55 protein-coding genes (1 of these 55 running past the window's edge) are annotated in these 57671 nt (G+C 48.4%); 22 read left to right on the top strand and 33 right to left on the bottom strand.

Annotated elements, in window-relative coordinates:
- The 7 genes from OSH01_RS10290 to OSH01_RS10260 form a co-directional block, all read right to left on the bottom strand.
- Window positions 1-246, bottom strand: the 5' end (the start) of a protein-coding gene (locus OSH01_RS10290) for a choice-of-anchor I family protein (protein ID WP_266124013.1). It extends 1716 nt beyond the left edge of the window; the window shows 246 of its 1962 coding nt (coding positions 1-246); it begins with the start codon at window positions 244-246; its stop codon lies off the left edge, out of view.
- An 84-nt stretch (window positions 247-330) separates the two neighbouring features.
- Window positions 331-1689 (bottom strand): sensor histidine kinase, encoded by a 1359-nt coding sequence (locus OSH01_RS10285; protein WP_266124012.1) that lies wholly within the window; start codon window positions 1687-1689, stop codon window positions 331-333.
- The gene (locus OSH01_RS10280) at window positions 1682-2401 is read right to left on the bottom strand and encodes a response regulator transcription factor (RefSeq protein WP_266124199.1); all 720 of its coding nucleotides are present in this window, start codon (window positions 2399-2401) and stop codon (window positions 1682-1684) included. Before OSH01_RS10280 ends, OSH01_RS10285 begins: the two co-directional genes overlap by 8 nt.
- Window positions 2402-2590: 189 nt before the next feature.
- Window positions 2591-3142, bottom strand: a complete 552-nt coding sequence (locus OSH01_RS10275; RefSeq protein WP_266124011.1) for a lipocalin family protein — start codon at window positions 3140-3142, stop codon at window positions 2591-2593.
- A gap of 56 nt (window positions 3143-3198) precedes the next feature.
- Window positions 3199-3387: a hypothetical protein gene (locus OSH01_RS10270; protein ID WP_266124010.1), complete on the bottom strand. Its 189-nt coding sequence runs from the start codon at window positions 3385-3387 to the stop codon at window positions 3199-3201.
- Between the two features lie 188 nt (window positions 3388-3575).
- Window positions 3576-5309: a SulP family inorganic anion transporter gene (locus OSH01_RS10265; RefSeq protein ID WP_266124009.1), complete on the bottom strand. Its 1734-nt coding sequence runs from the start codon at window positions 5307-5309 to the stop codon at window positions 3576-3578.
- Between the two features lie 192 nt (window positions 5310-5501).
- A complete protein-coding gene (locus OSH01_RS10260) occupies window positions 5502-6608 on the bottom strand; it encodes an S-(hydroxymethyl)glutathione dehydrogenase/class III alcohol dehydrogenase (RefSeq protein WP_266124198.1) in 1107 nt (368 codons plus the stop codon).
- 502 nt (window positions 6609-7110) lie between these two features.
- On the opposite strand from OSH01_RS10260, the gene OSH01_RS10255 reads away from it, so the two are divergent.
- From OSH01_RS10255 to OSH01_RS10210, 10 genes are all read left to right on the top strand, one after another.
- Complete coding sequence (locus tag OSH01_RS10255; protein WP_266124008.1) at window positions 7111-8964, top strand: methanol/ethanol family PQQ-dependent dehydrogenase; 1854 nt, start codon at window positions 7111-7113, stop codon at window positions 8962-8964.
- Window positions 8965-9043: 79 nt separating this feature from the next.
- Window positions 9044-9913, top strand: a complete 870-nt coding sequence (gene moxJ / locus OSH01_RS10250; protein ID WP_266124007.1) for a methanol oxidation system protein MoxJ — start codon at window positions 9044-9046, stop codon at window positions 9911-9913.
- 41 nt (window positions 9914-9954) lie between these two features.
- Window positions 9955-10479, top strand: a complete 525-nt coding sequence (moxG, locus tag OSH01_RS10245; protein ID WP_266124006.1) for a cytochrome c(L), periplasmic — start codon at window positions 9955-9957, stop codon at window positions 10477-10479.
- 79 nt (window positions 10480-10558) lie between these two features.
- Window positions 10559-10867, top strand: coding sequence for a methanol dehydrogenase [cytochrome c] subunit (locus OSH01_RS10240; RefSeq protein ID WP_266124005.1), 309 nt, complete (start codon window positions 10559-10561; stop codon window positions 10865-10867).
- Between the two features lie 91 nt (window positions 10868-10958).
- The gene (locus OSH01_RS10235; protein ID WP_266124004.1) at window positions 10959-11993 is read left to right on the top strand and encodes an AAA family ATPase; all 1035 of its coding nucleotides are present in this window, start codon (window positions 10959-10961) and stop codon (window positions 11991-11993) included.
- Entirely contained in the window at window positions 11990-12856 is an 867-nt protein-coding gene (locus OSH01_RS10230) for a DUF58 domain-containing protein (RefSeq protein ID WP_266124003.1), read from the top strand. Before OSH01_RS10235 ends, OSH01_RS10230 begins: the two co-directional genes overlap by 4 nt.
- Window positions 12857-12858: 2 nt before the next feature.
- Complete coding sequence (locus OSH01_RS10225) at window positions 12859-13785, top strand: hypothetical protein (RefSeq protein WP_266124002.1); 927 nt, start codon at window positions 12859-12861, stop codon at window positions 13783-13785.
- The gene (locus tag OSH01_RS10220) at window positions 13786-14805 is read left to right on the top strand and encodes a vWA domain-containing protein (RefSeq protein ID WP_266124001.1); all 1020 of its coding nucleotides are present in this window, start codon (window positions 13786-13788) and stop codon (window positions 14803-14805) included.
- A gap of 10 nt (window positions 14806-14815) precedes the next feature.
- A complete protein-coding gene (locus OSH01_RS10215) occupies window positions 14816-15427 on the top strand; it encodes a hypothetical protein (protein WP_266124000.1) in 612 nt (203 codons plus the stop codon).
- Window positions 15424-16431, top strand: a complete 1008-nt coding sequence (locus tag OSH01_RS10210) for a vWA domain-containing protein (RefSeq protein WP_266123999.1) — start codon at window positions 15424-15426, stop codon at window positions 16429-16431. Before OSH01_RS10215 ends, OSH01_RS10210 begins: the two co-directional genes overlap by 4 nt.
- Before the next feature lie 10 nt (window positions 16432-16441).
- On the opposite strand, the gene pqqE is transcribed toward OSH01_RS10210, so the two are convergent.
- The 5 genes from pqqE to pqqA are packed head-to-tail and all read right to left on the bottom strand — an operon-like array spanning window position 16442 to window position 19627.
- Window positions 16442-17587, bottom strand: a complete 1146-nt coding sequence (pqqE, locus tag OSH01_RS10205; protein WP_266123998.1) for a pyrroloquinoline quinone biosynthesis protein PqqE — start codon at window positions 17585-17587, stop codon at window positions 16442-16444.
- Window positions 17588-17603: 16 nt separating this feature from the next.
- On the bottom strand, window positions 17604-17876 hold the full coding sequence (gene pqqD, locus OSH01_RS10200) for a pyrroloquinoline quinone biosynthesis peptide chaperone PqqD (RefSeq protein ID WP_266123997.1): 273 nt from the start codon (window positions 17874-17876) through the stop codon (window positions 17604-17606).
- Window positions 17873-18571: a pyrroloquinoline-quinone synthase PqqC gene (gene pqqC, locus OSH01_RS10195; protein WP_266123996.1), complete on the bottom strand. Its 699-nt coding sequence runs from the start codon at window positions 18569-18571 to the stop codon at window positions 17873-17875. Before pqqC ends, pqqD begins: the two co-directional genes overlap by 4 nt.
- A 2-nt stretch (window positions 18572-18573) precedes the next feature.
- Entirely contained in the window at window positions 18574-19503 is a 930-nt protein-coding gene (gene pqqB, locus OSH01_RS10190) for a pyrroloquinoline quinone biosynthesis protein PqqB (protein ID WP_266123995.1), read from the bottom strand.
- 49 nt (window positions 19504-19552) lie between these two features.
- Entirely contained in the window at window positions 19553-19627 is a 75-nt protein-coding gene (pqqA, locus tag OSH01_RS16525; protein ID WP_354270632.1) for a pyrroloquinoline quinone precursor peptide PqqA, read from the bottom strand.
- Between the two features lie 253 nt (window positions 19628-19880).
- Here pqqA and OSH01_RS10185 point away from each other — a divergent pair, with 253 nt between their 5' ends.
- Window positions 19881-20822, top strand: a complete 942-nt coding sequence (locus tag OSH01_RS10185) for an alpha/beta fold hydrolase (protein WP_266123994.1) — start codon at window positions 19881-19883, stop codon at window positions 20820-20822.
- A 16-nt stretch (window positions 20823-20838) separates the two neighbouring features.
- Here the strand turns inward: OSH01_RS10185 and OSH01_RS10180 are convergent, their stop codons facing one another.
- From OSH01_RS10180 to OSH01_RS10135, 10 genes are all read right to left on the bottom strand, one after another.
- On the bottom strand, window positions 20839-22842 hold the full coding sequence (locus OSH01_RS10180) for a sigma-54-dependent Fis family transcriptional regulator (protein WP_266123993.1): 2004 nt from the start codon (window positions 22840-22842) through the stop codon (window positions 20839-20841).
- 272 nt (window positions 22843-23114) lie between these two features.
- A complete protein-coding gene (locus OSH01_RS10175) occupies window positions 23115-23801 on the bottom strand; it encodes a tellurite resistance TerB family protein (protein ID WP_266123992.1) in 687 nt (228 codons plus the stop codon).
- 233 nt (window positions 23802-24034) lie between these two features.
- The gene (locus OSH01_RS10170) at window positions 24035-25393 is read right to left on the bottom strand and encodes an NAD(P)-binding domain-containing protein (RefSeq protein WP_266123991.1); all 1359 of its coding nucleotides are present in this window, start codon (window positions 25391-25393) and stop codon (window positions 24035-24037) included.
- A 436-nt stretch (window positions 25394-25829) separates the two neighbouring features.
- Entirely contained in the window at window positions 25830-28847 is a 3018-nt protein-coding gene (locus OSH01_RS10165) for an autotransporter domain-containing protein (protein WP_266123990.1), read from the bottom strand.
- A gap of 307 nt (window positions 28848-29154) precedes the next feature.
- Complete coding sequence (locus tag OSH01_RS10160; protein ID WP_266123989.1) at window positions 29155-29376, bottom strand: hypothetical protein; 222 nt, start codon at window positions 29374-29376, stop codon at window positions 29155-29157.
- 13 nt (window positions 29377-29389) lie between these two features.
- Window positions 29390-30523: a cytochrome d ubiquinol oxidase subunit II gene (gene cydB, locus OSH01_RS10155; protein WP_266123988.1), complete on the bottom strand. Its 1134-nt coding sequence runs from the start codon at window positions 30521-30523 to the stop codon at window positions 29390-29392.
- Between the two features lie 14 nt (window positions 30524-30537).
- Entirely contained in the window at window positions 30538-32112 is a 1575-nt protein-coding gene (locus OSH01_RS10150) for a cytochrome ubiquinol oxidase subunit I (protein ID WP_266123987.1), read from the bottom strand.
- 208 nt (window positions 32113-32320) lie between these two features.
- Window positions 32321-33823, bottom strand: coding sequence for a malate dehydrogenase (quinone) (mqo, locus tag OSH01_RS10145; RefSeq protein ID WP_266123986.1), 1503 nt, complete (start codon window positions 33821-33823; stop codon window positions 32321-32323).
- Window positions 33824-33849: 26 nt separating this feature from the next.
- Window positions 33850-34233 (bottom strand): cupin domain-containing protein, encoded by a 384-nt coding sequence (locus tag OSH01_RS10140; protein WP_266123985.1) that lies wholly within the window; start codon window positions 34231-34233, stop codon window positions 33850-33852.
- 355 nt (window positions 34234-34588) lie between these two features.
- Window positions 34589-34951, bottom strand: coding sequence for a hypothetical protein (locus OSH01_RS10135; protein ID WP_266123984.1), 363 nt, complete (start codon window positions 34949-34951; stop codon window positions 34589-34591).
- 769 nt (window positions 34952-35720) lie between these two features.
- Here OSH01_RS10135 and OSH01_RS10130 point away from each other — a divergent pair.
- Window positions 35721-36332, top strand: a complete 612-nt coding sequence (locus OSH01_RS10130) for a hypothetical protein (protein WP_266123983.1) — start codon at window positions 35721-35723, stop codon at window positions 36330-36332.
- A 74-nt stretch (window positions 36333-36406) separates the two neighbouring features.
- On the opposite strand, the gene OSH01_RS10125 is transcribed toward OSH01_RS10130, so the two are convergent.
- From OSH01_RS10125 to OSH01_RS10105, 5 genes are all read right to left on the bottom strand, one after another.
- Complete coding sequence (locus tag OSH01_RS10125) at window positions 36407-36892, bottom strand: low affinity iron permease family protein (protein WP_266123982.1); 486 nt, start codon at window positions 36890-36892, stop codon at window positions 36407-36409.
- 388 nt (window positions 36893-37280) lie between these two features.
- Window positions 37281-37490 (bottom strand): cold-shock protein, encoded by a 210-nt coding sequence (locus tag OSH01_RS10120; protein ID WP_266123981.1) that lies wholly within the window; start codon window positions 37488-37490, stop codon window positions 37281-37283.
- A gap of 178 nt (window positions 37491-37668) precedes the next feature.
- Window positions 37669-37821: a hypothetical protein gene (locus tag OSH01_RS10115; RefSeq protein WP_266123980.1), complete on the bottom strand. Its 153-nt coding sequence runs from the start codon at window positions 37819-37821 to the stop codon at window positions 37669-37671.
- Window positions 37822-37925: 104 nt separating this feature from the next.
- The gene (locus tag OSH01_RS10110; protein ID WP_266123979.1) at window positions 37926-38756 is read right to left on the bottom strand and encodes an IclR family transcriptional regulator; all 831 of its coding nucleotides are present in this window, start codon (window positions 38754-38756) and stop codon (window positions 37926-37928) included.
- Window positions 38737-39528 carry an IclR family transcriptional regulator gene (locus OSH01_RS10105; protein ID WP_266123978.1) on the bottom strand — a complete coding sequence of 264 codons (792 nt, stop codon included), beginning with the start codon at window positions 39526-39528 and terminating at the stop codon, window positions 38737-38739. Before OSH01_RS10105 ends, OSH01_RS10110 begins: the two co-directional genes overlap by 20 nt.
- Window positions 39529-39615: 87 nt before the next feature.
- On the opposite strand from OSH01_RS10105, the gene OSH01_RS10100 reads away from it, so the two are divergent.
- The 5 genes from OSH01_RS10100 to OSH01_RS10080 all read left to right on the top strand — a co-directional run bounded on the left by OSH01_RS10100 (window position 39616) and on the right by OSH01_RS10080 (window position 46327).
- A complete protein-coding gene (locus OSH01_RS10100) occupies window positions 39616-40782 on the top strand; it encodes an acyl-CoA dehydrogenase family protein (RefSeq protein ID WP_266123977.1) in 1167 nt (388 codons plus the stop codon).
- A 46-nt stretch (window positions 40783-40828) separates the two neighbouring features.
- Window positions 40829-41794: a Bug family tripartite tricarboxylate transporter substrate binding protein gene (locus OSH01_RS10095; RefSeq protein ID WP_266123976.1), complete on the top strand. Its 966-nt coding sequence runs from the start codon at window positions 40829-40831 to the stop codon at window positions 41792-41794.
- 216 nt (window positions 41795-42010) lie between these two features.
- The gene (locus OSH01_RS10090; RefSeq protein WP_266123975.1) at window positions 42011-43186 is read left to right on the top strand and encodes an acyl-CoA dehydrogenase family protein; all 1176 of its coding nucleotides are present in this window, start codon (window positions 42011-42013) and stop codon (window positions 43184-43186) included.
- Window positions 43187-43215: 29 nt separating this feature from the next.
- Window positions 43216-44205, top strand: a complete 990-nt coding sequence (locus OSH01_RS10085; protein ID WP_266123974.1) for an acrylyl-CoA reductase family protein — start codon at window positions 43216-43218, stop codon at window positions 44203-44205.
- Between the two features lie 10 nt (window positions 44206-44215).
- A complete protein-coding gene (locus OSH01_RS10080) occupies window positions 44216-46327 on the top strand; it encodes an acetate--CoA ligase family protein (protein WP_266123973.1) in 2112 nt (703 codons plus the stop codon).
- A 123-nt stretch (window positions 46328-46450) separates the two neighbouring features.
- On the opposite strand, the gene OSH01_RS10075 is transcribed toward OSH01_RS10080, so the two are convergent.
- The gene (locus OSH01_RS10075) at window positions 46451-47230 is read right to left on the bottom strand and encodes an AraC family transcriptional regulator (protein ID WP_266123972.1); all 780 of its coding nucleotides are present in this window, start codon (window positions 47228-47230) and stop codon (window positions 46451-46453) included.
- A 418-nt stretch (window positions 47231-47648) separates the two neighbouring features.
- Here OSH01_RS10075 and OSH01_RS10070 point away from each other — a divergent pair, with 418 nt between their 5' ends.
- From OSH01_RS10070 to OSH01_RS10050, 5 genes are all read left to right on the top strand, one after another.
- Entirely contained in the window at window positions 47649-48602 is a 954-nt protein-coding gene (locus OSH01_RS10070; RefSeq protein WP_266123971.1) for a proline racemase family protein, read from the top strand.
- 3 nt (window positions 48603-48605) lie between these two features.
- Complete coding sequence (locus tag OSH01_RS10065; protein WP_266123970.1) at window positions 48606-49853, top strand: NAD(P)/FAD-dependent oxidoreductase; 1248 nt, start codon at window positions 48606-48608, stop codon at window positions 49851-49853.
- A gap of 48 nt (window positions 49854-49901) precedes the next feature.
- On the top strand, window positions 49902-51380 hold the full coding sequence (locus tag OSH01_RS10060) for an alanine/glycine:cation symporter family protein (protein WP_266123969.1): 1479 nt from the start codon (window positions 49902-49904) through the stop codon (window positions 51378-51380).
- A 635-nt stretch (window positions 51381-52015) separates the two neighbouring features.
- A complete protein-coding gene (locus OSH01_RS10055; RefSeq protein ID WP_266123968.1) occupies window positions 52016-53263 on the top strand; it encodes a hypothetical protein in 1248 nt (415 codons plus the stop codon).
- A 123-nt stretch (window positions 53264-53386) separates the two neighbouring features.
- Window positions 53387-53908 (top strand): hypothetical protein, encoded by a 522-nt coding sequence (locus OSH01_RS10050; RefSeq protein ID WP_266123967.1) that lies wholly within the window; start codon window positions 53387-53389, stop codon window positions 53906-53908.
- A 212-nt stretch (window positions 53909-54120) separates the two neighbouring features.
- Here OSH01_RS10050 and OSH01_RS10045 read toward each other — a convergent pair whose 3' ends face one another.
- From OSH01_RS10045 to OSH01_RS10025, 5 genes are all read right to left on the bottom strand, one after another.
- Window positions 54121-54600, bottom strand: a complete 480-nt coding sequence (locus OSH01_RS10045; RefSeq protein WP_266123966.1) for a DUF2514 family protein — start codon at window positions 54598-54600, stop codon at window positions 54121-54123.
- Entirely contained in the window at window positions 54579-55031 is a 453-nt protein-coding gene (locus OSH01_RS10040) for a lysozyme (RefSeq protein WP_266123965.1), read from the bottom strand. Before OSH01_RS10040 ends, OSH01_RS10045 begins: the two co-directional genes overlap by 22 nt.
- On the bottom strand, window positions 55021-55236 hold the full coding sequence (locus OSH01_RS10035) for a hypothetical protein (RefSeq protein WP_266122865.1): 216 nt from the start codon (window positions 55234-55236) through the stop codon (window positions 55021-55023). The genes OSH01_RS10040 and OSH01_RS10035 overlap by 11 nt, the downstream gene beginning before the upstream one ends.
- Before the next feature lie 98 nt (window positions 55237-55334).
- Window positions 55335-57248 carry an acyltransferase family protein gene (locus OSH01_RS10030; RefSeq protein WP_266123964.1) on the bottom strand — a complete coding sequence of 638 codons (1914 nt, stop codon included), beginning with the start codon at window positions 57246-57248 and terminating at the stop codon, window positions 55335-55337.
- 110 nt (window positions 57249-57358) lie between these two features.
- On the bottom strand, window positions 57359-57671 hold a 313-nt coding region (locus tag OSH01_RS10025; protein WP_266123963.1), incomplete at its 5' end, for a hypothetical protein.

Below are 57671 nucleotides of genomic sequence, written 5' to 3'. Positions count from 1 at the left end.
GATTTCGGCGGCACTTTGTTCAAATACACCCGTAGCATAACGACTCACGTGCTTTAACGATATCGAGCGTGGTGTGGGCTCTGGTTGGGGCTCCACGACAGGGCTGTCATTGTTAGGCTTAGGGGTGTTAACCGCTGTTGTGGTGCTACTGTCCGAGCCACATGCGGTCAACGCCAATGCTAATACAGTCATTACAAGCACCGACGCAGCGGTACGCTTATTACCACCTTGAATCGATAATGCCATCTCGAAATCCTTTAAAGCTCAAGAATAAAATGGCTGTATAGTGCCTGTCCGACATGACACTCTCATGGCAATCGATATTTATTTTTAGCGTGGCAAAACCATGGTGACCTGTAAACCGGGTTGGTTATTCGTAAATATGAGTTGTCCCCCATGCACTTGCACGATACTTTTCACACTCGTTAAGCCCAAACCTGAGCCCAAATGGTGCGTATCCAAACGGTAAAAGTATTGTCCCAAGTTAGGATATTCACTCTCCGCAACTCCAGGGCCATCATCCGTAACCGACAAGCACGCTTGGCCAGAAGGCGAATACTTAACCTCGATGGTGACCGAGGACTGAGCAAACTTCAGCGCATTTTCAAGCAAATTTGCTAAAGCACTGGCCAACAAATCACTATCGCCCTGCAAACACACGGTTGGATCCACATTGGCGTGCAAGAGCAAGCCCTTTTCTTCCGAAAAAGGTAAATACAGCTCATAGACATCGTGCGCTATAAGACCTAAGCGGCAGGCTTTAAATTGTTTTCTAGAAACGCCGGCATCCAGTTCGGATATTTGTAAGAGTTTACCCAATAAAACACTTAAGCTTTCGAGCTCTGTTATCGCTCCCTGATGCGCATCCTGCACCATAACAGGCGTGTCGGGCACATGCTCCGCCTCTCGCAATCGCCCAATGACGCGGGTTAATGGTGTACGAATATTATGCGCAACGGTGTCGGACACATGCCGCACCCCTTTCATGAGACTTTCTATCTTGTCCAGCATCCGATTAATATCGTCATGAATCAGACCAAAGACATCATTACTGGGGGCTTGTATGCGTTTGGAGATATGCCCTTTGCCAACTTGATCGGTTAAGGTACGGATTCTACCCACACGTACCCTTAGCTCATTACTGAACACATAGGCGCCCAATATTACTAAAACCAAGGCCAGAATAAGCGACGCCAATAAAACCCTAGCAATGAGCATATTTAAATCAGCGAGACGTCCAAGCTCCTGCCCCACGATCAGTGTTTCCCCGCCCGGTAAGTAACTCACTCTCACTTGGCCATCTGTCCATTTGCTGCCGTACTTGATTGGCAGCTTCTGAATCTGATTATTTTTTATAGTAGAAATATCGGGGACTTCCCTGAGGTTACCTGCGAGCACTTTTCCTTGCTCATCCAAAAACAGAAAAACCTCTTGGCCGGAGTCCACTCGATCCGAAAAGATGAGTTCAGTAATGCGTAAAACGCCCTCGCGCCCCCCTCGCTCGTACGCAATACTCAGCCTTTGCATAGTAGAGTTGACTTGACGTATATATTCGCTGCGCAGCGCACCAAAGACCTGCACATAGAAAAAGCCGATCAAGAACAGGGTCGTAAATATAGCTAAGGCACTGTAATTCAACGTTAATCTAAACGAGGTAGAGTCCCAAAGACGTTTAATACGCTCAATCATCACTGTGTTTTATGGTCACGCCATCAACGGTATCTTTATCGGTTAGCACATAACCCCTACCACGCACCGTGTGTAATAAATCTCGTGCCCCCTCGCGAGCAATTTTGCGTCGCAAACGGCTCACCAACACATCAATCACGTTCGATTGTGGGTCAAAGCTATACCCCCAAACTACCTCTAGCAGCATGGTACGCGTGACGATTTTATGAGAATTCATCATTAGATAGGCCAAGAGCTTAATTTCTCGTGGCTGTAAATCTAGAATTTGCTCTGCCCTTGTGACCTTTTGACTGGCTACATTCATGACCAGATCGGCCACTTGCAAATTCTTGAGCTCTGTCATGTCTTGACTACGACGAATTAAGGCCTGCAGTCTGGCCGCCAGCTCCTGGAAAGAAAAGGGCTTAATAAGATAATCGTCGCCCCCCGCCTTCAACCCATCAACCTTATCGTCTACTCCAGATAAGGCACTTAACACCAGCACAGGCACTTTTTTGCCCAGAGCACGTAAGGTAAACAGAATGGATAAGCCATCCACATTGTCGGGCAGCATGCGATCCAAAATAATCACATCCCAGATATCTTTCATGGCGTTGTCTAGGCCCTGCACCCCGTCATGACTGACCATCACGGTATACCCTAACTCACTCAAGCCATTCACTAAATAGCGTGCATTTTCTTTGTCGTCTTCGATTAACAAACAATTCCACATACCCACACCTAATTTAGCGCCTTGTTTAACACTAGGCACACATTATTCTCTGTCACTGGCTCAGTAACATCGCCTGCATAAAATAAGCGTCATTATTGTTTTTCTAGGCTGACCGCTATCGTGTTCACCCTTGCTTGTTACTAGTCCATCAAACGACCAAGCATTCATCACATTGGCCTATCAGATGGGCTAATTAGCTTCAGTCTGTAAGGTAGGGATAACCTTTTGCACATCGAAGCCTTGGCTTTGGGCGTAGTCGAGTAAATCTTGCACGCGTTTTTTATCAGCCTGTGGCTGGCGTGACAACACCCAAAGATATTCGCGATTAGGTGTACCCACTAACGAGTACTGATAATCGCCCTCGATTTTCATAATCCAGTAGTCACCCCATACCGCTGGTAGCCAAGACAGCCAAGCAGGCGCAAAGCGCACCTGTAGCTTAGCATTACTGACGGGCGAAACAGATTGGTTCAGGCGCCCAACCGCCTGTGCCTGATCAACTTTTGCCTCGCGGTTTTTACACTGATTGGTGACACCAAGGCGCTCATCAGCTAACAACACATAGTCGGCCCGTACGTCACTAACACAACTATTTTGAAACTTGTTGGGTAGACGAGCCTGCTCATACCAGCTCCCTACATACTTTTTAAGGTCGACATCAGACTGCACCGCCAACGGCGCATGTTGAGTGGAACAACCCAACAATACACTTACGAGGCTTAACATTACAACACGACGCATGACAGGTCCTTATGACAGTGTGTTCGTTAGCGTTTTTCAGCACTGTAACGATGAATTTACGCTCCTGGATCGGTTGGACCGAGTTGATCAGGATGACAGTTCGTAGCGTTAACTTCATTATTGTCACCGAAATCACAGGTAATACCGGGCAAGTCTTCCAGTTCCTTGACAACGTGTTTTTCTTGGGCGGTACATGCCCCTAAAACTACTAGGCAGGCCGTTACATACAGTGAGCTACGTCGCATAAAGCATATCCTTATCATTAAGGCTATTATTTTACCCTGTACTTTTACAATAAAATGGCATTTAGCCGTTTAATCTCGTGCGTCAGGGTGAGTGACGTCGTCAAGAGTAAAGGCTAACATCATGACTTGCCTTAAAAGCCCCATAAAACAATGAGATAACTACAGAACATTATGTAGCGCTAGTTTGGTTAAGGTGATGCTGAGTCTTCAAACGTAAAACGTAAATGCTCTACGGCTTCTAAAGAGGTACTGAAAATATTCTCTGCGCCAAATGTCGTACGCAAATCGCAGCGCTCAAACAGCTCTCGAAACTGACCATGTATAGCCGCCACACAAAAACGTACGCCTTGCGCGTGAAACTCAGCCTGTAATTGGGCTAAGCACAGCGCCCCTGTTACGTCTAAATTAGCACATGCTTGCGCATCTAATACAATGGCTTTTATAGGTTCACCACTTTCCACAATAAGCTCTTTGAGGCGTTGCTGAAAGTAGTCGCTATTAAAAAATAACAAAGAAGCATCAAAGCGATACACCAGCACCCCAGATAAAGGTCGTGCTAGAGGCGCATGCGCGATATTAAATAAACGCCCGCCTTGCGGAACCTGCCCTAACACTGCATCTCGTGGCCTAGCTACCGTACGCAGTTGGTTAACTAAGGCAAGCAATACGGCGAGCAAAATCCCTTGCAACACGCCTAGCGTTAACACTCCTAAAGAGGTTAACAAGCAGATCCGCAACTCCGAAGGGCTGACCTTATACAGATGCCGTAACGCGCTTAGGTCAATCATCTTGATGGCGGCTTGAATCAATACGGCGCCTAGTGCAGCGGCCGGAATCCACGCTAAGGCATCAGAAAATAGCAGAACTACGATAAAGACATAAAAAGCCGTACTGAGATTGACCAGAGAAGTTTTACCGCCCACCATATTATTAATAGCGGTACGGGAATCGGCGCCGCTAATAGCGAAACCTCCGCTCAGTCCTGCAGAAACGTTTGCCAGGCCAATAGCAATCATGTCTTGATTCGGATAGATACGATAGTGATTACGTGCGGCAAAGCTGCGAGCGGTTAACATGGCAGAACAAAAACTCACTAAGCTAATTGCCAATGCATCGCCAAATAGGCTTCGAGTTTCCGCATAACTGACCTTAGGCAGTTGCAAACTGGGTAAGCCCCCTGCCACTTCGCCCACTAACTCCACGCCGTAATGCTCTACCTTAAAAGCCCAACTGACCGCGCTCAGCGCCACTATAGCCAGTAAAGGAGAAGGCCAGCGAGGTAGACGCCAGAGCAATAAACCCGTTATCAGAAAGGTGCCAACACTAACCAAAACCGTTGGCCAATGCATTTCGCCAAGCTTTTGTCCTGCCTCCCAGACAATCGGAAAAAACACCTTCGCTTCTATGGTGACGCCCATTACTTTACTAAGCTGACCCGCCAGAATCGCTAAGGCAACCCCATTCATGAATCCTACCAAAATAGGACGGGATAAAAAGTCAGCAATAAACCCTAAGCGCAGTATTCCCCCCAGTATCGTAAACACACCCACCATCACAGTCAGCACCACGGACAGCTCAATATAGTGCTCAGTACCTGCTATGGCCAATGGTGCAAGAGCCGCTGCGATCATGGCGCACGTAGCTGAATCCGGGCCTAAGACTAGCTGTCGCGATGAACCTAAAAAGGCATACACAATGAGTGGCAAGATGCAGACATATAAACCTATGAGCGGGGGAAACCCCGCCAAATTTGCATAGGCGATCGCAGTAGGAATCTGAATCGCAGCCACTGACAAACCGGCCAGCGCATCCGCACGCGCATCGCCGAACGTATAGTGCCGTAATGTAGACAGCAATGGGAGCTGAGCAAAACGACGCTCAGTGGTAATAATAGGCGCTTGTTCAGAACCGGTATCAGACATACATTCTCGGCAAAAACTCGAAAAACAACGCTCTCACTACGGACTTACGTCGACGCAATCGCGTAATCAACGCAAGATAGTAACCCATGTCTTACTGGTGTAAACCTATCATCGCTCTACGCTCAACATATATCAGACAAAAAAAAGCTTGCCAACACACTGTGCTGGCAAGCCAAAAAAAGATTAGCGATATCAATAAACTACGACAGAACGAATCGACTCACCTCGGTTCATGAGTTCAAACCCCTCGTTAATACGTTCTAGGGGCAGATGATGAGTAATCAAATCGTCAATATTGATCTTACCTTCCATGTACCAATCGACGATTTTAGGTACATCGGTACGCCCACGGGCGCCACCAAAAGCGGAGCCTTTCCAGACACGGCCTGTCACCAACTGGAAAGGACGAGTTTGAATCTCGGCCCCGGCTTCGGCAACACCAATAATGATGGACTGCCCCCAACCGCGGTGGCAGCACTCTAGCGCCTGACGCATCACCTTGGTATTACCCACGCACTCAAAGCTATAGTCAGCGCCGCCATCGGTAAGCTGAATAATGTGATCGACGACGTTTTCCACCTCGTTGGGGTTCACAAAATCGGTCATACCAAATTTACGCGCCATGGCTTCACGTTCGGGATTCAAATCAACCCCAATGATTTTATTGACGCCCACCATTTTGGCGCCTTGAATCACGTTCAAGCCAATGCCGCCCAAACCAAAAACCACCACGTTCGCACCCGCCTCGACATTGGCCGTAAACAATACGGCCCCCAACCCTGTCGTGACTCCACAGCCGATATAGCACACCTTATCAAACGGAGCATCGTTACGGATTTTTGCTAATGCTATTTCGGGCACCACAATGTGGTTAGCAAAGGTGGACGTACCCATGTAATGGTGGATAGGTTTGCCGTCTATACTAAAACGCGAGGTACCATCCGGCATCAAACCTTTACCCTGTGTAGCACGAATGGCTGTACACAAGTTCGTCTTACGCGACAAACACGACTTACATTGACGACACTCAGGTGTATATAAAGGAATCACATGGTCGCCAGGACGCAGACTGCTAACACCAGGTCCGGTCTCCAGCACGACACCCGCCCCCTCATGGCCTAAAATCGCCGGGAACAGGCCTTCAGGATCAGCACCTGATAAGGTGTAGAGATCAGTGTGACAAATACCAGTGGCTTTAATTTCCACCAACACCTCACCCGCTTTGGGGCCCTCTAAGCTGACATCCTCAACAGTCAGGGGCTCCCCTGCCTTCCACGCTATCGCTGCTCTCGTTTTCAACATCGACGTACTCCTATTATTCAAATTCATGATATCTGGGCAGTGGATACTGCATGCGCTGTGCACATGTAAACGACAAGCTACAGATCAATTGCCCTATCAAGTTGATGCCGCCACAAAGTCTAAGATGCAGCGCCACTTAATACAAGGCGGTCAACCCCTAGCGTAGCGGCGTTTGAGCGATAACTTTCACTGATTCACAAGTCAGTGTGTAACGGCTACGGATCACTTCGCTCCATGCGTGAAACAACAGTGCTCCAAAGATGAGAAAAACTCCGTTACTTTTAGTTTCTTTTCTTTTTTAATTTACTCAAACCCGCTTAAAATGCGGCTCTTGCGCCTAACTCCATTTAATTATTTGGACTTGCATAATAAATAGTTGACCGACATAATGTGTTCAAGGACACGAGAAAACACACTTTGAGCACGCACGCTGTGAGCAAGCCAGTAGGTCTTGCCACGGTCAAAAGACTTGTCACAAAACCATAATGGAGACAACCTGATGAAGCGTCTTGTGCTCGCTGTCGTCATGGGGGCTAGTGCTTTTACTGCCCAAGCCAACGACAAACTAGTTCAGCTATCGCAATCCAACAATAACTGGGTGTTACCCGGTAAGGACTATAGTGCTACCAACTATAGCCCGATGGATCAGATCAACATTGATAACGTTAAAGAGTTACGCCCCTCTTGGTCTTTTTCGACGGGCCTACTAAACGGTCACGAAGGAACGCCCTTGGTAGTGGACGGTGTCATGTATATACACTCGCCATTCCCGAATAATACTTATGCGTTAGACTTAAAAGAGCCCGGCAAAATCCTGTGGTCCCACAAACCTAAGCAAAGTGCTGCTGCGCGCTCTGTAGCATGTTGTGACGTGGTCAACCGTGGTTTGGGCTATTGGCCTGGCGACGACAAGACAGAACCGCGGATTCTTAAAACCTTGCTCGACGGCCACGTGGTCGCGCTAGACGCTAAAACGGGCGAAGAAGTTTGGAAAATAGAAAACTCGGATTACCGAGTCGGTTCAACATTAACCATTGCTCCGTTTGTCGTTAAAGACCTCGTTATTATCGGCTCCTCTGGCGCTGAGTTAGGAGTACGCGGTTATGTGACAGCATACAACGTACATACGGGCGAGCAAGTATGGCGCGCCTATGCTACCGGCCCTGATGAAGACATCTTATTAGCCGACGACTTTAATGATCAAACGCCGCAGTACGGCCAACGTGGTCTAGGAGTGTCTACGTGGGAAGGTGACGCCTGGAAAATTGGCGGTGGCACCAACTGGGGATGGTACGCCTACGATCCCTCCACCAACATGATTTATTTCGGCAGTGGTAATCCTGCTCCATGGAACGAAACCATGCGTCCAGGCGACAACAAATGGACGATGGCCATTTGGGGGCGCGATGTGGACACAGGCCAAGCAAAGTTTGCTTATCAAAAAACCCCTCACGATGAGTGGGACTATGCGGGTGTCAACGTCATGATGCTCAGTGAGCAAAAAGACAAAGACGGCAACATGCGCAAGCTGCTCACCCACCCCGATCGCAACGGCATTATTTACACGCTAGACCGCGAAACAGGTGAGTTAGTATCCGCTGACAAAATGGATGACACGGTCAACTGGGTCAAACATGTAGATTTAAAAACCGGTTTGCCCATGCGCGATCCCGAGTACGGCACTCGTATGGACCACAAAGCACGTGATATCTGCCCTGGAGCGATGGGTTACCACAACCAAGGACACGACTCTTACGATCCTAAACGTCAAAAGTTCTTCATGGGACTAAACCATATCTGCATGGATTGGGAGCCCTTTATGCTGCCTTACCGTGCTGGTCAGTTCTTTGTCGGCGCCACGCTATCTATGTACCCAGGTCCCAAAGGCGATCGTCAGAATTTCGTTGGCTTAGGTCAAGTGAAAGCGTATGACGCCATTACGGGCGATTTTGCTTGGGAAAAAATGGAGCGCTTCTCCGTCTGGGGCGGCACCATGGCAACAGCGGGTGGCTTAGTATTCTACGGCACCCTCGATGGCTTCTTGAAAGCGCGTAATTCGGATACAGGCGAACTGGTGTGGAAGCACAGACTGCCTTCTGGTGCAATTGGTCACCCCATGACCTTTGAGCAAGATGGTGTGCAATACGTCGCCATATTCTATGGCGTAGGCGGATGGCCTGGCGTTGGTCTGGTGTTTGACTTAGATGACCCGACAGCCGGTTTAGGTTCAGTAGGTGCCTTTAAGAATATTCAGCACTACACCCAAATGGGCGGTGGTGTGATGGTATTTTCATTGGACGGTAAGTCTCCCTACACCGAAGACATCACTTTTGCTGAATACCCAGACAGCTAAGTACTCCACCTACTCTTAGTATCACCTACTGCGCAATCACACTCATTGCGCAGTAGCGCAACGATGTATGGAATCAATTATGACCCGTGAACACTGCTCTCTCCAGCCTACCCGCCACACGGAAAAATGGGCCGTCGCAGCCTTATCCTTGGCCATGAGCTGCTTATCTATTAGCGCCTATGCTGGTCCTGAAGAAGAACTACGCATCTGCGCCACGCATGAGGCTCCCTTCTCGCAAAACGATGGCCTCGGTTTTGAAAATCGGATTGCTGTCGTCATGGCTGAAGCCATGGGACGCAAGCCGGTTTTTGTCTACAGTGAGCGCCCCGGTATTTACTTAGTGCGCGACTACTTAGACGAGAATCTCTGTGACGTAGTTATGGGCCTTGACGCAGGTGACCCCCGTGTACTGACCACCAAGCCCTACTATCGCACCAGCTACGTGTTGGTCACACGCAAAGACAAAAACATCACCATCAAAGATTGGAATGATGACAACCTGAGTAAACTTAATAATATCGCCGTTCCTTTAGGTTCTCCGCCCGTGGAGATGCTTAAGGCCATCGGCAAGTTCGAAAACAATATGAACTATATGTATTCATTGATTGATTTCAAACAACCTCGTAACCAATACGTACGCGTAGACCCTTCACGCATGATTAGTGACGTAGTGCAAAACAAAGCCGATGGCGCCATGGCCTTTGGCAGTGAAGTAGCGCGTTATGTGAAAGCGTCTAGTGTTCCGTTAGACATGGTCCTCTTGCCGCCTGACATCGTCCCCGACCACAACAATCAAACCATTGAGTTCGTCTACGCAGAGTCTATGGCGGTTCGCAAGGACGATACAGCGCTGCTGGATGCGTTGAATCAAGCTCTGCCTAAGGCGCAAGCCAAGATTGATCAAATTCTACAAGAGGAAGGGATTCCCTTGCTCCCCATCGACTCCTAAACGCTCACCTTATTTTTACGCATACGAATAGGAAACACATTATGAAGTTAACGGGATGGAAGTCCATGCTCAGTGGCCTAATCATGGCAGGCGGGCTTGCCAGCACACCAGCGGCGGCACAGATGTTTATCAATGCCGTGTCGGGGCAGCCCCTAGAACTAGACACTGGACGTGAAGAGGAGCGCGACACCCCTGCCGTCAAAGAGTTCTTACAAACCATGCAAAACCCTTATAACGAAGATCAGCAAGCCTTACCAAAAGGGCGTTCAATATTTAACACGGCCTGCTCAGGCTGCCATGGCTACTTGGGCGAAGGCAAGATCGGCCCGGCCCTCAACCACGACGGCTGGCATTATGAGCTAGAAACCGACAAGGGTTTGTTCGAGGTCATTTTTGGTGGAGCAGATCGCCAAATGGGGCCACAGAATGAGTTTCTCACCCAAGATGAAATTTTGCATGTCATGGCATGGGTGCGCCATCTCTATACCGGTGACCCAGACAGTGCGGTTTGGCTCACCGACGAACAACGAAGTACCTTCCAACCCTATAAAGAAGAATCTAAGTAGTAATTTTGTTGCATACCTAAACAGTGCCCTTAGAAGCACATAATCGCTCCATTTATTGGACACCACAGGAGGAAGCATCATGACGAAAAAAACACTATGGCGCCGCTTCGGAAATATGCTCGCGGTCTCCGTTTTTTCTTTAGCCGCAGGCTCTGCCAGCGCGTATACCGGGACTGAATGTAAGGAGCCAGGCAACTGCTGGCAAGCGAAGCCCGGCTATCCTGAACAGATCGCAGGCAGCAAATACGACCCTAAACACGATCCCAAAGAACTCGCTAAACAGCAAGAAAGCATCCAAGCCATGGAGGCGCGTAACAAGCAGCGTGTCGAGCATTATAAAAAAACCGGCAAATTTATCTATGACGTCAAGAAAATCCCAGCCTCCTAAGCGCGCTGCTTAGTTGCTGCAGCTCTTCCAGGCGTATCGCTAGGTAGCCCTACGCCTGGTCTTAAATACACTGACTAGAGGGAATCGTCTTATGGTAGCTACGAGCACCACCAGTCTGGATCAACTGGCCCTGTGGCGGCAACAAGCTCTATCCATGGAGCAACAGCTAAACCAACTGGTGTTAGGGCAAGAACACGTCGTACGCCTATTGTGCATTGCTATTTTTGCGCGTGGCCATGTCTTACTAGAGGGGGATGTCGGGTTAGGAAAAACTCTTTTACTACGCGCCATGGCTAAAGTACTAGGCGGCGCTTATAGTCGAGTAGAAGGCACCATTGACCTCATGCCTGCCGATCTGGTGTATTACACCTACCTAGATGAGGCGGGCAAACCAGCCGTAAAGCCTGGCCCCTTATTACAGCAAGGCGAACAGCTAAGCGTTTTCTTTTTTAATGAAATTAATCGCGCTCGTCCACAAGTTCATGCTTTGTTATTACGTCTGATGGCCGAGCGCAGCCTAAGTGCTTTTAATCAGGACTATTTCTTCCCTCATTTACAGGTATTTGCCGACCGCAACCAAGTTGAAAAAGAGGAAACGTTCGAATTACCTGCCGCTGCACGTGACCGCTTTTTTATGGAAGTACGAGTAGAGCCTCCCCAGGAGCCTGAAATTCGTAAACAACTCATTTTCAATTCACGCTTTCACGATGTAGACGCGCTGATACATTCCCTTCCGAATAGTGGTATCGACTTTTCACAGTTGGGACGCATCGCTGAGCAAATCCAGCAACATGTCGTTGCCAGCCCTTTACTTGAGGACTATGTGTTGCGTTTGTGGGAAGCCATCCGGTATCCGGAACGAGTAGGTATCGTCTTGGCAGGTATCAATATGGACGAACTCATCATGGGAGGTGCAAGCCCTAGAGGCATGGCCATGTTAGTGCGAGCCGCCAAAGTAAGAGCCTGGCTGGAGGGGCGAAACATATTATTGCCTGATGATATACGCGCCGTGTTTTACGAAACGGTCGCTCACCGTGTTTTCCTTAACCCCTTCTATAGCATGCAGCAAGACACCTTGTTACCTAGTCTATGTAAAACAATTTTTCAGCATATCCCCACACCATGAACGGCAAAAAATCGTATAGGGGCGGTGTCGATTTGAGCTACCCCCTACGTTGGCGCGTCAATAGTGTGCTGTATGGCGCTCATCGAGCCACCGGGCATAGCGACAGCGGTAATTTCAAGGGCTTTCAAGCATTTAGTCGCCACCCAGACATACGTAGAATTGATCTACGCCGCAGCGTACGTGACCCATTCGGTCAATGGTATGTTAAAGATTATGAGCCTCGTACTCCCGTGCAAGTGCATATTCTTATCGATGTATCGGCTTCCATGCGAGCCGGTGGCGAGCCCACTCCCATTACGGTCGCCAAAGTACTAAGCACAGCCTTAAGTCATGCGGCATATAGTAATGGTGATGCCCTAAGCATTTACGCCTGTGGCTCTCAAATCGAGCTGCAATCGGCTGGCCCAGGTCAACGGGCTCGTGCCCGTAGTGCGCAGCATATTTATCAGCACTTGCAACAAACACCTGCCCAAGCACAAGGTGCTCAAGCCTTACTACAAGCTGCCCAACGTTTGGGAGCGCGGCGCAGCATCGTGTTCCTTATTTCGGACTTTATGTTCGAACCACAGTATTGCGAGCAAGTCTTGCAGGCTCTGGGGCGCCACGACGTGATTGCTATCGTCATGGATACCCAACCCCTAGATCATTTCCCCTCGTGGGGCTTAAGTTTGTGGCATGACGCTGAATCAGGGCAAAAAAGATTGCTATTTATGCGTCCCAAACTTTTACAGCAATGGCGCACCGATCAAGCAGCACGTCAACACTCATTAAATAAGCTGTTGCTACGTTACGGCATTGCTCCGTTTCGCCCCACCCAGCCAGACTGGCTCACTGCTTTTGCCCGCCATCTTATGGAGCGCTAATCATGAGGGCTTTACGATACATAGTTGGATGTTGCTTGTTACTGATCACCGGGCTCTGTCTGGCCGGGCCCCAGTTGCTTGAGCAACGCACACCCAGAACCATTGCTTGGCTCACGGGCGACTTGATTGAGCACCAGTTTGTGCTACAGACGCCCTTGGATCAAGCTCTTATCGAGGCTTCACTGCCTGCTCCAGGCCCCCTTAACTATTGGCTTACCCTGCGTTCGGTTGAGCTGAACAGCAGGCAGCGCAAGGGGCACTATTATTATGTGCTGAAACTCATCTATCAAAGCTTTTACATCCCCCTGGATGTTAGTGTTAGAGAAACACCCAGCTTTATTCTAACTTTTCAATCCCCTTCCGACGCCAACCCTAGCCAGCTAACTATTCCCGCGTGGACTTTTACGATGTCACCATTGCGGCCTGTTACCCTAGCCAGCTCGGACAGCCTGCCCGTGCTGCAAGCCGATAGACTGCTAAGCCCTCCTAGTCTCGCTGCCTTGGAACAACAAATAGTCTGGCTTACTCTAGTGCTACTAGTCTTGAGCTTGCTCCTGTGCCGCCATTACAGCTATTGGCCTTTTCAGCACCGTGGCCATCGAGCCTTCGCTCATGCCTATCGAGCGGTTCAACGCCTGTCTGAACAGCCCACTATGCATCGTTACCAACAAGCCTTGCGTCATCTGCATCAAGCCTTAAGACAGGTTAATGCTAATGCCACCCTACTCCAAGAGGACCTGCCACTTTTTTTGCGGCATCACCCCACTTACGCTTTTCTAGCAGCAGATCTTCAAGTACTTTTTCAGCACTCTCAAGCGGTATTTTATGCTGACCACCCACTTTCTGAGACCGAGCTTGAACTGGCATGGCAGCAACTATTGCACCTCGCTAAAGCTCTGCGCCAAGCGGAACGAAAGGAACGCATTTAAATGTCTTTACTACCTGCCTTCGCTGTAGACCATATTAGTGCTGTGTATATCGGCTTGCTGCTAGCTCTACTACCTTGGTGCTTAAGGCCCCGACTCATTTCACTTGCGCCTTATTTAAACAGTCTTCCCAAAGACCGCGGTTCATCCGTGGTGGATATCGGACTACGATTTTTAGGCAGTTTGGCAGCACTAGCATTAAGCCTTGCCTTAGCTGGCATACACTTACCCGGTGGCCAGGTAGAAAAAATCGCCCAAGGAGCCCATTTAGCCTTAGTGATTGATCGTAGCTCAAGTATGAACGAGTCTTTTGGCCACCTTGGCTCAACAAGCGATGTATCCAAAGCCCAAGCAGCTAAGCTATTGCTACGTGATTTTGCTCAGGAACGCGATAAAGATCAGATAGCGGTAGTGGCCTTTTCAACCACCCCGATGCCTATCCTTCCGTTAACCTCTAAGCCTGAAGCGATTCAGGCTGCGATCAAAGCCATCGACCACCCCGGCTTGAGCCACACTGACATAGGCAGAGCATTGCTGTTGTCATTAAACATGCTTTATACACACCCAGACCCTCTCACCTCTCGTGCAGTCATACTGGTCTCGGATGGGGCAGGCGTCATCAGCCGTGAAGTGCAAGACCAACTGCGCAACAACTTATTGCGTCAACCTACTCAATTGTATTGGCTTTTTATTCGTAGCAGCGGCACACCCAGCATCTATGAGCGTCCGTCTGACCGACGCCGGGATACTCCGCAAGCCATGCCAGAACGTCATCTGCATTTGTTCTTTGAGTCGCTTGGTATCCCCTATCATGCTTTTGAGGCTGAAACTCCCTCCGCCGTAGCCACTGCTTTAGCGCAAATCGATGCCCAAGAACAGCAAACCATACGCTATATAGAAGACGTCCCCCGTACCGACTTAGTTCACTACGCTACTGGCCTAGCGTTATTGTGCGTCGGTTTGTTGGCTATCGCGTTATGGCTAGAACGCTCGTTTACGTTCGCTTTACCTCACGAAGATTAGAGGCCCATCCATGCGTACTTTAACCCGTCCTGCCCCGCCCTTGCATGTACTAAAACGTCTCTATCCTATAGTGCTCGCGCTATTAATAGCGGTGGTACTGGCTTTCCTCTTTCAACAAGTCGTCTTGCTTATACAGTCCCAGCGCACCACTCAGACAGTTGCCCGCATTAGTCAAGGTTATGAACAGCCGATTGACCTAGAGGATGATCTATACGTTCTATTTTCCCAAGCACAGCAATATGGATTTCGCGAACAACTCGATGACGCAACCTTGCTCACCGAAACCATTTACTTGCGAGCAAAAAAGACAACAGAAAAAAGTCTAGCTGCTGACGCACTGTATAACCTTGCCAATGCCCGCCTACGTCAAGGCATTAGCTTGCTAGAACAGGGTCGGCTTGAACGTGCAACACAGCCCCTATTGCTTGCACGCGACTACTACACCCGCACCCTGAGCCTAACCCCTGAGCATTGGGATGCACGCTACAACCTGGACATCACTGCTCGGATGGTGCGCCAGTTGCCACGCCAGCCCATACAGGAAGAGGATGAAGCGACAGAAATAGAAAAACCCGAAGAGCTATGGAGCGAAGTTCCCGGCGTTCCACGAGGCCTGCCATGATTCCTAGTACTTTACACCGACTACGCAAAGTCCTGCTTGCTCTGTCGCTGCTATGCTGCTTGCTTGCTCTGTGGCAGCCGCATTGGCCAAGCCAACAAAATTACTATCGCCTCCTGTTTACGGTCGACATCACTGGAAGCATGAATGTGCGTGATTATCAATATCAAGATGAGCCACAAAGCCGCTTAGAGCGCAGTAAACAAGTAATGATAGATATCTTGCAAAAGCTGCCTTGCGGTTCACAAGTAGCACTCTCTATTTTTACCGAAAGGCGCAGCTTTCTGCTACTAGAAAACGTTGAGGTTTGCCAGAACTATAGCCCATTGATTCAGTCAATCAATATGCTCAACTGGCGTATGGCTTGGGAAGGGGATAGCCATATCGCACGCGGTCTTCACAGTGCCCTAGAATTAGCACAGGGGCTGCAAAGTGACCTTATTTTCATTAGCGATGGTCAAGAGTCTCCACCACTGCCCTACCACGGTGGGCCGGTTTACGAGGCGCCTGATAATGCCCCTTACATCCCAAAAGGTTTTATATTAGGGGCTGGTGCTAGAGCCTTGTCCCCCATCCCAAAATTCAATGATCAAGGCCATGAAATTGGCTTCTATGAAGAGGATGAGGTTGATCAAGAGAACCGCCTAGGCATACCTCCCAGCGGATCGCAAGATCGTGAGGGATGGCACCCTCGCAACGCCCCATTCGGGGCCAGTAAGGCGCACGGCACAGAACACTTGTCATCGGTCAAACAAAGCTATTTACAAGAACTCGCGCTAGATACCGCATTACATTATGCTGACTTGAACGACGCTACATCCGTACTTAGCTTATTGCCCCACAAGCTTCACACACAGCAACAAAGTAGTCCCTTGAGTACACGCCCTCTGTGGATCGGCTTAGCACTGCTATGGCTGACTCTTTATTATCTAAGCGGCATACCGCGCCGTGGCTTTTTGAACATCAAAGGAAAAAAAGGGAAAGTCCATTCATCAGGGGCAGACTAGCCTTTAAGACTTAATTAGACTGCTTTGGTAGTACACGCTCGCGTTCAGGATTGGATCTAAACACCATCGGGACATCCTGCTTGGTCAAACCAGGAACAGGGCGAGCCTGCTCGACAGCAGCACGAATCAGCGGGTGATACGATGATTTACTACACACTGGATCCGCGTTGCTCGCGTCGCCCGTTAACATTAAGGCCTGACAACGGCATCCGCCTAAATCCTGCGCCTGCTCTGGGCAACTGCGACACGGCTCTTGCATCCAGTCGGTGCCTCGATATTTGTTAAATAAAGGACTGTCATACCAGATGCTCTGCAACGGCTGTTGCTGTACGTTAGGAAACTCAATATTAGGAATGTCGCGCGCCGCATGGCAAGGTAAGGCTACGCCGTCAGGGGCGACTACTAAAAACACATTCCCCCAGCCATTCATGCAGCGTTTCGGGCGTTGCTCAAAATAATCTGGCACGACAAACAACACCTCACACGCTTTGCCGATCTGCTGACGTTTACGTTGCACCACCGCCTCGGCTGCCTGTAGCTGCTCTGAGGTAGGCAATAACAGATGACGGTTCTTCATAGCCCAACCATAATACTGCGTGTTCGCTAACTCTAAATACTCTGCTCCCATAGACACTGCCATGTCCATAATTTGTTCAATATGCGGCAGGTTGTAGCGATGCATCACGCAGTTCATCACCATAGGGTAACCGGCTTCTTTAATCAGCCTTGCCACCTTTTGCTTTAACTCGAAAGTACGCGTATTAGATAAAAAATCATTCAACTCACGCGTCGAGTCTTGAAAGGAAAGCTGGATATGATCTAAACCTGCTGCTTTTAATGCTGCTAAGCGAACTTCGGTCAGCCCAACCCCAGAGGTCAGCAAGTTAATATAGAACCCTAGTTCATGTGCATGCGCCACGATCTCTTCTAAATCGGGGCGCAACAAAGGCTCACCTCCCGATAAGCCTAACTGCACAGCCCCCATGGCTCTAGCCTGCTCCAACACAGACAACCACGTCGCCGTATCCAGCTCGCGGCCCACCTGGCTATAATCAACAGGGTTATAACAAAAGGCGCAATGCAAAGGGCAGCGATAAGTTAACTCCGCCAACAGCCAATAACAAGGTCCTGTCGCGGTGGAGCCAGAAGTAATCATCGTGACCTCCTAAACACTATTTCTGCACCCAACCCCGCTCCATCGCATGGGCTAAGAACTGTATGACATCTTCGTGTATATCATCAGCATCAAATTGCCGCGCTAACTCAGCGCTAATTTGAGCCACCGATTGCTCACCGTTGCAATACTTGAGTATTTCAGCTGCACTGTCATTAAGGCGCACCATACCCTCTGGATACAACAGCACATAAGCTTGCTGCGCCGGCTCCCACTGCAGACGAAACATAGCTTTCATTACTGGGAAACTGTCGAGCTCTATATTTGTCATGGCATTAAACCTTTCTCCATGGCATCCATCATGCTCCACAGCACATCCAGCTTAAAGCGTAATATTTCCACCGCACGCTCTTGCTCTGCGCGTGTGGTGAAGTGTTCTAGAGTCACGGCCAAACCATGCTCTACATCACGCTTAGCTAACGGTACTCGTGAGCGAAAATAATGCAAACCCTCTGCTTGAATCCAAGGGTAATGTTGGGGCCAATTGGCTAATCTATCTTGATGAATTTTGGGTGCAAACATTTCAGTCAGAGAAGAACACACCGCCTCATGCCACGGTGCTCTACGAGCAAAGTTAACGTATGCATCCACTGCAAACCGCACCCCCGGCAGCACATGCTCTAAAGACCAAAGCTCGTCCCGCGTCAGTCCAACCGCCTCGCCCAGATTAGCCCACGCCTCAATGCCGCCAGGATTATCCTCCCAACCATCATGATCAAGAATACGCAGCACCCAGCGCCGGCGCGTTTCTCGATCCGAGCAATTGGCCATAATGGCAGCATCTTTAAGCGGTATATTGATTTGATAGTAAAAACGGTTCGCCACCCAACCCCGAATTTGAGCTGGACTACACTCACCCTTGTTGAGCTTAATATTAAAGGGGTGGTAGATGTGATAGTACTGCTCTAAAGAGCGTAGCTTCGCCTCGAACTGACTTGGCGTCCATACCGCTGCTTGTTTTGTCATGATTAGACCTCGAATTCCATACCGTCATAGCCCACTTCAATACCGTGTTGCGTCAGCACCGCCCTCTCGGCAGAGTCTTCCCTCAATATGGGATTGCTATTATTAATATGTACCAAGACCTTACGCGGAACATGCCCCTGATGGTTTAAGCTGTCGAGCAACTCAATCATGCCTCCAGCCCCCGATAGCGCAAGGTGCCCCATTTGCGACGATTTTTTTGCCGACAAACCGAGCTGTATCATTTCATCTTCAGCCCATAGAGTGCCGTCTACTAATACCACATCGGCCCGCCGCATATAATGGCTCACGTGCTCTTCCGGTTCACCCAGCCCCGGCGCATAAAACAAACATTGCTCACTAGCTAGATTTTCTATCCATAAGCCAATGTTATCGCCTAACTGAGGTCGATCACGATTCGGTGAGTAAGGCGGCGCTTTACTGCTTAACGGCACCGCAGTGATACGAACATCATGTAGAAAATCTAACCCTGTGATCGCTTGCCCCGTCAGCGAAAGCTCGTGATGCTCAACACCACAGTAATGACTCAGGATAGAAGTGATCGGAAAACCGGTAGAAATATCTTCCCACACCGCTGCCGAGGTATACAAGGGCCAAGGTCGGGCAAACTCACGTAACATCAGCAACCCAGTTACATGGTCAATTTGCGCGTCAGTCAGTAATACCGCCGCAATACCCGTGTCGCGTACTTTTCGTGCTGGCTGTAACTCTGGGTTGTCCCGTATTTGCTTAAGCAAGTCCGGAGAAGCATTAATCAATAACCAGTCTTGATCATTGGTGCTGACTGCTATCGAGGACTGAGTTCTTGCTTGGGCCTTTATCGTACCCGCTCGCAGGCCAGCACAATTAGGACAATTACAATTCCACTGAGGAAATCCGCCCCCAGCTGCAGAACCTAAAATTTTAATTTTCATGCACAATTTCTAGCCGGCAGCCTAAGCTGCCGGAACCCCCATGTGAAGCTTAACGATTGGCAATATACATCGTGACTTCAAAGCCAAATCGGTAGTCTACGTAAGATGGTTTACTCCATTTCATTTTGACCTCCTGGATCACAGACGCGCTTAGTCTGCGCAAATACTTAAGGGTTAAACTACTAAGGTACACTTTGAGGACGAGAGTGCTTACACTTTGAGCACGCCGAGCCAGTCTAGCAACGCGTCAAAAAGAAAACAAGATAACTTTTAATATCAATTGCTTAGATGATGCAACAACAAAAATTAGACGTCCCGAATCCAACACACAATGCCCCATATTGATGACAAACTGTCCCCTAAACAACCCACTTTCGATGCATCACAGGGAATTCCCTGATCAGCGTATTCAACATGAGTTTTTCCTGCGCACAGGTGATTCCCAGCGTATTTTTGTACGCCTTATAGGGCATGCCAAGGGCACAGCAGTGTTATTACTTCACGGGGGACCGGGCTCAGGAAGCAGTTTGGGGATGAGCGCCCCGTTTGACCTGGATAAACATCTGCTGATCATGATCGATCAGCGCGGATGTGGCCAGTCTCGCCCACAAGGGAGGCTAAGGCAAAACAATACTCAGCAACTGTTGAACGACATAGAGCGCGTACGTCAGCATCTGCACATTAAGCAATGGCATGTATATGGTGGCTCATGGGGAGCAACTTTAGCGCTAGTTTATGCTGGCGCACATCCAGGAGCCGTACGCAGTCTTGTCTTACGCAGCTTGTTTTTAGCCACCCCAAATGAAGTACGCAATCTGCTATATCGGACTCGATTACGGCGCCCCAAAGCGTGGCAACACTTGGCCAATTTAACCGAGGATGCCCCCGTACAAGATCTTTTGACTATGGTCCATAAAGGCTTGCAAGAAGCAAGCCCCAAAGCAGGGAAAATCGCCCAAGCCTACAGTAACTTAGAGCGTGCCTTATTGATGCCCTACAAACCTATACGGCAGCCGCGACTCTTACCTGCTCAAGCACAGGCTCTACGCATTAAGTATTTGGTGCAAACCCACTATCTGTTACAGCACTGCTTTCTTTCGCGGTCGTACCTTGTTCAGCAGGCACAACGTGCCTATCAGCATGGTATAAGTGGAGTCGCTATTCATGGAAAGAATGATCCACTTTGCCCTGTGAGCAATATGGCATGGCTACAGCGCCACATGCCCAGCATGCGTGTAGAAATGGTTCCGGCACAACACTTAGCGCACGAACCCGCTATTCATGAGGCGCTCAAGTCTGCTCTGCTTACGCTAACGTAAACAGAGCTAGAAACCTCTATTCCGTACGTAGCGGAATCTGCAACCTATGCAAGCGTCGATACAAGGTATTGCGGCTCATATTAAGTTGCTTAGACACGCTACTGATGTTCCAGCGATTATCTTCCAAGAATCGCAGTAGCGTCATCCGCTCGGTTTGCTCTAAGGGGTTTAAACCCAGCACTTGCTCTTTAGGAAGCCCCCCGATCGCCGTGCTTGGTACTGCTTGTACCAACGGCTGCATACTGATGCTAGAAACGAGCGGCTCACCCGCCATACGCAATAGATGCAAAGGTATATGTTGCTCGAGAAAAGGAGCAGCATCTTCTTTTTGGGCCACCATCACGCGCAGCACATGTGAGAGTTGACGCACATTTCCGGGCCAGGTGTATGCGAGTAAACGGGCCTCCGCTTCTGGACTTAAGTACTGTGAGCACCCTTCTTGGCACAAAAGAGCGCGAAACAAATTAGCCGGATGGCTACGTTCCCGAAGTGGTTTTAAATTTAACTCCAAGCCACTCAAGCGATAGTAAAGATCAGCCCTAAAACTTCCTTGAGCCACTTTATCCAATAAAGACAGCGAGCTAGAAGAAATCAATAAAACACGCTGTTCGTCACCCACACTTTCTTGCTGATCAAGCAAGCTTAACAATTGTGCCTGAGCAGGCAGGGATAGCTCTTGCACCTTATCTAAAAACAAAACTCCTTGTGCTGCTTGAGCAACTTTCCTCGCCAAGCTGGATTCCACCTCGACACTTATCTCCGTTACACCAATATCGCTCACTGGCTGTGCTTGCCCCAGCAGCATGCAATCTAGCACCACAAATGCCTGTTCGGCTCGATCACTGTGCTGGTGCACAGCGCGGGCAAAACGCTCTTTCCCCGTGCCTAACTCCCCTTGTAGCAAGATAGGTACCTGATACCTCATTACCTTTAAGGCTTGCTGAAAACTCTTTTGTATCTCTGTATCACCAAACTCTACCACGGACTCCACCCTACTACGTTGAGGAGATGCCGGCTCTGAAACACCATATAAGTCCTGCTTATACGTAGGAACAAAGCGTTGACCACCACGTGCCACCAAATGCGAAAGCGTTTTTCTAGAATACTGCGCTACCGCAAAAAAACGATTGCCTAAACCGCAGCTGTACACTGGCATGGGCTGAAAGGAATGCTCTATGCTACGTTGTAACAAGTCAGCAAAGGACAACTGAAAAATACTCTCGATAGCACGCCCACAAACCTCAGAGGCATGCTGATAGCCTAAAAGCAATAATGCATTGCGATTTAACGCCACGATGCTGCCATCTTGTGTACTGACCATTAAGATGCCGCCATATACAACATTGACGCTTTCCGCTTGCATATGAAAATAAACGGTTAAAGCATCGCTACATGAGGCCTCCATCAGACGGTTCTCTATCATGCGCGCTGCTAAATTAATCAGCACCATAGAGGAGTGTGGGAGAATCCCAGAGCGTCCGGTCACATTTAAGGCGGCGATCAACTCGCCTTGAGGATCAAAGATAGGCACCGCAGCACAAGTTAGCGCGGTATGCTCAGAGTAAAAATGATCGGTGGTGCGGATTAGTGTGGGTGCCCCGGTAGCCAAACAAGTCCCCATGCCATTACTGCCTGCAAAACGTTCGCTCCAGATGGCTCCAGGACAAAAATTCAATGCATGCAATTCAGTTTTTAACGGGGCGCAGGCAACCAAATGCAAAATGGTACCGTCCAAGTCAACCAGCACGACCACCAGTTGCTCGTCAGCCAACTGATGGTAAAGCAGTTCCATTTCTTGATTAGCCTCATAAAGCAACTCAGCTGAGCGCTCATGTCGTTCCCCAAACTCCGCACGTGTCAACACTGGAGGCACTTGGCTTTGCTCTGGGTCGAGACCATATCCCTCCAAACAGCGCCGCCACGAGCTCAGCACTACATCACTGACATCGCTGGGACAATATTCTCCTTTCTCCACTATTTGCCGGATTCTACGCGCATGATGCGCACTATCAAGAACCATTTACCCGTCTCCTGCTTTATGGTGTTTTCAGTAAATGGGACCTGCTTACGCAGAGCCTGCTTAATTAGTTTATGCTTAGATTATGACCTCGGCACTCAGACAAAGCAAATGTAGGCAGGGATGGCTAAAAAACCTGTGTTTGCCTGCCTATAATTATTTTTTGGCATGCTTAAACACTACTTTCAGTCTTACTTGCTGTTCGCCTACCGTGCTGATAACACCGCTCCGCAAGTGGGAGCGGTTGAAATCCAACTCGTATGAGCTTTGCGGACTTACTGCTCCAAAGCCAGAGTTTCGAGATGCTGCTGAAAACTTTGATCCAGTTTCAACTGCCGCGCTAGCTCATCCAAGTACGCACGCTCCATAAAATTATCGGCCCCGCTAATCAAAACACTCGCTAGGTAGACTTGAGCACCTTCCTCTGGACTAGTAACTAATGCTGCCACTGCAGCTGGGTCCGCCGGTTGCGCTAACTGCGACTGTAACCATTGATGCTCAGTGGCGCTCGCTTGTAACTGAGAAAACTCCTTATCTAGCAAGGACTGCTCCTGCGCACTTAAGTGTCCATCGGCTTTCGCCGCAGCGATCATTGCTACCAAAATAGTGCGGCTCTGCTGTTCAACCTGTGGAGCCGTCACAGGTAGCGGTGAGATACTGGCTGGCGCCTCTACCTTGCCTTGCTCTGGTGTAAGAGTTTTATTTTGCCAATCTTGGTAGGCGCGTAAGGCCAAGGCGCCCAGTGCTGCAGCGCCCCCATAAGCTGCCACTTTACCGCCCATTTTACGAAACTTTTTATTCCCCATGAGCAACCCCAAAGCACCTCCTGACAAGGCTCCGCCAGCGAAAGTTTTCACTGAAAAATCGTTTTTCTTAGCTGATGTGGACGCATCAATGCCAGTGCCGCTAGCCATAGACTGAGCGGATGCAAGCAGTTGTTGCAAAATATTTTGTATGGACATACCTGTGCTCTCATAGGAAGACAATCTGTTTAGAAACGTATTAATACAGAAAGTTCAGCTTTTTGTCAGCATAAATACTTGCTTGAGTACTGCTTCCTATTGGCACGCTATCGCTCTTTAGGCCCTGACACAACCAAAATTGTATACACAGCCTATAAGAATTATTAGCACACATAAAAAACCGCAGCAATCAATGCTGCGGTTTAATTGGAATATTTTCTTTAGACTGAATTTTAATTTTTAAACTTTAATGCCATAAAGCCTTCTAGGGTATCGTCTTTGATCTCCAACCAAGGTTTAGGCAATTGAGCTGCCATAGTTCCAGTGATAGTTGACGGATATGATTTATTTCTGAACCCCATGATGTCAGATTTTTTATCCTCTAACCATTGCTTGAATAACTCAGCCTGTTGATGTACCGGGAAACTCGGGTAATCCGTGCGACCTGTTAAATCATCGATGTAGTCGGCTTGAAAATCAATTGACTTTTCGTCGCTATCGAGTTGCTCATGCCGCTGCAGCCAAGCATCAATATCTTTACGACGCTCTTGCTCGTCGGGTAATTGAATTTTTCCTAAAATCACATCCCTTACATACCAAGCTTGCGCGTCAAACATATTAAATGTAAACCACTGGTCTTGCATACCTAAATAAATAAGTTTGGGATTACGCTGAAAAACAACCCCTTTATACAAGTTATCGGGATACAAACAATTGTGCGTTTCCAAACGCAACTCATCCGGCAAGAAAGGAAAGTGAAAGATATAACCGGTGCACATAATGATGGCATCAAACGCCTGAGTGGTACCATCGCTAAAGTGCACCACATTACCATCAATATAATCAAAGCCTGGTTTTTCACTAATCGCGTCAGGCCAGTTATAACCAAATGAACCGCCTCGGTGACTTATCGTCACTGATTTAGCCCCATATTTGTAACACTGAGAACCTATGTCCTCGGCAGAGTAGCTGCCCCCTACCAACAGAACGTCTTGCCCCTCAAACTCAAGCGCATCGCGGAAATCATGGGCATGCAAGACTCGCCCCGGGAATTGCTCCATCCCTTTGTAATAAGGCATATTAGGCGTCGAAAAGTGACCTGTGGCGACAATGACATAGTCGAACTCTTCCGTTTCCTGCTCACCCGTCTTGTGATTCATAACGGTAACGCTAAACAATTGAGTGTCATTATCGAAAGTTACCCAACGCACAGGGGACTCAAAACGCACATAATTAAAAATGGCGCGCTTATCAATACGCCCCATGATGTAGTCTTTTAATACTTCTCGGGGTGGGTATGAAGGAATGGGCTGATTAAAATGTCTATCGAAACTATAGTCAGCAAACTCTAAACACTCTTTAGGGCCGTTAGACCATAAATAGCGATACATGCTGCCGTGAACAGGCTCACCATTTTTATCTAAACCAGTGCGCCACGTATAATTCCACATACCGCCAATATCATTCTGTTTTTCGTAACAAACGATTTCTGGTAAGTCCTTAACACCTGCTTTACGTAAGGCCTCAAAGGCACGTAACTGAGCCAGTCCACTAGGACCTGCACCTAGAATAGCTATTTTTGTTTTAGACAAAACAAACTCCATTTCTTTTTATGGCGCGCGCATTGACCTACGCAGCGCGCATTTTTTAATAATTAGTGTTTTAAGAAAGGTCGTTTTTAAGTGCCGATAGAATATCGACATGTTGTCACTTAAAAAATACCCTCGAATACCATAGAAAATACTGCACGTCTATAATATTTTTTATTTTACCATGAAAACAACAAAAAAATCAAGGCCAATAATTCTAATATAAAACATCTGATTAGAATTATTGGCCATATGCCAAATATATTTTTTATTGTGGATTATTTTTTATTTATTAAAATTAATTAAAAAAACAATAAACTAATAATTGTTTTATCACTGCCTTGATGTGTAAATAAGCCACACTTTAAGCCTATGTTAATAAGCTGGTACTCCAGCACTCACTCTTCTCCGTGATGAAGAAAAGTGAGTAAGCAAGCGATTAAAACGCCCAGCTGGCCCTAGCCTGTACACCTTGATCGCGTGTGCCACCGGCAAACTGGCCGGTGTAGACCAAGCTAAAACGGTGGTCACGGCTGTTGAGTAGCTCAAGACCAAGCTCGCTGATAAAAGCATCACGGGCTAGTGGGGCACCGTGAATACTAAAGCTAGGCCCCGTGCTAAAACGCATCTCGCTGCGCGGCGTTTTATTGCCAAACAAATGGCGCCAGCCCATGTTGACCGTGGCAGCTATGTCGCCGTGCTTGGTTTGCGCCAAGCTAAATTGACTGCGTGCCCCTAAGGTAGAGAAGGTAGTGTTGTGCTGTTGCGAGCTACCTTGTAAGGCGCCCAAGCCACCCGTTTCGCTGAAGCTACCACGACGCATCCATACCTGAGCCACATTTACATAGGGTTCTAGCGCCCACTGATTCCATTGTTGTTGATAAGCTGCCTCGGCAAAAATCTGGGCACTGCCTACGTTATAGCTGGCTTTTTGTTGCTCGGCGCCGGGCATCGCAATATGACGCTTGCTATGTAAGCGGTACCACGAGTACGAGGCGCCACCACGTAAGGCCAAGGCACCTACGGACTGGCTGGCATAAGCCATCAGGTGATAGCCGTCGGCTTTGGCGGAGCCTAGCGCATCCGTACCATAAGAGGAACGGCTAAGGGCGGCCCCGATTCCAGCACGGGTTTGTTCGCCTAAGCGAGTATCGGCCCCAAACATCACACCACTTAGGGAGCGGGTCATGCGGGCCGTATCATGGCTGGCTGCCAAGCTGCCCCAACTGCCCAGTGCGCGTCCCCACACGCCGTTGGTGGCGTCGTGTTCGTTGCCAGCATCAGCCGCCAAGGCACCTGTAGTGGCTAAGCGCCCTAAAGAGGCCTGGCGGAGCACACCGCTGGTATCCATCAACGCTGATAAGCTGGAGGCGTGAACCTCACCGCTAAGCTGGCCGTAATACTGTTGCGCGGTTTGGGTAGTGTCCGCCATCACCACGGCACGGTATTCTGGACTGAAATTGTTTTGTGCCTCGACTGCCTGCGCTACCGCCGCTTGATTGCGATTAGCCGCCAAGGAGGTAAAGGTAACATCATTACGGCGCACCGCTAAGGACAAACCCGAGCCCGTAGCGCTCGTGACAGGGTGAAGCGCTAGGTCAATAAAAGGTGTCCCTAATATATCGGCGTTGTCGAATTGACTGCCTGGACTGATCTGGCCAGCTTGCAAGAAAGTAAAATCACGGCCTAAGGCATCGGGGTTCAGGCCCAGCACACGTAACTCTCCCCCTTGGATGTCAGCTGTGCCCTGCACGACAAGTCGGTCTGACTGACCCTGGGCGTCGATTTCGATGTCTAAACGCGAACCGCTTAACTGCGTGTAGTCGCCCGTGACGCTTAAGGTACCAATAGAGTTACCGGGCTGTATGGTGCCGGCCGCAATCAAATGCGCCACGCTACCCGTACCACCTAGGGCGGCATCGGCATCAATGGTCACGGTGGAGTTGACCAAGGCCCCGTTGACGGTCAGTTTACCGGCTTGAATGTGCGTCGCACCCGCATAGCTGTTGTGGCCCGTCATGACCAAATGCCCTTGGCCTGATTTTTTTAGACCTCCGGTGCCGCTGATATCATTACTCCAGATTGAGTTAAACCCCTGGGTATTAACATCAAAGGTTTGTGCAAAGCTTTCCGCACCAAATTGCACTGGTCCATCAATGGCTCGGCCAAGATCCAGCATGCCCCAGCCGTAGATGTCCTTGTTGCCCCAGTCCAAATCGGTACTGTTGGCCGAGGTCAAAATAAGTTCGATAATTTGCCGAGCTGTCATGTAGGGGAAGGCCTCGCGCAGCACCGCAGCCGCACCGCTGACCACGGGCGCCGCCATAGAGGTGCCTACTTTGTAGCCATAGGTGCTGTCTGGCACCGTGGAGTAAATCTGGCCCTCGTCTGCAGTGTAGCCCGGTGTAGGATAATCTCCACCAGGTGCGGCGATGCACCACAATTGAGCTTTGCCACAGCGGTTACTGTAGCTACTTATTTCACCTTTTCTATCTACCGCCACGACCGCGATTAATGCGCCCTGCAAGTCAGAAAAATCCACCTTTAGCCCCACTGGGTCATCGAGCTCGCTCAATACCCATGTGTTGGGATTAGTGAGATCCATATCATCCGAATAAGAATTCAGTACAAGCCTATACCACCCTTCACTCGTATTCTTCGGATTAATGGCTGGAAACATCGCATTCCCAACGGGATTAACACTTGACTTACCCTGCTCCTGATAAGCATTCCCCGAACCAAAGACTAAAACGATATCCGCGTCAGCGGCACGCTTGAGAAGCCCATACACCTGAAAAACATTTCCTAAAAGAGGTTGAAAGTCCAACTCTTTATAATGAGGATTAGGCACTGGCTCACCGGTCACTGGATTTTCCAAAAACTCGAACGGAAACGGCCGGGTCGCGTAACTACCATTTAACACTTTAGCGCCGTGAGCTATTGCATGATCGAAAGCATTCGACTCAGTATCGTCCAGCGATCTCCCTCCTAATATACGCAAAGGCAGTATTTCAGCGTTGTAAGCCACACCATGCATTCCGACACCATCACGCGCTGCAGCTGCGATCCCAGTAACGTGCGTACCATGGGCAAAGCCAATCTGCCCGGGGTACCGCCCTACATAGGTAGGATCCACCCCTTCAATGAAACTTGCCATGTAAGGCGATACCCGCCCCGCAAACTCTGGATGAGCAATATCCAAACCATCGTCGACCACCGCAATTAAGATACCTTTACCCGTATAACCTTTTGCATAGGCATACTGTGCACGAATATCTAATAAGGTATGCGAAGCTAAAAACTCTGGGGTAATAAAGGTCTCTGGCACTTCCAAAGCCTTAGCGCCCACTGAGACTGTACTAAGCCCCACTAGCGCCATCCCGCATAGCTTCTTTCGCCCACCCCTTCGCAAAGAAAGGGGCCGTAACTGAATGCGTAAGGTTGGCTTCATTTTCATATATTGTGATGGCAGAAAGGCTGTTATAAACGAAAGGCATAGACCTTAACCGATGAGAGCGAACGATAGCTCAAGGCCTACTATGGTGTAGATGAGTAACACGGAATACAGAGGAGTTCCAACAAGGGGAGTCCATGTGACTCGCCCAGAAAAACGCGCTAAGACGCACACACTCATATCAAAAAAGGGAGCGGCAGAAAATCAGTTAACAAACTGCTGCGCTCCCTCAATTGGCTTGAGTACAGGGTTGGCTACTACACTGACTCTCACATCAATGTAGTCAAACCCATATCGTCATTTTTAATGATCAGTATCCTGAAGACGATTTATCCGATACCTTCTCAGGCCTCTGAAGAGCATCTTCTTGCTCTTCGAACATCACCCCTCCCATTGCTGCCACTAGCACCATAAAACCGGTGCCTAGTAACCAAGACAAATACCAAGGGCCGTAATCCCCGAGAATGACTGCCAAGAAAATAACGATAACCGCCAAAATCAGGAGCACAATACAACGCATTAATACTGACATATTCGTGTTCCTTTTATAAAGCATGCTCTGAGTTCTCAACGCTTTTGGTCGTGACCTTACCGCGCATCACCCAGAATGCCCAACTTGTGTAGGCAATAATTAGTGGCATAAAGATAACGGTAAACCCTAGCATCCAACTCATCGTCAATGAACTAGCGCCCGAGTTCCACACCGTAAGACTATGCGAAGGATTAGTACTGGACGGCATAATAAAGGGAAACATGGCAGCCCCTGCTGTGCCTAAAACTCCAACCCATGCCATGGCACCCAGCCACCATCCTGTTGCTGGGCGTTGCGCACGTAACGCCAACATGCCAGCGATTAGACCAATATATGCCAAGGCGGGCACCACCCACAAAGCTGGGTACTGGCGAAAGTTAGTCAGCAAACCTCCCGCGACGACCTCAACGGTCTGGTGTAAAGGAATCTGCGCTATACCGGGCTCAGGAGAAGCAACAATGCGAAAACCGTCCATATTAGCTACCCAGACACCACACAAGGTGAACAACACCAAGGCTACAGTACCGCCCAGCAATGATGCTTTACGCGCACGTTTGGCGATATCGCCAACGCTACCGTTCATCAATATAGCACCACCCATATAAATAGAAAGCGATACAGACACCACGCCACACAATACTGCGAACGGATTTAACAACTCCAAGAAACTGCCGGTGTAATAAGAAGTCATACGCCAATCAAAATGAAACGGCACTCCTTGTAAAACGTTGCCCACGGCAGCACCGTAAATCACCATAGGAACCAAGCCCGACACTAACAAACTCCAGTCCCATACATTACGCCACGTAGGACTGGTCAATTTGCTACGGTACTCAAACCCTAAGGGACGAATAATCATGCTCCACAGCAGCACCAGCATTACGATATAAAAACCGGAAAATGCCGTCGCATATACCAAAGGCCATGCCGCAAAAATTGCACCACCGCCCAGAATAAACCAAACCTGATTACCATCCCAATGTGGGCCAATAATATTCAGAGCTACGCGGCGCTCGGCATCCGTACGGCCCACATAGCGCAGTAACGTTCCCACGCCCATGTCCATACCCACCATCACCCCTAACCCCATCAGCAGCACACCTAATAGCAGCCACCAAATCACTTGAAGTACGAAATAAGTTTCCATGATTGCTCCCTAGCCTATAGCGCAGACGCCGTTGGGGGTTGAATAACTGAAGGCTTAGCTTCAGGTGCGTCGTCTGGGCCTTTACGAATACTGCGAACCATCAGATACATCTCCACTAGCGCAAAAATCGTATAGAGCAATACAAAACCTGTGAGCGACACAATCATGTAGGTCACACTGTGGGTAGAGGCCGATAACCAAGTGGGTAAAATTTCATACACAGTCCAAGGCTGCCTACCCACCTCGGCCACGACCCAGCCCATTTCACAAGCAATAAAGGGCACTGGTATCATCCAGACAGCGGTGCGCAAAAACCACCGATGATGTTGAACCTGATTCATCAAGGTCAAGACAATTGCCCCCACGAAATAAGCCAGCATCAATAAGCCTAGCGCCACCATAATACGGAACGCCCAGAAAATTAACCAAACCTCTGGAATACTGTCCTTAGCAGCCTGGTCAATATGTGCTTGGGTCAGTAAACTTAGTTCCCCCTCAGGCGCATATTTCTGTACCAACAAACCATAGCCTACATCTTCCTTGTGTGCCTCGAACTGAGCTAATGCCTCGGCATCTTTGGGATTTTGACTTAAGCGTTGCATCGCCGCTACCGCTGGCAGGCCATTTTTAATTCTGACCTTAGCCTGCTCTTCTAACTCATCAATCGCGGGCACCGTTCCATCCAACGAGTGGGTGACCAGAATGGACAGCAAAGCCGGCACCTGAATTTCCATCAAGTTACGCTGTTCTTCTTGCGAAGGAATGGCGATAGCGTTGAATGACATCGGTGCAGCTTCCGCCGTCCACAAGGCCTCCATCGCCGCAAGCTTGGTAGGTTGTGCTTTTGCGCCTACAAAACCTAAGGCATCGCCTAGCGTCAACACCCCTGCAGTGCCTAATACGCCAAACAAGGCTGCCACACGGAAAGAGCGACGTGCGATATCCATATGACGATTGCGCAACATGTAGAACGCACTGACGCCACAGACAAATACCGCAGCGGTAACATAGCCTGCCAACACGGTATGCACAAATTTAGCTTGCGCATCGGGGTTAAAAAACAGTTCAGAGAAACTGGATAGCTCCATACGCATCGTGACGGGGTTGAACTCCGCACCATGGGGACTTTGCATAAAACTGTTGGCGACCAGAATCCATAATGCAGACAAATTGGAACCCAGCGCTACTAAGTAGGTCACCACTAAGTGTTTGCCTTTAGACATACGATCCCAGCCCAACACCATCAAGCCAATAAATGTGGACTCCATAAAGAAAGCCATTAGACCTTCTACGGCGAGCAGAGTACCAAAAGCATCCCCCACAAAACTGGAGTAAAACGACCAGTTCATTCCAAACTGAAACTCCATGGTCAGACCTGTTGCCACACCTAGCGCAAAGTTGATCATGAAAAGCTTAGTCCAGAACTGAGTCATACGCCTATACACCTCTCGCCCAGTGGTGACGTAAATAGTCTCCATGACGGCGATTAACAAGGATAAGCCCAGTGTTAACGGAACGAACAAAAAGTGATAAAGCGCTGTCGCCGCAAACTGCACGCGGGACAAATCGACGACCATTTCATTTACCATAATAATTATCTAGGTGAGAACCAACAGTTTTATCCTGCGACTATCCCCACAGAGAGTACCCCTCCCCTACATAGCGCAGAACAGAAAAACAGCAACACTACATCATTTTCCGCTAGCTTATTAGCACCCTAAAAATTTGGTTTTAACCAATCCGATAACAGTGGGTATTTGCCCATCCATTACCGCCCGTACCACTCATAGCCCTCTGTTAAACATTTTCCAATTTCAACACTGCCGCTGTGTCCGCCCGAATAGCGCGACAAGTACTAGCATCCACTTTTAAGTCGATACCGTAAGTAGGAATGATTTTTTTCAACTTACTCAACCAGCCAGCAGCCGTGAGTCTATCGCTAAAACAGCGCTCTAAAACCTCTAACGCAATAAAAGCCGCCGTTGATGCACCGGGAGAAGCGCCTAACAAAGCAGCCATAGACTGATCTGCAGAGCTCACCAGTTCGGTACCAAACTCCAATACGCCACCCTCATGATGATGAGTAGGCTTGATAATCTGCACGCGCTGTCCGGCTACTGCTTTAGTCCATTGATGGGTACGCACCTCGGGATAAAACTGACGCAGCATCTCGAACTGATGCGAGGCACTTTGTAAGACCTGAGATACTAAGTACTCACACAATTGCCAGTTATTCTTAGCCACATCCAACATAGGCAACACGTTGCTAGGCCGCACCGACTCGGCTAAATCTCCCAAGGAGCCATGCACTAAGAAGCGCGAAGAAAAACCCGCATACGGCCCAAAAAGAATGGATTTCTTACCAGCAATAATACGGGTGTCTAAATGCGGTACAGACATAGGAGGAGACCCATGAGGAGCCTTACCATAAACTTTGGCATGATGGCGCGCGCTTATCTCGTCTACATCGCAACGCAACCAAATTCCGCTGACAGGAAAGCCCCCATATCCACGTCCTTCGGGAATGCCCGATTGTTGAAGCAACTCTAAAGAGCCGCCTCCAGCGCCAATAAACACAAATTTGGCACTAATGCTATGCTGCTCATGGGTACGGGTGTTGTGCACTGAGACCTGCCAGCGTCCGGATGCTTCGCGTTTAAGATCCAGGACACGGCTAAGATAGCGCACGGCCACCCCAGACTGCTGGGCCAAATTCTTAAACAACAAATGTGTCAAAGCCCCGTAATCGACATCGGAACCTGTCACTATACGTGTGGCGGCGATAGGCTGATCAGGTTTGCGCCCTTCCATCACCAAGGGTATCCACCGCGCAATTTGCTGTGGGTCCTCGCTGTACTCCATGCCGTGATAACAGTGGTGGGCCGACATCTGTTTAAAGCGCTCACGCAAATACTTCACATTATCCTGCCCCCACACAAAACTCATATGTGGACACGCATGAATAAAATCAGCAGGATCGGCAATAGCCCCTTTGCCCACCAAGTACGCCCACAACTGACGCGATAAATCAAACTCGGTATTGACCTGCAAGGCTTTAGAAATATCCACGCTGCCATCGGGTCGTTGAGGCGTGTAATTCATTTCACAATTCGCCGCATGTCCCGTGCCCGCATTATTCCACCCATCGGAGCTTTCTTGAGCACAATCGTCTAAGGTTTCAAGAAAGACGATATTCAAGGAGGGCTCTAACTCCTTAAGCAAGGTACCCAGCGTGGCGCTCATGATGCCCGCGCCAATCATCACTATGTCGGCATGTTCAGGCAAAGTTGAATTGCTCATCACCCTCTCCTAGAGTTGCTGTTTTATTAAGTCACGACAAAAGGCGGGCTCTCACCCTCAGGTAGAATCACGTAGGCACGACGCCATGGTTCATCACTGAGCAGGCGCCATTTATGCCCTCCGCCTACCGTATCCTCAGCCAGCAACACATCACCAGGATGTAACTGAAAACGCTCACCGCTGCGCGTCTCAAACTCCAGCACACCACTTAAGGTCAAAACAAATTGACGTGCTGGTGCCGTATGCCAATCGAAACTGCCGCCGCCACTAGTTTGTCTAAATGAAATACTGACCGCTTTACAGGCCAGACCGACTAGGTCGCCACGCTCACCAGTAGGCAAAGCAATAAAGCCTTCTTCAACCTGTGATTGACCCTGCTGGTTGGCGGACAGTCTTACGCAACGAATCATCGCTTCCCCTTAAGCTAAAAACTCTAGTTGCTTTTGTTATAGTTTGAATCATAGACCATTTGAGGACAGAAAATAATTACTATAGTGCCCCTAACTACCGAGCTGTGGCCCCAACGACGAGGCCAAGACAGGCAAACGTGCATGTCCGTGCACGGGTAATTCAGTCCAGTTGATGTGCAGGCGTTGTTTTTACTCAGGGTCCAAGCCCAAGCACCAACACTTTCAAGCCGCCTGAACATAGAAAACCGGAACATACAATTAGTAATAAAAAAACTCTCTTGACTGACCCTGATTCGTCAAAAAAAGAGGCTTTACCACAACAGTAGTACAAAGAAAACACCAAGTAGGATGAGCGTTAACGTTCGCTTTCTAGTTTATCTGACAGCCAACCCAAACCAAAATAGATAGGTAGCGGAGCCATCGCTATCACCAATGCCGCGGCATAGGGCAACCCCAGCAATCCGTAAGCAAACGGTGCCAAGGCGATATTGACAATATAAATACCCATCCCAGAGAGGTTACTGAGTAGGGAATTCACCCATGAATAAATGAGAGCCCCAATGCCGAGCAAAGCCAAAGGCGTCGTAATACTGCTCCAAAACTCTACACCGGTAAGCCATGTCAAAGCGGGCCCCAGACCAAACGCAGCGGCAAAGATATTTATGATACTTAACACAGCCGCAGCAAAAAACGCGATATCTGGAAGCTTTTTTATCATCCTATTACCAAGCAAATAGAGGGCACTTTAAGCCACGACGCCTGATTATATATCAGCTTAAGTTCGGGCAATCACGCTTGATATTTGAAATGGACGTGCAAGTTGTGTTGTGCTTAGGTTGGAGCAACTGGCAGCACCTCAGATTGAGTATGCGCGAGCGTAAATACCGCTCGTCGATAAAAATATCTCACTAAAGGACCTTCGTACGTCTGGAATGACACCTGCTTTCAATGTAAACACTAACCTTCGCTAACAATTAGTCGCTAGTTTTCCCCTCCGTCTGGCTAAAGTAGCAATAAGTAGCAGCAGAAACTTTTCTTAAGTAGCAACTACCGGGAGATAAGTATGGGCATGAAAAGCGTTGGTGATCTCTGCACGGCGTGTCAAGGATTGCCGCTATCACAAGCATTTAGCAACAAGCACGACCTCATGAACAAGCTCTCAGAACGACAGTCGGATTGCGGACGTACTCAAAAAACGCTTTATCAATGTTTCTCGTGCAAAACCTTGTGGCTGCATGAGCAAAATCAATGGGGAGCCTGCTTAGGATTCAAGCTCTGGCACTCAGGCCTTGATGAATTTAATCGGACGCGCACCCCTTTGCCTTTCATAGTGAACACTTTCCACAACCCAAGCAGTTCTCCTAACGCTGCTTTCCGTTAAATTTCTTTTCTTTCGCACGACGATAGCATCAGGTTTGTGAGCGTACTCCAGCTCAGACCTTAGCTCGGAACTCACGAGCGTTTTCCTACATATTGCAGAGGTGACGATGAAAAAAGCGAATGCTAATCAAACCCAGCTACACGAACTTTTATACCAAGCCCTAGAAACCGAATTGGGCGGAGAACAGGTCTATAAAACAGCTCTTTCCTGTACATTAAATCAAGATTTACAGAAAGAGTGGGAGGGGTATTTAAGAGAAACTCAGACGCATCAGCGTGTGCTATATACGGTCTTCGAGCAACTGGGGTTAGACCCCGCGCAGCAAACCCCAGGCCGCAAAGTGTTAGGCCACATTGCCGACTCTTTAGTGAAAGCTATGAAGATGGCGATGACTGACGGCAATGCTGAAGCTGCCGAGCTTGTGGCCGCTGAATGCGTGATACTTGCGGAAACCAAAGACCATATGAATTGGGATTTGATTGGCCTAGCAGCCGAACAAACGAAAGACGCCAAAGTAGCCAAAGCGTTAAAACAGGCTCATGAGGCCGTCGCGGTCGATGAAGCGCATCACCTGTATCACACTCAAGGCTGGGCCAGAGAGTTATGGATACAGTCACTAGGCTATCCCGCTGTGTTGCCTCCGCCGGAAGAGAAAAAACAAGTGGAAACAGCGATAGGTGCATCCCGAGCAGAACAGCAACGCGAAAAGTTATTCTAAGCAACAAGCATAATTTCCCCTAGTAGCTGAATCCGCATTCTGCTACTAGGGGGAAATCACTATGAACAGTAAGCCTACCTTTCAACGTCCCCTTGTTGTCGACGGGCTCTTGCCGCGATAGATGAATAATACTGCTCTAAGCGCTTTAACTGTGCCTCATCGAGCTCTTCCACATCAATCAGGCGTTCGTTGGCATCCGTCAACGAGCGTATCAACTCATCAAGTTTAATATGAACGGCTTTGCTGTTTTTATTCTGGTTTTGTTGAATCAAGAAAACCATCAAAAATGTAACAATCGTTGTCCCAGTATTGATGATCAGTTGCCATCGTTCCGAAAAATCGAGAAATGGTCCAGAAATAGCCCAAGCAATCACAGCCAGTATTGCGACTCCGAACATCACAGGCGAACCGGCAAAACGAGTCACCCCGTTCGCAAAACAATCAAAAAAACCATCTACCGTTTTAGGAGCGCAAGGCTCCACGCTTGGCAAACCCTGCTCATCCACGTGCTCCTTGTCACCGCGAGAGCCCGATAAGTCTTGAGTGTTTTTTATTTCCATATCAACCTCCGAAGTCCGTATTCATAGGTTAATACGCCTAGTGAATAATTTATTTCAGAGGGATACAAAAATCGGCAAAACACAGCAAGCAAACGTATCAGTTACGAAATGAGGACAAGGTAGTTACCGCAGTGAACTTTAATCATAGACATGCGACCATGGGCCATTAAGCCGATAAAAACATGGAGCGAAAAAAGTTGCTGCCTTTCGTTGTATTTTACCGCCTGACAATATTAAGCTCTGCTTTATAGCGAACCATATTTGAGTTGCTTGTCTTTTTTATGATGCAAACTGTTACCATCAAAAAACAAAAAACCGAACCCAATGTTTCAAAGGGTTCGGCCTTCAGTGATCAGCGCTATGCTTACCTAACAGGCAAGCAAAGGGGTCAGATAACTTGGATTTGTGTAGCTGCTGGGCCTTTTTGACCGTTAGCTGCTACAAAAGATACGCGTTGATTTTCTTCAAGAGACTTAAAACCTGTCCCTTGGATTTCAGTGTGGTGCGCGAAGAGGTCTTTGCCGCCATTCTCCGGTGAGATAAAACCGAAGCCTTTTTCGTTATTAAACCACTTCACAATACCGATTTCTGTTTTCAATGTAAAAGTCCTAATTATTCCAGGGAAACATTACCCTATGGACACTATCCCCTGTATTCCACAATATAGATAGCATTGTTACAAATTAGTTATTTTATGCCCACCGTTATAGAATCTTGCTGTCCCTTTAGAGCTCAGCAAATTTATTGTTCGCCGACGCGCATCACAACAGGGGCTTTTAACAGTTTCCTTTCTTAGCTTGCCCCGGGGGACAAAACCCACCGGAACGATGATGACTATCAGGATCCACGATCACTGAGCCACGCGGGGTGTGAACTGCACAGGCCGACAAGAAGGACAGTAAAACACCTACCAGTAGCGCTTTCTTCATGACAACACTCCTTTCTAATTACCGCTGATATTTTGCATGAAACCACTAAACTTGGCGCTACAAGGCGTAACCGCCATCCTTTATTGGAAGTCAACATTCAAATACTAGCTCTGCAAGACTCGTTCAAGGCTTCTAACCAAGTCAATAAGTTGAGGACCTATCTGAGCCTGTCGTTCTTTAAATGGGCCATCTTCAACGGGTACTCCGCAATTAAAGACGAATAAACTTGAATCGATCGGCTTACTCATTGGAACGGCAAAGCCATAGGTATCGGGGTTCCAAGCTTGTTCGTTGCTACAAAAACCTTCCTGCTCAAAGGCAGCATAGGCTTGGTGGAAACCGTCTAGGTGGTTCAAGTAGTATTCCGGCTGATGTAGACGCACTCGATTCAGGACGGACGTTCGCTCATGGCAACTGACCTTCGACAACCAAGCTCGCCCCGCGGCTGTCGTCAACAGTGGGAGCTGCGAGCCAATATCTGGGTGAGTGGGCAGAGCATTGTTGTACCTTGCGGTTTCCACATACACCATATGCAGTCGATCAAACATCACCATAGAGACAGCGCCATTGATTTGCGTAGCTAGGTTCATCATCAGTGACCTAGCTACCTGACGGATCTGCATACTCGCCAACAAAGGGTATCCTAAAGTCAATACAGCGGGCGCCAAGCGATAACGCCGACTATCGGGGGCACGACGCAAATAGCCCAAAGCAATTAAGGTATGAGTCAAACGCACAACAGCACTGCGCGACAATCCTGTGCGTTCAGCAAAATCCTTGTTGCCCAGCGAGTATTCGCCTGCCTTAAAGCAGGCCAATATATCGATAGCACTGGCCAGAGTGCTGGCAAACTGCCTGTCTACGGTCGTAGGGCTTTCTGCTAAAGGGCTGGCTACAAGCGTTCTTTGGGCTGCCTTAATGGGCTTCGCGTGCATCGAATGCTTCCTTGACTAGAGTTATCATCTCTACAAGTTTGACCCCAAACTCATCTATTGAGCGCCCACTTAGGCGCGATACTGGAACACCGCAATTGAAGATGAGCACTTCGCCCTCTATCGATTGAACCCAAGGGGCCGCTACCGCTTGCACATCAGCAAGCCACTGACCACGACTGACACAATAACCATGCTGCGCATATTCCTGCTTAGCTAAATGCCATGTGTCATTAAAACGCCGCGCATCACAAAGATGAACGTCTTCTTGCGCATGCACCTGTTCAAGCGTCGCTACGATACTTGGACCGAGAGTGTCGTCGATTTGAGTTAACCAGGCCTTGCCCATAGCAGACACCAGTAACGGCAAACGTGCGCCAATATCGGGGCGAAACGCAATCACGTCATGCCCCCGACAGGTTTCCACATACACCATATGGCCCCGATGATAGGTGCCTAAGGAAACAGATCCGCCCGACTCATACGCCAATTGCTGCATGAATGGCCGCGCTATTTGACGCAAGGTCATATTAGCCAGCAGCGGATACCCCAGCGAAAAAACTCCTGCACCCAATCGGTAACGTCGTCCATCCTCATCACAGGTGAGCAAGCCCTTGAGCATCAAGGTATATGTCAAGCGCGAAATCGTCGCTTTCGACAACCCTGTGCGTAGTACCAGCTCTTTATTCGTCAGCGCTGGCTCGCCGGCGCGAAAACACAGAAGCACTTTGAAACCATTGTCTACTGTTGTAGCGAACTGCCTAGAATTCAACATAGCGAAACAAAAAATTTAATATACACAACACGATGATAATCTAATTTAAAACTATTGCACTAAAACCTCACCAACAAAGCATTGACTATGATTCGAGACAACGCATCTTTTTCCGAGTTTTTGAGCACGTTACGTCGTTTCGTACGTACTGAGCTCATTCCTAACGAGCAGCTCGTCGCCCAGCAAGATCATGTACCTGAAGATCTGGTACAAAAAATGGCTGAGCAAAACATGTTTGGCTATTCCATTCCTGAACAATATGGCGGCTTGGGTTTAACCACCGAAGAGCTCGTTCTGGCCGCCATTGAGCTATCCCAATGCTCCGTCGCCTTTCGTGCGCGCGTGGGCACTAACACAGGGATAGGTTCGGAAGCGGTGGTCGCCGATGGCACGACAGCGCAAAAAGCTCACTACCTGCCAAAACTAGCTAGCGGAGAACTGACCGGCTGTTTTGCGCTGACCGAGCCCGATGCGGGATCCGACGCTACGTCATTGAAAACGAGTGCCGTACGTGATGGGGAGCACTACATTCTGAACGGGACGAAATGCTTTATCACCAATGCGCCCATCGCCGGTCTATTTACCGTGTTGGCCCGAACAGACCCGTCACAGCCCAAGGCAAAGGGAATATCAGCCTTCCTCATTGAGCGTGGCACGCCAGGACTTACCGTGGGCAAGCCCTACGAAAAAATGGGCCAAGAAGGATCGCCAGTATCAGAGGTTTACTTTAACAACTGTCGTGTGCCGCGTAGCAGTCTTATCGGCGGCCAAGAAGGCCAAGGCTTTAGCACTGCAATGAAAGTGCTGAACAAACAACGAATCCATTTGGCCGCTCTATGCATAGGACCAGCTATCCGTATGCTCGATGACGCTATCCAATTTGTTGCCAATCGCCAGCAATTTAAACAACCCTTGATGAACTTCCAATTAGTTCAGGCCATGATTGCAGACTGCAAAACCGACATTGAAGCAGCCAAGGCATTGATCTTACAAACGGCGCGCCAGCGAGATGACGGAGAAGACGTGACCATGAACGCCTCGATTTGCAAATACTTTGCGTCAGAAATGTGTGGCCGGGTCGCTGACCGTTGCGTACAGATGTTCGGCGGTTACGGATATATCCTAGATAACTCGGTCGCGCGCTTCTACCGTGATGTCAGATTATTTCGTCTGTACGAAGGAACCAGCCAAATTCACCAGTTGAATATTGCCCGGCTAACACTTAACGCTGCCGGTTACCCCTTGGCACGTTAAGTGTGCTGACCCTACCAACCTATTATAAAACCACAGGAGACTCAACATGCTACGCGGAAACCTACTCGCAGCAACCCTCGCATTTGCCAGTATTATTTCACCGGCTAGCGCAAAGGACGATTACCCCCAACGCCCCGTGACTTTAGTCATACCTTTTGCTCCGGGAGGATCCACCGATATTCTGGGCCGACTACTAGCCGAAGAAATGAGCAAGCGTCTGGGTCAACCGGTCATTGTTGAAAACAAAGCGGGGGCTGCTGGCAATATCGGCGGCAGTTACGTTGCTCGCGCCAAGCCTGACGGCTACACCTTAATGGTTGCAGCGGCTGGCCCTACCGTCATCAACCCAAGCCTATATCAAAACATGCAATTTAGCCCCGTGACGGACTTAGCCCCCATCACGGCACTGACTCGCGAGCACAACGTAATGGCTGTGAACGCCGCCACACCTATTAACACGCTCGAAGAGTTTATCGCCTATGCCAAAGAGAAGCCCGTTACCTTTGGCTCACCTGGCACCGGCACGCCCAGTCATCTGTCTGGCGAGCTGTTTAATCACATGCAGGGCCTAGATATGACTCATGTTGCGTATAAGGGCTCAGGCCCTGCAGTTGTCGATTTATTGGCTGGCCATATTACGGTCATGATCGACAATATGCCGCCCCTAATGGCTTACATACAAAGCGGCGCGCTGCGACCTATTGCTGTCCCCAGTCCAGAACGCTCCGCGGCTTTACCTGATACGCCGACTTTTAAAGAGGCCGGAGTAGACGATTTCTCCGTGATGGCTTGGAAAGGCTTGATGGCTCCCGCGGGCACGCCCGATAGCATCATTCAGAAACTATATAGCGTGAGCACCGACATACTCGCCACGCCCGCCATGCAAGCTCGTCTGACAGAACTTGGGGCGGAGCCGCACGGCAATACTCCCGAAGAGTTTGCTCAACAAATCAAAGATGAAACCCAATGGTGGGCGGAGCTGATTGAACGCACCGGTACCACGCTGAACTAAAGGCCACGGGTGGAGCGCATGACTCCACGCCCTCCACATCACTCACACCCTTCCTCTATCACGTGATCAGTCTCGTGATGAGGAGTTCTGACGCTCGCATTTTCGAATACATTGCGAATGATTTTGTAGCTAGCTGCCTATCCAACGCAGTGAAAATGACCTCCAAAAACGGTGTGCGACGGTCAACCACGTCAGTAGTAGTATAGGGATTAAGACATGAACAATTGTACAGCAAGCACTAACACTCACTTAGACGAACTACGCCAAAGAGTCAGGAAATTTGTCGACCAAGTAGCTATCCCTTTAGAAAACCAAGCTATAGAACGAGATATCGATAAGCTTGATGAAGTCACTCTCAGCCTGCGAACACAAGCAAGGCAGTCTGGCATTTATGCTCCTCAGCTACCCAAGGAGTGGGGAGGCCTAGGCTTGAGCTGGGCCGACTGTGCGGTTATTTTCGAAGAGGCTGCCCGTGGTTTGCTAGGCCCGCTGGCCCTAAACTGCGCCGCCCCCGACCAACCTAATATGTGGCTATTGCTTGAACTAGGCACTCCACAGCAGTTGGAACGTTACTTAGGCCCTTTAGCGACCGGTCAAAAACGGGCTTGCTTTGCCATGACAGAGCCTGCCCCTGGCGCGGGCTCTGACCCAAACATGTTAACGACACACGCAGAGCGGACCGACGGCGGATGGCTGCTGAGCGGACACAAAACTTTTATTAGTGGTGGCGTCAAATCGGACTTTGCTATTGTTCCAGCCCAAACAAACGAAGGGGTTACCTTATTTATCATTGACACAGACGTACCCGGGTTTGAGGTCGTACGAGATGTTGGCATGGTCACCTCTTATCAAATTGGAGGACATGCAGAAATTCAACTACGCGACTGCTTTATTGATGATGCCCAGGTACTAGGCCAAATAGGTGCAGGATTTCAGCACGCGCAACAACGCCTTGAGCCCGCACGCCTGGCACACTGTATGCGGTTCATTGGTCGTGCCAGCAGAGCCCTCGAACTTGCACAAGAGTATGTCTCCACCCGACACTCCTTCGGTCAGTTACTGTCCGAAACACAACAAATCCAAGCCATGGTTGCCGACTCGCATATCGACCTACACGCCAGTCGCCTGATGACTCAGCACTGCGCGCAACGTCTAGATGCAGGCGTCTCGATTCGCCACGAATCAGCCATGACAAAAGTATTTGTATCTGAAGCCATAGGACGCGTGACCGATCGGGCCGTGCAGATGATGGGGGCCTTAGGCGTGTCAGACGACACACCCGTATCGGCCATCTGGCGCGAAGCACGTCCATTTCGTATTTACGATGGCGCCAACGAGCTGCATCGTGCCATGCTGGCACGCCGCGTTTTCTACCGTCAACTTCATCCCTAACTCAGCACTGTACACAGGTGTCAAACACAATGACTTCTTTTACTGCCTTACGCTTACACCAGAGCCGCACCCACACACAACCAGACTGTAGGATAGAGACCATCAACTTAGATGACCTCAGTAAAGGTGATGTTGTTATTCGCGTCGCGTACTCTAGCCTCAACTACAAAGATGCTCTGGCCTATGCAGGCCGTGGCAAAATCGTGAGTGATTACCCACGAGTCACGGGTATAGACTTTACCGGTTACATAGAAACCTCATCTAATGAGATGTTTAAACCTGGCGACAAAGTCATCGTCCATGGTTTTGGGGTTGGAGTGAATCATGACGGCGGCCACGCTCAGTACGCGCGAGTGCCGGCCAACTGGGTGATGCATCTACCTCATGGCATGGACTTACTAGACGCTTGTAGCCTAGGAGCAGCTGGCTATACCGCAGGGCTTGCGCTGCACTGGATGGAGCAATGCGGTCTCACCCCACAAAAAGGCGAAGTCGCTGTGACAGGTGCAAGCGGAGGCGTCGCTAGTCTTGCTATCGCCATGCTGACCCACCGAGGCTATCGAGTATGCGCCATCACCAGCAAAACTGACATGGCGGATTACCTCAACGACTTAGGTGCTGAACGCGTCGAGCTTACACCGGATTTTACCGAAAACCGTCCACTACGCAGTGCTCAATGGGCGGGAGCCATAGATAGCGTTGGCGGAGACATGCTTGCTTGGTTACTTAGCACGGCACAAGCAGAAGGAGTTATCACCGCCTTTGGCAACGCGGGAGGCTTTCAACTACCGACCACTGTTTATCCCTTTATCTTACGAGGCGTAAAGTTACTCGGCATTAATGCCAATAGCCCCATGCCTCTACGCCAACAAGTGTGGCAACGCCTACACAGCGACTACCTACCTCCCAGACTGCAAACGATCCGACGCGTGATTTCACTGACAGACTTACCACGTGCCATGGAAGCCATGCTTTGCCGTAAAACACATGGACGAACGATTATTGACATGACTCTTTAAGCTCAATCCAATGAACTCACCTGACACACTGAAAAAGCTATTCGCCCCGCAAAGTATCGCCATTGTTGGCGCTTCAGAAACAATTGGTAAAATTGGTGCTATACCTATTACCTTGCTCAAAAAGTACGGCTACCAAGGAGATATCTACCCGGTTAACCCCCGCTCCCACACGATTCAGGGCTTGGACTGTTACGCAAGTCTAGCTGATATACCGACCCCTATCGACTTAGTCATCATTGCTGTACCCGCCCAACACGCATACACCGCGTTGGCGAACGCACGCCCCGGCATGGTAGCAGGCGCTGTGTTATTTTCATCTGGATTTGCAGAAATTGATGAGGCTGGCCGCATTGAGCAAGAACGTCTGAGTGCACTCGCCCAAGAGCGAGGCATACGCCTTCTAGGCCCCAATTGCCTAGGCTTTATGAACATCCGCGAAAATACGTTTGCTACTTTTTCACCTGTTGCGATGAATCATCAGATACCAGTTGGAAATATAGGCGTCGTGTCACAGAGCGGCGCTTTTGGGGCCTATGCATGCAGCCTAATGCTAAACCGCGGCATGGGACTTTCCAGTTGGATCACTACCGGCAATGAAAGCGACATAGATGTGGCCGACTGCATTGCTTTACTCGCGGCTGACCCCCACACCGACGTGATTATGGCGTATTTAGAGGGCTGTCAGGACGGTGAGAAACTTAAACGAGCGTTCATCGCTGCTGATCAAGCCAACAAGCGCATTGTCATCACAAAAGTCGGTCGTACTCAAGCTGGGGCTCAAGCTGCCGCCTCACACACTGCAGCCCTCGCCGGTGACGACGCCGTCTACGATGCACTATTCCATCAATACGGCATACTGCGCACCCACTCCATCGACGAGTTTTTCAATGTTGGCCAAGCGCTAAGCGTATGGAGGCATCCAACTAGAAATACAGGTCTAGCAGTGATGTCCCTGTCAGGCGGAGTCGGCGCACTCATGGCAGACGATGCACAAGAAATGGGCCTAAGCTTGCCAGCCATGCCAAAGCAAGCTCAAAACCGCCTGCTGCAACGAGTCCCTTTCGCTGGAACACAGAACCCAGTTGACGTCACAGGTCAAGCAGTGTCTGATCCCACCCTATTTAGCGACACCGCTCATGACATGCTGTCATCAGGCCAGTTTGGGGCTTTGGTTGTGTTTTTAGCCGCGGCTGGGAGTAGTGATTCTTTCTGGCCGCACATCGAACGCTTTGCTGAATCCATGCGTGCATCGTACCCTGACATCCCTTTTGCTCTGGTTGCTTTACTGCCTGAGCCGCGCCGCCGCGCACTGGAAAAACTAGGGTGTCTCACCTTTACTGATCCCAGCACCGCCGTACGCACGGTGGGAGCCTTACTTAAACGCAACCAGAGCATCTCCAGCACACCACCTTCTATCTCGTCAACTGCCCTACCTCTTCTACCTACGGATATCACGACATTGAACGAGGTGGAATCACTAGCGGTTTTGAACGAGGCGGGCATACCATCTGCCCCAATTTTGATTGCTCATTCCGCTACTCAAGCAGCCGCTATTAGCCAGCAGCTAAATCGCGCTGTAGTGATGAAAATACTCTCGCGAGATATTCTTCATAAAAGCGATATTGGCGGTATACGGCTCAATATTACTAGTCCGGAGGACGCCATCACGGCCTTTCAGGACATCACGTCAAACGTCCAGTCACACGCTCCCGCGGCCCGAATTGACGGAGTACTGATCGCCCCTATGATCGCCGGCGGCATAGAGTGCATAGCGGGGGTACACCGTGACCCCGTATTTGGTCCGGTGGTGATGTTTGGTCTGGGTGGAATCTTCGTGGAAATCCTGCAAGACACTAGCTTTCGCTTGGCCCCCTTTGACGAGACCGAAGCCATAAGCATGATTCAAGAGACACGCGCCAGCCAGATCTTGGCCGGGGCCCGAGGGCGGGCTCCCGCTGATATTGAGGCTTTAGCCAAAGCACTAGCATGTCTATCCCAGTTAGCCTATGCGAGTCGTGATCAAATTGAATCCATCGACATCAATCCACTTGTCGTGCTTGAGCAAGGCCAAGGTGTGGTCGCGCTAGATGCCTTGGTAATGCTGTCGAGTCCGACAGTTTGAGTAATAAACAGCCATGAAACGTGAGACAGGCCACTAGGTAAAACACCTTAAGCCTGTCTCGCAAGCTAACGCAGTCAACAACAAAGCCACCTAGCTGAGCTTTAAAAATATTTATAACTACTATTATTTATACATCATATTTTTAAAATCAGTAGGCGACATCGTAGTCAATTCTTTAAACTTTCTGCTAAACGCACTATGATCGCTATACCCGCATTCGGCGGCTATTTCAGTGATAGAGAGCTGATTTCGTAACAAATCAATAGCAAGTTCCAAGCGCTTTTTCTGAATAAATTTCTGCGGCGTGATTTGAAATATATCTTTAAAATATCTATTCAATTGAGACGTAGACATTTCCGCCACACTAGATAATTCCTTTATTTTTATATCTGAGCAAAAATTCTCATCTATGTAATTCTTTACCAATTTTAGTTTGGTATTTATGTTTTGACGAATTAATCGTTCCTCTTGCAGATCAACAGAAATACCGACTACCCCCACCATTTCCCCAGACTCTAAGGAAACAGGCATTTTTGTCGTTAGACACCATCCAAGCACACCTGAGCTATAAGAATGCAACTCTAAACGGTTAACTACCGCCCTATTCTTACACATTACCTCCTCGTCTTGTTCACTGTATCCCAACCCAAGATCATAATGATACACCTCCTCTGATTTTTTCCCAATTATACTTTTCACGCATTGCATCCCACATCTTTTTGCAAGGTTATCATTTACTAGCAAATAACGAGCATCCGTATTCTTCACAAAAAAAGTTAAATTTGAAAGCGAGTTAATTAATGGCATGATTACATTTACATAGCGCAAAAAAGCATCCAAGCTTTCAACGTGACAAATATTTTTTGTATGGCTTATATAAAAAACATCACTTATTGCCAACATGTCTCATTTTTCCTATTGGTAAGTTTCTACCTGTACACCTTCACTTGCAGCATTAAAACATCATCAGAAACTTATGTTTATTAGCCATTATGTACCTATCGGTCAGCGCACACTAACGAGAAGCTAGAATATCTTGAACTAGTCTCCAACACAGGACACGTCTATATCCATTTTTGTAGAACGCTAAGAGGTACGACGCAGCAATCAGAAAGCTAAGCACTATACACGCTAATCAGTACGTCTCCAGTCGCGCTCAGGGCGCGTAGCGTAGAAAAGTTACCTATGACTGCATTAGCCCGACTAACTTGGGCACTGACTGTGCTAAAAAACGCACTTTTTCCCCTGTATACGTTCAAGACCCACACTAAAAAAAACGGCACACTATTCAACATTAATTGTTTGAATTCAAGGTGCTAATATGGACAATAAATATCATAGCATTCGTGTTATTGATTCACATACAGAAGGCGAACCTACACGCTTAATCGTTTCAGGCTTCCCCGAGTTAAATAATAAAGCATCCATTAGCGAACGCTTAAACACACTAAAAAACGATCACGATCAATGGCGCAAAGCCGTTATGCTAGAACCCCGTGGTCATGACGTATTAGTCGGTGCTTTACTTTGCAAACCTAACAATCCACAGGCCACAGCAGGGGTTATTTTTTTTAACAATGAAGGCTATCTGGGCATGTGCGGCCATGGCACCATAGGCTTAATGGCGTCTTTACGCTATTTAGGCTTAGCTCATCCAGGCGAACATCTAATAGAAACCCCGGTAGGCGATGTAAAAACAACGCTCCACTCAGATAATAGCGTCAGCATCCAAAATATTTATTCTTATCGTTACAGAAAGGACGTAGAGGTAGACGTTCCATCATTAGGAAAAATTAAAGGCGATATTGCTTGGGGTGGAAACTGGTTCTTTCTTGTTAATCAGCTGTTGGGTGATATCCATCTACATAACGTTAAGCAACTGACAAGTATTTGTTTGGCAATAAAGACCGCATTAGCAGAGCAAAAAATAACGGGCAAGAATGGAGCAGAAATTGATCATATTGAACTTTTTCAAGCAGACCAAACAGCAGACAGTAAAAACTTTGTCTTGTGTCCTGGTGGTGCCTATGACCGCTCTCCGTGCGGCACTGGAACCAGTGCAAAATTAGCCTGCTTAGCAGCAGACAAGCTTCTAAAAGAAGGTGAAATATGGCGTCAAGCCAGCATTATCGGCAGCCAGTTTGAAGCCAGTTACGTCGAATCCGACTCTCACGGCATTATTCCTACTATCAAAGGGACAGCCTATATTTGCGCTGACAACACCTTACTGATTGATGGCAGCGACCCATTCAGGTACGGCATTTTTTCTGAATAAGTCATGAATAAAATCAATCAAATGACTGTTATTGGGGGCGGCATTATTGGGCTTAGCGCAGCACTACGCTTACAAAGTAAAGGCGTCCAAGTTTTAATTTTAGAAAAAAACACAATTGGTTCAGGGGCCTCATTAGGAAATGCTGGTCACCTTGCTATGGAGCAGGTCTACCCAGTCGCCGATCCAAGCATCCTAAAGACTCTTCCTAAAATGCTGTTAGATCCTTTAGGACCGTTGCGGGTAGATTGGCGTTACCTATGGCACCTTATGCCGTGGATGCTGAAGCTTGTCGGCAATATGCGTCCTATGCCGTTTCAACGAATACACGAAACACTTACCAGCATGAATGCCGAAGCCTATCCGGCCTGGGAAGCATTTATCAAAAAATGGCAATTGAGTGATTTAGTACATATTAAAGGCTCATTACTGGTGGCAGAAACCGAAAAATCACTTGCCAAGCTTAAAAAACATGGCCAACAACTATGTGCAATTGGTGTTGAAAATGAGTGGGTATCAGCTAAAAATCTTCAAGAGCGTGAGCCAGCCATTTCCGCTTCGCAACTGGGGGGATTGTTTTATCCAAATACTGGGCATGTAGTCGATATAAAGGAACTTATCAATCAATTAAAAAATAAATTTTTACTGCTAGGAGGGAAAATTGAAGAGGAAATGAATGTCAAAGCCTTATACAAAGAGACAAACAACCAAGTACGCATAGTTAGTGATGAAAAATATTTTTTATCAAATAACGTACTCATAGCATGTGGAGCATACTCTAAAAAAATAACAGAGATGATAAGCAGAATAAAAATACCTTTGGATACGGAGCGCGGCTATCACCTTATGTTGCCGACAGAAAAATCTCGATTATCAATTCCCATATCTAGTGCTGATCGCAGATTTATCATGACCCCTATGAATTCAGGGCTTAGGCTTGCGGGCACCGTAGAGTTTGCTGGATTAGAACGCCCACCAAATATGCAGCGTGCGCTGAACTTACTCAGCCTGGCGAACCCCATGTTTAAACAAGCATTAGACACTGAAGGCAATACACCGTGGATGGGATTTAGACCCACCCTACCTGACTCCTTACCAATTATAGATAGAAAAGATAACGTTTATTTTGCTTTTGGTCATCAGCACTTAGGACTAACCCATGCTCCCTACACAGCAAAGATTATTGAGTCATTATTTTTTAATAAGCCGCCATCACTAAATTATAAAAACCTATCTATTGATAGATTTTTATAAAAAATAAACAAAAAATAAAAACCAAACACAGAATCAAAGGAGATATCAATGGAAACCATTGTTAACATATTAGTTGGGTATATCTGGGGCACTTCACTAGTGATATTGGCTTTAGGAGTAGGGCTATATTTCACTATTGCTACACGAGGCATTCAATTTCGCTATTTTTTCACTATGATAAAACTTCTTAGAGAAAATAAAGCCTCGATAAATGGGATTTCTTCTTTTCAAGCATTCTGTTTAGCCCTCGCCGGACGTATCGGGGTTGGTAACATAGCGGGTGTAGCAACAGCCATTGCCGCAGGCGGCCCAGGAGCCATTTTTTGGATGGTACTAATGGGTTTGCTTGGCGGTGCTAGTGCCTGCGTAGAGTCAACCCTAGCGCAAGTGTACAAGGAACAAGGAGATGGTCAGTACCGTGGAGGATCCCCTTACTATATAGAAAAGGGGCTAAAGCTTAAGTACTTTGCCATTTTTGTCGCCGCTGTAATTTGCCTCTCTTATGGCGTTTTAGTACCCGGTATTCAAGCTTATACTATTTCTGACTCGTTACAAAATGCGTTCAATATAAATCCAGAAATTACAGGAGCCATTGTTACCATTTTGATGGCTATTTTGATTTTTGGAGGAATTAAACGTATCGCTAAAGCAGCAGATAAGATAGTACCCGTAATGGCGGTTTTATACTTAATGATGATGTTTTTCATACTAGGTTCGAACTCCGATAAAATTCCAGATATGTTCGCATTGATTTTTAGCAGTGCATTAGGTATGGACGCGGTATTTGGCGGGATAGTGGGTCTTGCTGTTTCTTGGGGTGTTAGGCGAGCTGTTTTCTCTAATGTAGCTGGTGCGGGTGAAGCCACTTTTAGCTCAGCTGCTGCAGAGGTCAGCCACCCAGTAAAACAAGGTCTGATCCAAGCATTCTCTATCTACATAGATACTGTGATCGTGTGCACAGCTACCGGCTTGATGATCTTAATTACTAATATGTACAACGTCTTTCCCGGCAATGCCTCGGTGGCATTAGTGGAATATGTACCTGGCGTCCAAGCAGGTACCGCATGGACTCAACTTGCCGTATCTACCGTTTTTCCAAATGCTGGCCCTGCTTTTGTCGCAATTGCCATTTTCCTCTTCGCTTTTACCACATTAATGGCTTATTACTACATCGCAGAAACGACTATCGTCTACTTAGACAGAAAATTGAAATATCCAGTTTTAAAGCTGGTATTAAAAATTGTTTTTTTAATCATTATTTACTTTGGCAGCATTCAATCGGCAAACTTAATGTGGGGACTAGGCGACATTGGCTTTGGCAGCATGAGCTACCTTAACTTTATCGCTATATTATTTCTATCCAAACCTGCTCTACGAACCATCAAGGATTATGAACGACAAAAAAAGATGGGCTTAGACCCTATCTTTGACCCTGATGTCGCAGGCGTGAAAAATGCTGATATCTGGAAAGAGTTAAGCAGAAAATATAAGGATAATGACAAAACCAGGAATCCCTCAAAGACTTAATATTTAGCTTTATGGGTGGTTCTGCCATGCCCAATAAGGCATGGCATTTTTTACTTCTTTTGGTAAACACCACAGTGGTAAAGGCATTTAGCTTGTCATCATTAGTGGCTATCTAAGCCTGCCCTCGTCCCGACGCGTCATGTTTAATCCTAATGCGGCGACTTTCTTTACACCCAAACTCACCCCAAGAACGATACCCAACAAACGAGCTGACTACCGGGGTCATATCAAACACAAAAATGGCCTACAGCGACAAATGCTGTAAGCCATCGATTTACTACTTAAATTTGGTCGGAACGGAAGGATTCGAACCTTCGACCCCTTGCACCCCATGCAAGCAATCAAACCACAGCCCATTGATTTAAAACAATAAAAACAATCTACAATTGACTATAAAGGCTCATAAGCGCCCACTTAGTACCAATGATATTCCACAAATCCCCACACACCCAAACCCTATCTACATGCGCGAAATACACAGCCCGCCACCGAGCGGGCTTTTTTTGTGTCTACTGCTTTCCATATACGAACAATCAAATGAGCTTGGTTGTAAACGGCCTTATTCGAAACTTTATTTTACACCGCACTGTAGCTATTGGTAGAGTGGATAAAAACAATACCCCGGAGCCCACAAAATGCTATCACTACTAGCCCCAGATATCACTAAAGAGCTTTTGCTATTTCCAGGTGGCATTCACTGCGTTCGACTTAATGAGGAGAACGTCTATCGAATCATTCTGAAGCTGCCAGTCAACTACCTTCTTCCGATGAAAACAAACAAGGGATTCAAGATATATGTCTCCCCTATTGAGGTCTCTGGCACCTACTCAGTTGGGTTGCTTTGCGCCTTCTTCGATGACCCTGATGCCCCGCTCACTTGCTTGCGTTTTTTGGATCACAGTAGCGATACGTTAGACATGATCCATGCCTTATCGAAGCGCGAGGCTATGATTCATATCTTCGATGAGCAAAACAGGGAGCTTTTGGGCTATTCTGCAGAAATCAAAGTTCCCTTAACATCCAAAGTCCGCCTAGAGCATGCAAACTTAAGCAGCTTAGAGGGCAAAGACCTCAATGCAGCCAGTGAACAAGCGATGATTTGGTTTGGCCTGAGGGATGCCCAAGAAGACGCAGATGCTATTCAAGTCAATTTTACGGCTCCCCTTTTTCCCGAAGACATAATAATTAATGACCTACGCCCGGAGCTACATTTCTATCATGGAAACAAAGGATTTGGATTTACCTCTTTAGAAAGAGAAAATGCAGGCCTTTATCAAGAACTGGACATCATTAATCTCCTCCATCGCGTATTCAAGCCCGAGCAAATCTATCACGCACCTAAACGGTTCTATGACAAGGAAGAGATTGCCGACATTATTATTATCACAGACTCAACCTGCCTGATCATACAAGCCAAAGACTCTCCAAATACAGCGCAGATCCAGAGTCGCACGCTACAACGAAAAAGGCTGGCGTCTATAAAAATGCTCAAGAGCGCGCTTAAGCAGATCTCCGGCGCAGTAAATTACGTGGATACGTACCGCCCTTTCAAAATGTTAATGGATGGGCAGGAGATTTCAATTAATCTCGGAAAGCGCCAAATCCTCTCCCTAGCAATTGTGCGTGAAATGTTCAACGACACATATAACGAATACAGTCAGGAGCTTTTTTCGCTATTCAATACAATCAACTTACCTTGTATAGCACTCGACTACGCGGAGCTGCATAGATATACAACCTACTGCAGTGACGAAGGACGTTTTCTGGGCGCCTATTTTCAAGTCTTCAACTTTGCCCTCTCTAACGGCTGCTTCCCACGCCTTCGTTTCGGCCCAGAAGATGCCGTAAATTGGATGAATGAGCAAGGCATAGATATCAATTGAGGTATGCTCTCCATGAAAACGGTTAAGTACATCTATCATTGGAGAGAGGCTGTCTCTCGAAAAACAAAACAATTCAACGAACGCATCTTCAGCAGCGTGGATTTTCAACAGTAGGTTCAGGCGATGTCTTTTTTAGAAATTTTTAACGTAATCGGCTCTGAGGCCATCCGAACAATTACCGGGCGACTATTTACCGAGGAACAGATCCGTCAAGTCGCAACGCATACTGTCGGCCAGTATTTTAAAGACCTTCTACCTATGTCTACGGATGACAGAGCTGCACGGCAGCGCGTAGAAGAAGCACGAAGCCACATTGAGCAGGCCAGCCTAATTATTTCACAGTTGCAATCTGAGCTCTGCTCGCAAACACAACTGCTCGACAACGTCCTTGAAGAGATCGAAGAAAAAAAGAGATTGGCCTCAAAGTACGAAACGCTTGCAAAAACTGGGCAGGAGCAATTCGCGGCCTTCAAGTCCGAGATGGAAACCGCTCTGCGGCAAGAGCTCACAACCCAATCTGAGAAGGGTAGGCCTGCGCGTCTTGCGTTCTCCGCCTTTCTGTGGTCAATCACACTCATACTCGGAGCAGCCTTAGGGTCTTATTTTAGAGAAGTGCTCGAATGGCTCAGTATAGTTACGGCCTAGTAATCGTTAAAGTCTCTGTCTCTAGCTGGTAGCTCTCGGAAGTGCTTGAGCTCCTGCGTCACATATCCCTTGAGCATCATCTCTGTTAGTGTCAACATAAATCCGTTCAATTGCTGGCCTCTACCTTAATATAGCGCAGCACTCGTAACTGCGTAGCATCTATCGCAGCGTCTGCTTGCCACTCAAACGGCTATTGTGCTGCTGTGCAAGATTCAATGGATCTGCGCGTGAGCATAAGCAGCCTCACACGCTAACCCCGCTACTCTTCGCTTGTCAGCCTCTGCCGCGTAGACTTCCGCCATTTCATCAAGCCCGCCAAGCAGCTCGGTAAACATTCGGATGGAGGTGTCGGCTGCCTCGCGCTCTGCGGTAGCGGTGGCAAGCGCGGTGGCTCGACGATAACGGGCTGCATATTCTTCGGCTGCGCTGCGCACGCGCTCATCAGCAGCACCGCGCTCAGCAATAGCGACTTGCTCAAGCTTTTGTTGAGTTTCACGATCTAACACCTCCATTTTTTCAGTTAATTCACGCTCGATCTTACGTACCTGCTTTTCTGCATGCGCTACAGCGGTCGCGTGTTCTGCCTGTGCCAGTTTGTAGCCCTTGCTGTGCTGCTTGGCTCCGTAAATGTGCAGGCCAAAAAAAAGAGCCGCTGCGACAGCGACTCCAATTACCCCAGACTTGATAGACATACTTCCCTCTCTGCGTAACGTCTACGCTCTAATCCGCGTAGCTTTCGACCTCCTGCATATACCCATCGCGGCAGCTCATTACACGCGCCCGCGTAGTCACCTGCACGCACTTTCCGCAGTAGCGTTGACTGCTGATAAGCCCCTGCCCCCACGTTATAGACAAAGCTTGCAAACGCGATGCGCATACCGTCAGGTAATTGTCGTGGCACCGAGCGATCCACAACGACTAGCGCCTTTTGCACCTCTTGCCGTGTCAACTGATCGCATTTTTCAGGCGTGGCCACATCCCCTAGTTTGACCCCGTGGGTGTAGCCCTCGCAGATAGTCGGTATTCCTACCGGATCCGCATACGCTATCAACGACCTTCCCTCCCATGCTGCTACTAGCGTTACTGCTGCTGCCAGCACACCCCCAGCTATTTTATTTCGCACGATTAAATACCCCTTTTAGCTCTATCCACCGACGCTGCACGCACCCACGGATACGCACCATGGCGATAGTCAGCTCTGGCAGCTTGATCACAATCAGTACCAGCACATACAGCGCCCATAGAATTAGCACTACCTCTTGAAGCGTCCAGCCGTACAGCGCTACTGCTGAGCCCGTTGTCACTGGAAACGCTATGTCGTCACGCATAAAACTTCCTTTACGAGGCATTTGCTACCCCCAATAAAAAAGCCCCGTTAGGGGCTGTAGACGTAAAAAAAGCCGCTGTAACGCGGCTCATACACAAATCATCTGTTCGTTAGGAGTGGGGGCTGGTTCCTAATAAAAAGCTCCCCTAAAGAACTAGATCCATAAACATTCAGGTGGTTGTCATCAAAGTAAACGGGCTTACCTGAATAGATACTCATATAGTCGAAACCACTCAACGCCGCTGAAAGATCAATCCAATATACATTAGGTATCTTTTCAACGATTTTTCTTATAACCTCATTAGCTTGCATATGCAAAGCTGACAATTGCCTATCCACTAGGAGGCCAATCCGGGAAAAATGTTCCTGCCTAAAAGGATGAACAGGCAAGCGAGGAACATCAGAGAGTACATACACAGGAGCTCGCTCAGCCATGCTTCGTAGCGTCTGCTCCAGCCTTGTTAAATACAGCGGGTCTGCGCCTTTCTCAATTAGACCCAATTGATAGGCCCAGTACGAAGCGAAAATTACCGCCTGATAGTCCCCATAGCTCTCCTCTACAAACTCCTTTAAATCAGCACACGGTTGTTGTGCTGATACAGGAAGAAGAGTCTCGTTGAATCCAAATACCGGAGAGCATGAGCTGCCAGTTCTCACCACAGCCGCCCACCCTTCATGCTTGCCAACCACATCGATGAAAGAGTTAAACATCGCCGCATGTGAGTCTCCGGTAACGAGCACGGTTGGGGACAAATTACGATCCCCTCTAACGCACTGACCACTGTCCACGCCATGGCATACATCCGTCCCATAGTTTGCTAACTCAAGACTTTTTGGGGTAACAGGACGAGACGCCTCTAGTTTTTCTGCAACGACATAAACCAACGCGGCCGGTATTAAAAACATACAAATAAAAGCCTTGCCTAGACTAAGCTTTGCCCCTTTTGTATTACGCTCTATCAAATAGTAGGATAGAAAGGCCAACGCAAATGTAAAAACAAATGCATATAAAATCCACTGCCAGGGCAGGCTATAACTGCCGTACACGTATCGCATGAAAGCCAAAATCGGCCAGTGCCATAAATAAATTGAGTACGACAACAAGCCAACCAACGACATAGGTTTCAGGCCCAACCAACGATGTATCGCAGTGCTCCCCCCACCCCCTCCTGCTTGGCCCGAGTAAATAATAAAGGCGGCACCCACACACGGGTATAAAGCATTAACCCCCGGAAATACAGAGTCCCTATCGAGCGTCCAAAGCCCAAGAAAAACAAGAATCGCCCCTGCATAGGCAAGCATGCGCATCCCCAACCTACTTTTCCAGACAGCGAGTAACGCTGTCAGAGAACCTATCATTAGTTCGCCGAAACGAAACTGTAGCAAAAAATAGGTGTTCGCATCCCCCGGCCGCGTGATAAGCATGTACTGTGTATACACAAAACCTGCAATGACGAATAAAGCTGTGAAACCAATAATTAGGTTTTCTTTTAGAGCTCTTAATTTCTCGTTCCACCTGCTGGCCAGAGCATACAACAGCATTAAAAGGAGGGGCCAAACAAAATAGTATTGCTCCTCAATCGACAGTGACCAAAGATGCAGTAAAGGCTTCTCATCGGCGGATATATCGAAATAGCCTTTATCCTGAGCAAAGTAGACGTTAGCAGCAAAAAACACCGCATACCTAGCTGAATCAAGCAACGAATGCAAATCTTCGGGCAAAAGCACCCATGCGCCAACAAAAATACTCGCCAAAACCACAGTATAAAAAACAGGCAAAATTCTTCTTATTCGACGTACATAGAACATCTTTAAAGAAAAATCCCCATTCTCAATTTCACGCGCAATAATACGGGTGATCAAGAAGCCGGATATGACGAAAAAAATATCAACACCGATATATCCGCCAGGCATCCAAGAAGAATTGGCATGAAAAAGGAAAACAGACATAACAGCGATCGTCCGAAGACCATCAATATCTGCCCGATACTTTGATGCTATTGGTGCGCTCACGAGTCAGTAGCCTAGCTATAAAATCGACGAATTATAGCGCTATTGGGCGGCTGGGTATTCCCGAATGATCTCATCAACTTTGTCTGACGCTAAGTTATTAAAAATCGTAGCTATCCCCACCTGCCAATAGCCATCACAGACTGATCGCTCCCAGCCCCCTCATTGTACGCAGCCCATAGCGTCAAAACCGCCATTGTCTTACTCACACTAGATGCCGACAGCCAGCCCCGGCTACTGAGCGGCTGAAAAGACCCCGACACAGCGGGCGGAGCTAAAAATGGCTTGGGGAATGTCCAGTTCAGGTCCGCACTGAATGCAACGCCGTACGCACTAAGCGCGGGTGAGCTAACAGCTCCCCAAGGGAGATAGCAAATCTGAGTGCCGTCTGCATATTTCACATACTCTCCGTTCGCGTTGCTTCCC

Source organism: Alcaligenes endophyticus (genome assembly GCF_026344035.1).
In the GTDB taxonomy this organism is placed as follows: Bacteria; Pseudomonadota; Gammaproteobacteria; order Burkholderiales; family Burkholderiaceae_B; genus Alcaligenes; species Alcaligenes endophyticus.
The sequence above is the reverse complement of the archived record's forward strand: the minus strand, read 5'-3'. Positions and strand labels throughout refer to the sequence as shown.

What these genes read in the sequence shown, in the direction of transcription:
- OSH01_RS10285 (WP_266124012.1), bottom strand. Translation starts at nt 1,689, where the DNA reads ATGATTGAGCGTATTAAACGTCTTTGGGACTCTACCTCGTTTAGATTA.
- OSH01_RS10280 (WP_266124199.1), bottom strand. Translation starts at nt 2,401, where the DNA reads ATGTGGAATTGTTTGTTAATCGAAGACGACAAAGAAAATGCACGCTAT.
- OSH01_RS10275 (WP_266124011.1), bottom strand. Translation starts at nt 3,142, where the DNA reads ATGCGTCGTGTTGTAATGTTAAGCCTCGTAAGTGTATTGTTGGGTTGT.
- OSH01_RS10270 (WP_266124010.1), bottom strand. Translation starts at nt 3,387, where the DNA reads ATGCGACGTAGCTCACTGTATGTAACGGCCTGCCTAGTAGTTTTAGGG.
- OSH01_RS10265 (WP_266124009.1), bottom strand. Translation starts at nt 5,309, where the DNA reads ATGTCTGATACCGGTTCTGAACAAGCGCCTATTATTACCACTGAGCGT.
- OSH01_RS10255 (WP_266124008.1), top strand. Translation starts at nt 7,111, where the DNA reads ATGAAGCGTCTTGTGCTCGCTGTCGTCATGGGGGCTAGTGCTTTTACT.
- moxJ (WP_266124007.1), top strand. Translation starts at nt 9,044, where the DNA reads ATGACCCGTGAACACTGCTCTCTCCAGCCTACCCGCCACACGGAAAAA.
- moxG (WP_266124006.1), top strand. Translation starts at nt 9,955, where the DNA reads ATGAAGTTAACGGGATGGAAGTCCATGCTCAGTGGCCTAATCATGGCA.
- OSH01_RS10240 (WP_266124005.1), top strand. Translation starts at nt 10,559, where the DNA reads ATGACGAAAAAAACACTATGGCGCCGCTTCGGAAATATGCTCGCGGTC.
- OSH01_RS10235 (WP_266124004.1), top strand. Translation starts at nt 10,959, where the DNA reads ATGGTAGCTACGAGCACCACCAGTCTGGATCAACTGGCCCTGTGGCGG.
- OSH01_RS10230 (WP_266124003.1), top strand. Translation starts at nt 11,990, where the DNA reads ATGAACGGCAAAAAATCGTATAGGGGCGGTGTCGATTTGAGCTACCCC.
- OSH01_RS10225 (WP_266124002.1), top strand. Translation starts at nt 12,859, where the DNA reads ATGAGGGCTTTACGATACATAGTTGGATGTTGCTTGTTACTGATCACC.
- OSH01_RS10220 (WP_266124001.1), top strand. Translation starts at nt 13,786, where the DNA reads ATGTCTTTACTACCTGCCTTCGCTGTAGACCATATTAGTGCTGTGTAT.
- OSH01_RS10215 (WP_266124000.1), top strand. Translation starts at nt 14,816, where the DNA reads ATGCGTACTTTAACCCGTCCTGCCCCGCCCTTGCATGTACTAAAACGT.
- OSH01_RS10210 (WP_266123999.1), top strand. Translation starts at nt 15,424, where the DNA reads ATGATTCCTAGTACTTTACACCGACTACGCAAAGTCCTGCTTGCTCTG.
- pqqE (WP_266123998.1), bottom strand. Translation starts at nt 17,587, where the DNA reads ATGATTACTTCTGGCTCCACCGCGACAGGACCTTGTTATTGGCTGTTG.
- pqqD (WP_266123997.1), bottom strand. Translation starts at nt 17,876, where the DNA reads ATGACAAATATAGAGCTCGACAGTTTCCCAGTAATGAAAGCTATGTTT.
- pqqC (WP_266123996.1), bottom strand. Translation starts at nt 18,571, where the DNA reads ATGACAAAACAAGCAGCGGTATGGACGCCAAGTCAGTTCGAGGCGAAG.
- pqqB (WP_266123995.1), bottom strand. Translation starts at nt 19,503, where the DNA reads ATGAAAATTAAAATTTTAGGTTCTGCAGCTGGGGGCGGATTTCCTCAG.
- OSH01_RS10185 (WP_266123994.1), top strand. Translation starts at nt 19,881, where the DNA reads ATGCATCACAGGGAATTCCCTGATCAGCGTATTCAACATGAGTTTTTC.
- OSH01_RS10180 (WP_266123993.1), bottom strand. Translation starts at nt 22,842, where the DNA reads ATGGTTCTTGATAGTGCGCATCATGCGCGTAGAATCCGGCAAATAGTG.
- OSH01_RS10175 (WP_266123992.1), bottom strand. Translation starts at nt 23,801, where the DNA reads ATGTCCATACAAAATATTTTGCAACAACTGCTTGCATCCGCTCAGTCT.
- OSH01_RS10165 (WP_266123990.1), bottom strand. Translation starts at nt 28,847, where the DNA reads ATGAAAATGAAGCCAACCTTACGCATTCAGTTACGGCCCCTTTCTTTG.
- OSH01_RS10160 (WP_266123989.1), bottom strand. Translation starts at nt 29,376, where the DNA reads ATGTCAGTATTAATGCGTTGTATTGTGCTCCTGATTTTGGCGGTTATC.
- cydB (WP_266123988.1), bottom strand. Translation starts at nt 30,523, where the DNA reads ATGGAAACTTATTTCGTACTTCAAGTGATTTGGTGGCTGCTATTAGGT.
- OSH01_RS10150 (WP_266123987.1), bottom strand. Translation starts at nt 32,112, where the DNA reads ATGGTAAATGAAATGGTCGTCGATTTGTCCCGCGTGCAGTTTGCGGCG.
- mqo (WP_266123986.1), bottom strand. Translation starts at nt 33,823, where the DNA reads ATGAGCAATTCAACTTTGCCTGAACATGCCGACATAGTGATGATTGGC.
- OSH01_RS10140 (WP_266123985.1), bottom strand. Translation starts at nt 34,233, where the DNA reads ATGATTCGTTGCGTAAGACTGTCCGCCAACCAGCAGGGTCAATCACAG.
- OSH01_RS10135 (WP_266123984.1), bottom strand. Translation starts at nt 34,951, where the DNA reads ATGATAAAAAAGCTTCCAGATATCGCGTTTTTTGCTGCGGCTGTGTTA.
- OSH01_RS10130 (WP_266123983.1), top strand. Translation starts at nt 35,721, where the DNA reads ATGAAAAAAGCGAATGCTAATCAAACCCAGCTACACGAACTTTTATAC.
- OSH01_RS10125 (WP_266123982.1), bottom strand. Translation starts at nt 36,892, where the DNA reads ATGGAAATAAAAAACACTCAAGACTTATCGGGCTCTCGCGGTGACAAG.
- OSH01_RS10115 (WP_266123980.1), bottom strand. Translation starts at nt 37,821, where the DNA reads ATGAAGAAAGCGCTACTGGTAGGTGTTTTACTGTCCTTCTTGTCGGCC.
- OSH01_RS10110 (WP_266123979.1), bottom strand. Translation starts at nt 38,756, where the DNA reads ATGCACGCGAAGCCCATTAAGGCAGCCCAAAGAACGCTTGTAGCCAGC.
- OSH01_RS10105 (WP_266123978.1), bottom strand. Translation starts at nt 39,528, where the DNA reads ATGTTGAATTCTAGGCAGTTCGCTACAACAGTAGACAATGGTTTCAAA.
- OSH01_RS10100 (WP_266123977.1), top strand. Translation starts at nt 39,616, where the DNA reads ATGATTCGAGACAACGCATCTTTTTCCGAGTTTTTGAGCACGTTACGT.
- OSH01_RS10095 (WP_266123976.1), top strand. Translation starts at nt 40,829, where the DNA reads ATGCTACGCGGAAACCTACTCGCAGCAACCCTCGCATTTGCCAGTATT.
- OSH01_RS10090 (WP_266123975.1), top strand. Translation starts at nt 42,011, where the DNA reads ATGAACAATTGTACAGCAAGCACTAACACTCACTTAGACGAACTACGC.
- OSH01_RS10085 (WP_266123974.1), top strand. Translation starts at nt 43,216, where the DNA reads ATGACTTCTTTTACTGCCTTACGCTTACACCAGAGCCGCACCCACACA.
- OSH01_RS10080 (WP_266123973.1), top strand. Translation starts at nt 44,216, where the DNA reads ATGAACTCACCTGACACACTGAAAAAGCTATTCGCCCCGCAAAGTATC.
- OSH01_RS10075 (WP_266123972.1), bottom strand. Translation starts at nt 47,230, where the DNA reads ATGTTGGCAATAAGTGATGTTTTTTATATAAGCCATACAAAAAATATT.
- OSH01_RS10070 (WP_266123971.1), top strand. Translation starts at nt 47,649, where the DNA reads ATGGACAATAAATATCATAGCATTCGTGTTATTGATTCACATACAGAA.
- OSH01_RS10065 (WP_266123970.1), top strand. Translation starts at nt 48,606, where the DNA reads ATGAATAAAATCAATCAAATGACTGTTATTGGGGGCGGCATTATTGGG.
- OSH01_RS10060 (WP_266123969.1), top strand. Translation starts at nt 49,902, where the DNA reads ATGGAAACCATTGTTAACATATTAGTTGGGTATATCTGGGGCACTTCA.
- OSH01_RS10055 (WP_266123968.1), top strand. Translation starts at nt 52,016, where the DNA reads ATGCTATCACTACTAGCCCCAGATATCACTAAAGAGCTTTTGCTATTT.
- OSH01_RS10050 (WP_266123967.1), top strand. Translation starts at nt 53,387, where the DNA reads ATGTCTTTTTTAGAAATTTTTAACGTAATCGGCTCTGAGGCCATCCGA.
- OSH01_RS10045 (WP_266123966.1), bottom strand. Translation starts at nt 54,600, where the DNA reads ATGTCTATCAAGTCTGGGGTAATTGGAGTCGCTGTCGCAGCGGCTCTT.
- OSH01_RS10035 (WP_266122865.1), bottom strand. Translation starts at nt 55,236, where the DNA reads ATGCGTGACGACATAGCGTTTCCAGTGACAACGGGCTCAGCAGTAGCG.